This is a genomic window from Halalkalibacterium halodurans, assembly GCF_004376175.1.
GTDB lineage: Bacteria > Bacillota > Bacilli > Bacillales > Bacillaceae_D > Halalkalibacterium > Halalkalibacterium halodurans.
This window is the reverse complement of record NZ_SNUY01000036.1, coordinates 1-40,827: the sequence shown is the minus strand read 5'-3', so window position 1 is coordinate 40,827 and position 40,827 is coordinate 1. Positions and strand designations below refer to the sequence as shown.

Annotated in this window: 41 protein-coding genes and 1 pseudogene; 33 read left to right on the top strand and 9 right to left on the bottom strand. The window is 41.5% G+C overall.

The window, feature by feature from the left end:
* Positions 1–113 precede the first annotated feature (113 nt).
* The 15 genes from E2L07_RS12540 (at position 114) to E2L07_RS12475 (ending at position 12,520) form a co-directional block, all read left to right on the top strand.
* On the top strand, positions 114–548 hold the full coding sequence (locus E2L07_RS12540; protein ID WP_134229720.1) for a hypothetical protein: 435 nt from the start codon (positions 114–116) through the stop codon (positions 546–548).
* Positions 549–782: 234 nt separating this feature from the next.
* Positions 783–1,637: a stage II sporulation protein SpoIIQ gene (locus E2L07_RS12535; protein WP_134229719.1), complete on the top strand. Its 855-nt coding sequence runs from the start codon at positions 783–785 to the stop codon at positions 1,635–1,637.
* A gap of 223 nt (positions 1,638–1,860) precedes the next feature.
* Positions 1,861–2,037 (top strand): hypothetical protein, encoded by a 177-nt coding sequence (locus E2L07_RS20835; protein ID WP_010899870.1) that lies wholly within the window; start codon positions 1,861–1,863, stop codon positions 2,035–2,037.
* Positions 2,038–2,242: 205 nt separating this feature from the next.
* Positions 2,243–2,545, top strand: coding sequence for a DUF4212 domain-containing protein (locus E2L07_RS12530; protein ID WP_010899869.1), 303 nt, complete (start codon positions 2,243–2,245; stop codon positions 2,543–2,545).
* Between the two features lie 63 nt (positions 2,546–2,608).
* Positions 2,609–4,273 carry a sodium:solute symporter family protein gene (locus E2L07_RS12525; protein WP_134229718.1) on the top strand — a complete coding sequence of 555 codons (1,665 nt, stop codon included), beginning with the start codon at positions 2,609–2,611 and terminating at the stop codon, positions 4,271–4,273.
* Positions 4,254–6,185 carry a CBS domain-containing protein gene (locus E2L07_RS12520; RefSeq protein ID WP_134229717.1) on the top strand — a complete coding sequence of 644 codons (1,932 nt, stop codon included), beginning with the start codon at positions 4,254–4,256 and terminating at the stop codon, positions 6,183–6,185. Before E2L07_RS12525 ends, E2L07_RS12520 begins: the two co-directional genes overlap by 20 nt.
* 37 nt (positions 6,186–6,222) lie before the next feature.
* Positions 6,223–6,882 carry a 3'-5' exonuclease gene (locus tag E2L07_RS12515; protein WP_134229716.1) on the top strand — a complete coding sequence of 220 codons (660 nt, stop codon included), beginning with the start codon at positions 6,223–6,225 and terminating at the stop codon, positions 6,880–6,882.
* A gap of 132 nt (positions 6,883–7,014) precedes the next feature.
* Positions 7,015–7,299, top strand: coding sequence for a sporulation transcriptional regulator SpoIIID (gene spoIIID, locus E2L07_RS12510; protein ID WP_010899865.1), 285 nt, complete (start codon positions 7,015–7,017; stop codon positions 7,297–7,299).
* A 107-nt stretch (positions 7,300–7,406) separates the two neighbouring features.
* Positions 7,407–8,411: a rod shape-determining protein gene (mreB, locus tag E2L07_RS12505; RefSeq protein ID WP_134229715.1), complete on the top strand. Its 1,005-nt coding sequence runs from the start codon at positions 7,407–7,409 to the stop codon at positions 8,409–8,411.
* A gap of 77 nt (positions 8,412–8,488) precedes the next feature.
* Positions 8,489–9,313, top strand: coding sequence for a flagellar hook-basal body protein (locus tag E2L07_RS12500; protein WP_010899863.1), 825 nt, complete (start codon positions 8,489–8,491; stop codon positions 9,311–9,313).
* A 39-nt stretch (positions 9,314–9,352) separates the two neighbouring features.
* On the top strand, positions 9,353–10,195 hold the full coding sequence (locus tag E2L07_RS12495; protein WP_010899862.1) for a flagellar hook-basal body protein: 843 nt from the start codon (positions 9,353–9,355) through the stop codon (positions 10,193–10,195).
* Positions 10,196–10,342: 147 nt separating this feature from the next.
* Entirely contained in the window at positions 10,343–10,645 is a 303-nt protein-coding gene (locus E2L07_RS12490; protein ID WP_010899861.1) for a DNA-directed RNA polymerase subunit beta, read from the top strand.
* Between the two features lie 110 nt (positions 10,646–10,755).
* Positions 10,756–11,178, top strand: coding sequence for a 3-hydroxyacyl-ACP dehydratase FabZ (gene fabZ / locus E2L07_RS12485; RefSeq protein ID WP_010899860.1), 423 nt, complete (start codon positions 10,756–10,758; stop codon positions 11,176–11,178).
* A 310-nt stretch (positions 11,179–11,488) separates the two neighbouring features.
* Positions 11,489–11,746 carry a hypothetical protein gene (locus E2L07_RS12480; RefSeq protein WP_134229714.1) on the top strand — a complete coding sequence of 86 codons (258 nt, stop codon included), beginning with the start codon at positions 11,489–11,491 and terminating at the stop codon, positions 11,744–11,746.
* A 171-nt stretch (positions 11,747–11,917) separates the two neighbouring features.
* Positions 11,918–12,520, top strand: a complete 603-nt coding sequence (locus tag E2L07_RS12475) for a TetR/AcrR family transcriptional regulator (RefSeq protein ID WP_053430177.1) — start codon at positions 11,918–11,920, stop codon at positions 12,518–12,520.
* Between the two features lie 312 nt (positions 12,521–12,832).
* Here the strand turns inward: E2L07_RS12475 and rbsB are convergent, their stop codons facing one another.
* The 6 genes from rbsB to E2L07_RS12445 are packed head-to-tail and all read right to left on the bottom strand — an operon-like array spanning position 12,833 to position 18,483.
* Positions 12,833–13,768 carry a ribose ABC transporter substrate-binding protein RbsB gene (rbsB, locus tag E2L07_RS12470; RefSeq protein WP_134229713.1) on the bottom strand — a complete coding sequence of 312 codons (936 nt, stop codon included), beginning with the start codon at positions 13,766–13,768 and terminating at the stop codon, positions 12,833–12,835.
* Positions 13,769–13,781: 13 nt separating this feature from the next.
* The gene (locus E2L07_RS12465) at positions 13,782–14,726 is read right to left on the bottom strand and encodes an ABC transporter permease subunit (protein WP_010899856.1); all 945 of its coding nucleotides are present in this window, start codon (positions 14,724–14,726) and stop codon (positions 13,782–13,784) included.
* Positions 14,713–16,212: a sugar ABC transporter ATP-binding protein gene (locus E2L07_RS12460; protein ID WP_010899855.1), complete on the bottom strand. Its 1,500-nt coding sequence runs from the start codon at positions 16,210–16,212 to the stop codon at positions 14,713–14,715. Before E2L07_RS12460 ends, E2L07_RS12465 begins: the two co-directional genes overlap by 14 nt.
* 13 nt (positions 16,213–16,225) lie before the next feature.
* Positions 16,226–16,615: a D-ribose pyranase gene (rbsD, locus tag E2L07_RS12455; protein WP_053430178.1), complete on the bottom strand. Its 390-nt coding sequence runs from the start codon at positions 16,613–16,615 to the stop codon at positions 16,226–16,228.
* A 1-nt stretch (position 16,616) separates the two neighbouring features.
* Positions 16,617–17,501, bottom strand: a complete 885-nt coding sequence (rbsK, locus tag E2L07_RS12450) for a ribokinase (protein ID WP_134229712.1) — start codon at positions 17,499–17,501, stop codon at positions 16,617–16,619.
* Entirely contained in the window at positions 17,470–18,483 is a 1,014-nt protein-coding gene (locus E2L07_RS12445) for a LacI family DNA-binding transcriptional regulator (RefSeq protein WP_134229711.1), read from the bottom strand. The genes rbsK and E2L07_RS12445 overlap by 32 nt, the downstream gene beginning before the upstream one ends.
* A 467-nt stretch (positions 18,484–18,950) precedes the next feature.
* On the opposite strand from E2L07_RS12445, the gene E2L07_RS12440 reads away from it, so the two are divergent.
* The 4 genes from E2L07_RS12440 (at position 18,951) to E2L07_RS12425 (ending at position 22,109) form a co-directional block, all read left to right on the top strand.
* Positions 18,951–19,295 carry an NUDIX hydrolase gene (locus tag E2L07_RS12440; protein ID WP_134229710.1) on the top strand — a complete coding sequence of 115 codons (345 nt, stop codon included), beginning with the start codon at positions 18,951–18,953 and terminating at the stop codon, positions 19,293–19,295.
* Positions 19,296–19,677: 382 nt separating this feature from the next.
* Positions 19,678–20,433: an IclR family transcriptional regulator gene (locus E2L07_RS12435; RefSeq protein WP_134229709.1), complete on the top strand. Its 756-nt coding sequence runs from the start codon at positions 19,678–19,680 to the stop codon at positions 20,431–20,433.
* Between the two features lie 67 nt (positions 20,434–20,500).
* Positions 20,501–21,454, top strand: coding sequence for a sugar kinase (locus E2L07_RS12430; protein WP_134229708.1), 954 nt, complete (start codon positions 20,501–20,503; stop codon positions 21,452–21,454).
* Between the two features lie 10 nt (positions 21,455–21,464).
* On the top strand, positions 21,465–22,109 hold the full coding sequence (locus E2L07_RS12425) for a bifunctional 4-hydroxy-2-oxoglutarate aldolase/2-dehydro-3-deoxy-phosphogluconate aldolase (RefSeq protein WP_134229707.1): 645 nt from the start codon (positions 21,465–21,467) through the stop codon (positions 22,107–22,109).
* Positions 22,110–22,362: 253 nt separating this feature from the next.
* On the opposite strand, the gene E2L07_RS20830 is transcribed toward E2L07_RS12425, so the two are convergent.
* The 3 genes from E2L07_RS20830 to E2L07_RS12415 form a co-directional block, all read right to left on the bottom strand.
* Entirely contained in the window at positions 22,363–22,503 is a 141-nt protein-coding gene (locus E2L07_RS20830) for a hypothetical protein (RefSeq protein ID WP_010899847.1), read from the bottom strand.
* A gap of 702 nt (positions 22,504–23,205) precedes the next feature.
* On the bottom strand, positions 23,206–23,535 hold the full coding sequence (locus E2L07_RS12420) for a type II toxin-antitoxin system PemK/MazF family toxin (protein WP_010899846.1): 330 nt from the start codon (positions 23,533–23,535) through the stop codon (positions 23,206–23,208).
* A complete protein-coding gene (locus E2L07_RS12415) occupies positions 23,536–23,805 on the bottom strand; it encodes an AbrB/MazE/SpoVT family DNA-binding domain-containing protein (protein WP_041820955.1) in 270 nt (89 codons plus the stop codon). It abuts the gene before it with no gap.
* A 1,079-nt stretch (positions 23,806–24,884) separates the two neighbouring features.
* Between E2L07_RS12415 and E2L07_RS12410 the strand changes: the two genes are divergently transcribed.
* From E2L07_RS12410 to E2L07_RS12345, 14 genes and pseudogenes are all read left to right on the top strand, one after another.
* The gene (locus tag E2L07_RS12410) at positions 24,885–26,711 is read left to right on the top strand and encodes a polysaccharide biosynthesis protein (RefSeq protein WP_134229706.1); all 1,827 of its coding nucleotides are present in this window, start codon (positions 24,885–24,887) and stop codon (positions 26,709–26,711) included.
* 15 nt (positions 26,712–26,726) lie between these two features.
* Positions 26,727–27,608, top strand: a complete 882-nt coding sequence (galU, locus tag E2L07_RS12405; protein ID WP_134229705.1) for a UTP--glucose-1-phosphate uridylyltransferase GalU — start codon at positions 26,727–26,729, stop codon at positions 27,606–27,608.
* A 165-nt stretch (positions 27,609–27,773) separates the two neighbouring features.
* Positions 27,774–28,658: pseudogene (locus E2L07_RS12400) on the top strand (aminotransferase class I/II-fold pyridoxal phosphate-dependent enzyme); the annotation flags it as partial.
* Between the two features lie 298 nt (positions 28,659–28,956).
* On the top strand, positions 28,957–30,066 hold the full coding sequence (locus E2L07_RS12395; protein ID WP_134229722.1) for a DegT/DnrJ/EryC1/StrS family aminotransferase: 1,110 nt from the start codon (positions 28,957–28,959) through the stop codon (positions 30,064–30,066).
* Between the two features lie 4 nt (positions 30,067–30,070).
* Positions 30,071–30,715 carry a sugar transferase gene (locus tag E2L07_RS12390; RefSeq protein WP_134229704.1) on the top strand — a complete coding sequence of 215 codons (645 nt, stop codon included), beginning with the start codon at positions 30,071–30,073 and terminating at the stop codon, positions 30,713–30,715.
* Positions 30,705–31,163, top strand: coding sequence for a GNAT family N-acetyltransferase (locus E2L07_RS12385; protein WP_166740071.1), 459 nt, complete (start codon positions 30,705–30,707; stop codon positions 31,161–31,163). The genes E2L07_RS12390 and E2L07_RS12385 overlap by 11 nt, the downstream gene beginning before the upstream one ends.
* Before the next feature lie 9 nt (positions 31,164–31,172).
* Positions 31,173–32,231, top strand: a complete 1,059-nt coding sequence (locus E2L07_RS12380; protein ID WP_134229702.1) for a lipid II:glycine glycyltransferase FemX — start codon at positions 31,173–31,175, stop codon at positions 32,229–32,231.
* 39 nt (positions 32,232–32,270) lie between these two features.
* A complete protein-coding gene (locus E2L07_RS12375) occupies positions 32,271–33,437 on the top strand; it encodes a glycosyltransferase family 2 protein (protein WP_134229701.1) in 1,167 nt (388 codons plus the stop codon).
* Between the two features lie 36 nt (positions 33,438–33,473).
* Positions 33,474–34,268, top strand: a complete 795-nt coding sequence (locus E2L07_RS12370) for a glycosyltransferase family A protein (protein WP_208402049.1) — start codon at positions 33,474–33,476, stop codon at positions 34,266–34,268.
* Positions 34,269–34,293: 25 nt separating this feature from the next.
* Complete coding sequence (locus tag E2L07_RS12365; RefSeq protein WP_134229700.1) at positions 34,294–35,490, top strand: hypothetical protein; 1,197 nt, start codon at positions 34,294–34,296, stop codon at positions 35,488–35,490.
* 48 nt (positions 35,491–35,538) lie between these two features.
* Positions 35,539–36,714 (top strand): glycosyltransferase family 4 protein, encoded by a 1,176-nt coding sequence (locus E2L07_RS12360; RefSeq protein ID WP_134229699.1) that lies wholly within the window; start codon positions 35,539–35,541, stop codon positions 36,712–36,714.
* A 60-nt stretch (positions 36,715–36,774) separates the two neighbouring features.
* On the top strand, positions 36,775–38,070 hold the full coding sequence (locus tag E2L07_RS12355; protein WP_134229698.1) for a lipopolysaccharide biosynthesis protein: 1,296 nt from the start codon (positions 36,775–36,777) through the stop codon (positions 38,068–38,070).
* A 108-nt stretch (positions 38,071–38,178) separates the two neighbouring features.
* Positions 38,179–39,057 (top strand): ATP-grasp fold amidoligase family protein, encoded by an 879-nt coding sequence (locus tag E2L07_RS12350; protein WP_134229697.1) that lies wholly within the window; start codon positions 38,179–38,181, stop codon positions 39,055–39,057.
* A gap of 181 nt (positions 39,058–39,238) precedes the next feature.
* Positions 39,239–40,522: an IS110 family RNA-guided transposase gene (locus E2L07_RS12345; RefSeq protein ID WP_053430222.1), complete on the top strand. Its 1,284-nt coding sequence runs from the start codon at positions 39,239–39,241 to the stop codon at positions 40,520–40,522.
* Positions 40,523–40,827 lie beyond the last annotated feature (305 nt).

Genomic DNA, 40,827 nt, shown 5'->3' with positions numbered 1-40,827 from the left:
TTTTTAATATAATTTCAAAAAAATGTAAACTCACTCTCCACTCTTAGCCTAATTTATTTTTTTCTACGCTAGTTCTTCTGTAAAAATCGCTATCAACCAAGCAGAAATTAATTTTGTCCGGACGCTCAAACACAAAATTTTGGATTATCTTTGCAGTTGCAACTGGCGTCGTCCTCATGCTGGCTCTTGCTTTAAGTCTTGTCCTCTTACTAAAGCATGGTGATCAGGTGGTCATTAATTCAAAGTCATCGAATATTAACGGCCATGTGCAAATCTCAATCGGCACGTTACGGGGTACATTTGAAGTGAATTCAATGTCTGTTCCAGATGGAGAACGTATAAGCCTTCCATATGAGATGGCGGTTGATGAAGGAACACTAACTTTATATGTGGAACGTGCTGGAAATGTCGTTTGGGAAGAGGAGATCGATTCCGAGAAGAGCGGGGCGATCGAGCTAGATCAAGCCGGAACATACACCATTTACATCCATACAGACGAAGGGAAAGGGATCATGCTGGACATGCCCCGACCGCACGTTATTGAGTAGGACTCACGGTTTTTAATCAGAGCATGAATAGAGGGGTATCCCCAGAGGTGGCTAGCGTTCAGGCAGGCTTCTACAGTCAATCATCCATCATCGGTCGGTTGCTTCGGTTCTGTCCCACTTTTTTTAATCACTACATAAAACGGATGCATTTGTCGAAAAATAAATGAAAAAGTTTTTTGACAATATGTATAGTTTTAGCGCAACCTGATCAGAATGGTTGCTGAGGTGATGATAATGAGAGATGAAAACAAACAATCTTCTAAAAAAGAAGAGACATTCAACCTACAACGTTTTCTGAAGAAGCGTTGGGCTTTACCAGCAATCTATCTTGCTGTTGCTGCTTTGTTACTAAGTGCCTTCTTCTTCATGCAAAGTCAAAATGGACAAATTGCTAATCCTGATGATCCAATTGACGTTGAAGAAAATCCAAATGGACCAACAGGCATGCACGGTGAAGACGCAGTTCCGGTTACAACAGACGGTGAAGTAGTAAAGCTTCCAATCAGTGACGAAAATGAAGTTGAAATCGTTGGGACTTTTTACGATGTCAATGGAACAGCCGAAGAACAGCAAGCAGCTCTCGTCTATTACAATAATTACTACTACCAGAATAAAGGCATTGATCTTGCAAAAGACGGGGAAGAAAGCTTTGATGTCACTGCAGCTCTCAGCGGTACAGTCGTAAAAGCTGAACAAGATTCATTGCTCGGCTATGTCGTAGAAGTGGATCATGACAATGGAATTGTGACACATTACCATAGTCTTGGTGAGCTAAATGTAGAGCAAGGGGATACGGTCCGACAAGGCGATATTCTCGGATCTGCTGGACGTAACTTGTATAACGAAAATGCAGGTGTCCATGTTCATTTTGAAATTCGCAAAGACGGAATCGCCATCAATCCAGAAGACGCTTTACAGCAACCTGTTTCGTTCCTTGAGGATTTAGAAGGTGCTTCTGAAGAGGCTACTGAAGGTGAGGATGAGAAAGAGTCAGAGGATGCAAGAGACGGCGAAGGTGAAGGTGAAGACGAGTCAGATCGCGAAGAACAGAATGATGATGTAAAAGAGGATACGAACGAAGACGCGTAATGAATGCGCCTCGTGCGAAGATAATCGCACGAGGCGTTTTTCAATTTGTACTTTGGAAGCCTATATCCTATAGCGAATTTTCCTATTCAGAAGGGAGATATTGTCCTTGACAGCTATCAGAAAATTTGAAATAATGTGGACTATAACAGTGAATATATTTTCAGTTGTGTTACAATACATAGATATTTGATAGCGCTTACAAAATCGAATAGGGGGATCGCCAATGATCTACTTATTTTTATTGCTTATCGTGGCCTCAATATTTGCCTGTATCCGTTATAAACGGCCGCTCTTTTTAACTGTGCCATTCGCAGGCATACTTCTAGTGATGATTGTACAAATTGCCATGGTGCCGATGGGCTTCTTTGAGACGATTCGCTTCATTTTTAGTTTACGGTAATGTTCATCATGTCCTCACAGCTTCTTAATGCTTACAAACCTCAGTTATTCGATAGACATCATCAACTATGACACTTCAAGACTTTATCACAAGAACGCAGCAAAGACATCTTCAAACCAGTTCATTATAAAAGGGAGGGATGCCAATAAGACACCACTGATTTGTGGATCGCTATTCCATCATCTAAAAAAGAGGGGTGAACGTGATGAAAAAAGTGGATAAGTCGATAGCTGATGCTTACTTCCGAGCCCGAACAACCTTAGTTGTTATTTGCTTATTAATCGGTGGGCTCGTTTCCTTTGCGGTTGTAGCTTTTGCTGAAGCCTTTTCAACCTTCACGATTTTAGGAATGCCTGCCCACTATTATATGGGCGCACAAGGCTCGGTCGTTACCTTTGTTGTCCTCTTGTTTGTGAATGCTTATGTGAGCGATAAAATAGACGAAAAATTCGGAATTGACGAGAAGCAAAATGAGGCTGTTAGCTCAGGAAAAGCCTTGGATCACTAACAAGAGCGGGCTGTTTTTATAAAAAGGAGAGAGAAGTGACTTCACACGTTTGGAGGGAATGCAGTGGATCAACAGTCGATTGTCTCGATTTTAATGATTCTTGCAACATTCGGTTTATATATTGGGATTTCAATCTATAATCGGGCTCGTGCCACATCCGATTTCTACGTTGCCAGTCGCGGGGTACCACCATTTTGGAATGGGATGGCCATTGGTGGCGACTGGATGAGTGCAGCCTCCTTTATCGGAATGGCTGGAACCATAATGATTCTCGGTTATGATGGCCTTGCCTACATAATGGGCTGGACTGGGGGCTATCTGTTTTTAACGTTTTTACTTGCACCTCAGCTTCGCAAATATGGTCGTTATACCGTACCAGAATTTATAGGCGACCGTTATGGTAGCAACACAGCACGTCTTATTGCAGCAATTGCGACAATTATTATTAGTTTCACCTATATTATAGGTCAGCTTTCAGGATCAGGAGTTGTTATTGGGAGAATTTTAAACATTCCGGCTATGTATGGAACGATGATTGGGGTTGTCGTCATTGCGATTTATGCCACACTCGGGGGAATGAAAGGGATCACATGGACACAGGTGGCTCAATACATTATTTTAATTGTCGCTTACATTATTCCGATTGTCTTTATGTCGCTTCAACTATCGGGAAACCCTTTTCCGTGGCTCACGTACGGTAATTTCATTTCACAGCTCGATGGGCTTGATCAGGAACTGGGTCTGTCGCAAATTCTTCAGCCATTTATGGAAAGTGACAAATCTCAGTTTATTGCTCTCATGTTTACGTTAATGGTCGGTACGGCTGCCCTTCCTCACGTCATCGTTCGCTTTTACACAGTCGCAACGATGAAGGCGGCCCGTTGGAGCGGGGCTTGGGCGTTGATTTTTATTGCCCTTCTCTATTTATCAGCCCCGGCATACGCAGCGTTTTCTCGGTTTATTTTAATGACACAAGTGGCAAATCAGCCAATCGATCAGCTTCCAGCATGGACGGAGGCTTGGATTAATACAGGGTTACTTGAGATGGCTGACGCCAACGGAGATGGGATTCTGCAATGGGAAGAGCTAAGAATTAGCAATGATATTGTCGTGATGGCAACTCCGGAAATCGCGAACCTTGGCATGTTTGTCATCGGCCTTGTCGCTGCCGGAGCAATGGCGGCCGCTTTGTCGACAGCAGGAGGGCTCTTGATTACGATTTCCTCCTCCTTCGCCCATGACATTTACTACCGTTTAATGAATCCAAAAGCGAGTGATCAGAAGCGCTTATTGGCTGGGCGAATTGCGATCGTCCTAGCAACAATTGTCGCAGGTGTGGTCGCCCTTGATCCTCCAGGAGTTATTACTCAAATTGTGGCTTGGGCCTTTGGTTTAGCCGGAGGGGCATTCTTCCCAGTTCTACTACTCGGTGTTTGGTGGAAGCGTGCGAACGCCAAAGGAGCCATTGCTGGTATGCTTTCGGGCCTTGCGGTAACGCTCGTGTATATTTTCCTTGCGCGCACGGGTACGTTTACTCTCTTTGGCATTCAAGATACTGGAGCAGGTTTAATCGGGGTTCCGGTTAACTTATTCGTAACCATTGTCGTGTCACTCATGACCGCAGCTCCATCACAAAAGCTTCAAGATGAAGTGGTAGACCTCCGTTATCCTGAGCAAATGACGTATAAGGATGGCGAGGTATGGATGGATGAATCTTCCGGAAAATGATTCATTGTTTCAACAAGTTCACAGGCATCCGTTATTCAGTGGAACAACAGATGAAGAATTTGCTGCTCTGATGGATGCTTGTGCGCTTAAAAACTACGAAAAATCAGAAAAAGTCCTTTACTCGAACTCGCCCCGTCATGGACTTCTGCTCATCCTCAAAGGTGTAGCAGAAGTCTTTGTTGCGGGAAGCGACGAACGCCAACAGGAGGTCTTGGAAGTTCTAGAGGTAGGGGACATGATCGGTTTTTCGAGCTTGGCCGACTTTTTAGGTGAACAGCCGGAGCATGCTGTCATCCACAATGTGGAAGTACGAACAGTCGAACCTTCCGTCTGTCTTCACATTCCATATTCCGTTATGGAGAGGCGTTGGCATGAGGATACTGTACAGGATTTTATGCTCAGACAGGCAGCCACTAGGCTTCGCGACATTTATCATTCCTTAGCCGAGCAAGTACAGCTTGCGAATAAATGGGGTGAAAGTGAGCCTTTTATCCGCCGCATTCAAGATGTGATGACAGAACCAGCAGTGACCGTCCAAGAACAAGCTCTTGTCCAAGAGGTGGCTCGAAAGATAATGGACGAAGGAACGAGTTCTGTGATCGTGTTAAATGATGAAAACAAACTATCAGGGATTATTACTGAAAAAGACCTTGTGGGCCGCGTGATTGCCTCTGGACAAAGCAAGACACAAAAAGCATATGAGGTTATGACAAAAAATCCATATACCATTAGTCGTCACGCGTATTATTATGAAGCAATGTCCATGTTTCTCATGAATAAAATTAAACACTTGCCAGTTGAAGAGGCAGGAAGGCCGCTCGGCATGGTGACATTGTCTGATTTATTGCAAAAGAAAAACCGAGGCACTCTTGAAGTGATTCAAACCATTGAAGAATCAACCATTACATCGATCGGAAATGTGAAAGAAGCGCTCCATGACATTCTTTCCACGTTACTGCGGGACGGTGTGCCAACGATCCATATGCTCGAAATGATTACGAAGCTTTATGATCGACTCGTTCAGCATTGTTTGCAGCTGACGATTGATTCGTTTGAGAAGGAAGGCTTAGGAGCTCCTCCAGTTCCGTTTACGTGGTATATGATGGGGAGCAGTGGACGAGGGGAGCAATTTATGCCGACCGACCAAGATCATTTTCTCGTCTATCAAGATACGGAAAAAGAAGAGGGCGCGAAGGTCGCTGATTATTTTAAACGGTTTACTGAGGCTCTCGTTGAAACACTGGAAAAAGCCGGCTACCGGCGGTGTCCTGGGGACATGATGGCAAGCTCCCCGAACTGGTGCGGAAGTCTTTCCATGTGGCGAGATCGTCTCCGTCGTTGGGGGCTCAGGGCAACGAATGATCATATTTTACTAGGTCATAATTTTCTCTCGTTTCGTTATGTCGCTGGCGATGAAGCGTTGCACAACCAATTTCAGCATCTGGTAAAAGACCATTTGGAGCGGTCACGAATTTATTTGTACCGGATGGCAGAGCATGAAAAGGAAATACCGGTCCCTGTACTTGACCATCCGATCCGCGCCTTGTTTCGCGTGAAGCGTGACAAGGTAGACCTGAAAAAACATGCTCTTTTTCCATTCCACCATTGCTTGCAGCTATTAGGGGCACAACAAGGAATTGTTGGCCGTCTTCCCCTCCAGTTCGTGAAAGAATTGTCGAAGGCTGACGTTATTTCCGAGGAAATGAACGAAGAACTATTCGATGCTTATGAAGTCATTTTATCGATACGAGTGAAGCAAGGATTGGAACGTTCTAAAGACAATCGTGAAGGGCCTACGAGCGAAGTGCACGTCCGCCATTTACGTACCCGAGAAAAGGAACAATTAATCCATGCCATAAAGACGATTCGCACGCTTCAGCAGCAAACACTGGCCTCTTTTGGGATGTTCTGAATATGCCATGATCGGTCGGGGAAAGGAGTGAATCCTCTTGTTTTGGAAACGAAAAAAGCTGCCACATGGGTTAGCAGTAGATCCACCGCTTAACACACCAATCTGTCAGTTGGCCTTCACCGTTTTTGATACAGAAACAACGGGCTTTGCTGTCGCAGCAGGGGATCGTTTAATTGAGGTGGCTGCGGTTCATGTCGAAGGGTTAGAGGTAACAGATTTCACGTTTCAGACTTATGTCAACCCGGAGCGCAACATTCCAGCAGAGATTGAAGAATTAACAGGAATTTCTGAAGATAAAGTAAAAAATGCCCCAGCGTCTTTACCTGCGATTGAGTCCTTTTTTCGGTTTGTCGAGCAATCAGGAAGTGCTGCATGGGTTGGACATTATTCTTCTTTTGATGTGACGGTCTTAAAAAAAGAGCTTCAACGCTATCAGTTTTCGTTCAATGTCCCTTTGCTTTTTGATACGTTAGATTTGATTGGTTACATTAGTCCGTCAAAAGATATGCGGGATCTGGAGGTTTACGCTAAGCAATTTGGAACGTATATTTATGAACGGCATCAAGCCCTAGGCGATGCTTTAACAACGGCACACCTTTTTTGTGAGCTCTTACGTCATTTGGAAGCACGAGGGAAAACAACTTTGGCCGATCTCATTGATATTAGCAGTATGACGAACCGAGCGTTATTGTTTTAACGTCCTGCGATTAGCTACGCTTCGCATGCACAGGAGCAAATTAATCTTGTCCCTTGAAAAGATGGTATATATGCCCTCTCTCCCTAATAAACTGTACCAATCACTAACACAGATTTTAGGGAGGCGAGCGGTGTGCACGATTACATCAAAGAGCGGACCATCAAGATAGGCAGGTATATTGTCGAAACGAGAAAAACCGTGCGAACAATCGCAAAGGAATTTGGCGTTTCGAAAAGTACCGTACACAAGGACCTCACTGAACGTTTGCCCGAAATTAATCCAGAGCTAGCAAACGAAGTAAAGGATATCCTTGAGTACCATAAGTCCATTCGCCATCTTCGGGGTGGTGAAGCAACAAAAGTGAAATATAAGAAGGCAAAAGTGTCGGAAGGAGAGGCTGTTAAAACTCGTTTGTAAAATTTCAAAAAAATCAATCCCTGTATGAACAAATTATGTTAAAATGATGAATTAGGTATGAAGAATGATTTAGAACAAAAGGTTTAGTTAATAGGGAGGATCACATCATGTTTGGAAGGGATATAGGGATTGATTTAGGCACCGCAAATGTTTTGATCTACGTAAAGGGGAAAGGCATCGTCTTGAATGAGCCGTCTGTCGTTGCTGTAGAGACATCGACAAACCGCGTATTGGCAGTCGGAGATGAAGCGTTCCGCATGGTCGGACGAACACCAGGAAATATTGTTGCCGTACGTCCTTTGAAGGATGGGGTTATCGCCAACTTTGAACTGACGGAATCTATGCTTAAACACTTTTTGAATAAAATGAAAGTGAAAAGCGCATTCTCTAAACCCCGTATTTTAATTTGCTGCCCGACGAACATTACGTCTGTCGAACAGAAAGCGATACGGCAAGCAGCAGAAAAAAGCGGAGGAAAGGACGTCTATTTGGAGGAAGAACCAAAAGTAGCAGCGATTGGAGCGGGGATGGATATTTTCCAACCAAGCGGGAACATGGTCGTAGACATTGGTGGTGGTACAACCGATGTGGCTGTTTTATCCATGGGAGATATCGTCACCGCCTCCTCCATCAAAGTGGCGGGAGACCGGATGGATTCGGAAATTTTAAATTATGTGAAAAAAGAGTACAAGCTGTTGATCGGGGAACGGACGGCAGAAAACATCAAAAAAGAAGTTGCAACAGTATTTCCTGATGCTCGTTATGAAGAAATTGACATTCGCGGTCGCGATATGGTGAGTGGACTTCCAAGAACGATTACGGTAAACTCAAAGGAGATACAAGAAGCATTAGCGGAAGCAGTGTCATACATAGTTCAGGCTTCAAAGCAAGTGCTCGAGCAAACGCCTCCAGAGCTCTCTGCGGACATTATTGATCGCGGTGTTATCTTAACTGGTGGTGGCGCATTACTCCACGGAATCGATCAACTCTTATCGGAAGAATTAAGAGTTCCTGTCCTTGTGGCAGAAGACCCGATGGATTGTGTAGCGAAAGGGACAGGCATTATTCTTGAAAACTTGGATCGGATGTCAAGTAAGAAAGTTCGTATATAATCATGGCGAAATTTGTCTAGATGGAACGACGATTGTAGATCGCTCAGTTCGTTCCTAATGAATGGGAGGATTGGAACATGCTTCGTGGACTATGGGGTGCAGCTGCCGGAATGATTACGCAGCAACAACGTCAAGAGATGTTAACAAATAATTTAGCCAATGTGAACACACCTGGGTATAAAGCGGATCAGGCAGCGATACGTGCATTTCCGAATATGTTAATTGCCGCAATGAACACGGGGAATGTTCCGAAAGGGGTTGCTCCCGTCATTGGGGAGTTAACGACTGGAGTGTACTTGCAAGAGCGAATGCCCAACTTTCGCCAAGGTGATTTAGTAGAAACGCAAAATAATACGGATGTTGCACTATTGCAAGGGGTTATGCCAACGAACGAAGAAAACGGTCAGCCTTGGGCGCTCTTCTACACTGTGCAGAATGAGAACGGCGAGGTTCGCTACACTCGTAATGGAAACTTCACTGTGGACGGGGACGGCTTTTTAACAACGGGCGATGGCTTTTATGTTCTCGGAACAGATGGAAACCCATTGCAAGTAAACAATGAATGGTTCAATGTAGATGGCGATGGGATGATTACCGATGAGGCAGGTGCCGCCATCGGACAGATTAACGTCGTCGTGGCTGAAGATCCGATGCAACTCGTAAAAGAAGGAAATGGCCTTCTTCGCTTTGAAGGAGACGGAGAGTTGCCAACAGGGGTCGGTAACGCGGCTGTTAATTACCAATTGCAACAAGGCTTTATTGAACGTTCAAATGTAGATGCGGCTCAAACGATGACGGAAATGATGCAAGCCTATCGCACATTCGAAGCAAATCAACAGGTCCTTCGTGCGTACGATGAGAGCCTCGGAAAAGCCGTAAATGAAGTGGGACGTATTGGGTAGAAAAGGCAATTACTTGCTTGAAATAAGGAGTTCACAAACATGAATTTATCGATGATTTCAGCATCTGTCACAATGGGAGAGCTTCAAAAAAAGCTTGATACACTATCACATAATATCGCAAACTCGAATACGACAGGCTATAAACGGCGAGAAGCATCATTTTCTGACTTGTTATTCCAACAGGTGAATACGAATAAAGCAACCCAATATGAAACGGGTCGATTGACCCCAAACGGTATTCGTGTCGGTTCAGGAGCGAAAGTAAGCCAGACAGCTCTACGCATGGAGCAAGGGACACTCACGACAACCGACCGTGCTCTTGACTTTGCCATTGCCAATCCGTCCTCTTTTTTTGAAATTGAGACGGTTGTGGACGGAAATCCCGTTACACGTCTGACTCGAGATGGAGCTTTTTACTTAACGGCTAACCCTAACAATGACAACTTGCTTCAGCTTGTTACGCAAAACGGCGATTATTTGTTAGATAGTGCCGGGAATCGCATTAACATTCCGGCTACATTTGAAGAGATTACGTTAACCGATCAAGGGACGCTCCAAGTGACCATGCCGAATGGTGCGAACGTTCAAGCGGCACAGTTGCAGCTCATTCAAGTGATGAAGCCACAACTTCTTGAGGCTGTCGGCGGAAATATGTTTCAACTTCCTGACTTAGCGGCGTTAGGCTTTGCAGAGAATGAGGTCTACGCAGCGGTCGGTGCAGGTGGCGGTGCAGTGGTGCAGGGCACACTTGAAGGTTCAAACGTTGATATTGGCCGAGAGATGACAGATTTGATTGAGACACAACGGAATTATCAGTTTAATGCCCGCTCTGTGAGCATGGCCGATCAAATGATGGGGCTTGTGAACGGACTACGTCGTTAATCACAGAGCGACTCATCGAAAGCTGTTCCTTCTGGGTCAGCGGGTAGGATTAGGCACAACATGTTTAAGAGCTGGACAGCGCTTGTCACCTAAAAAATAGGTGCCTTGCGCTTTTGTCTTTTCTAATAATTAAGGGAGATTCACGTCATGATTGATCAAACTGAAACGAAAGCCGCGCCAACTAAAAATGGGAAAAAAGCGAGTCGGATTGAAAAGCGTAAGGCCAAACGGCAAGAGAAAACATCAAAACGAAAAGTCGGGAACCGCAAAGCTCGCATTCGTGCATTTCCGATTTGGCTCCGCCTGATTGTCGTTCTATTCCTCATCGCCGCAAGTGCAGTTCTCGGTCTAATATTTGGGTACGGAGTCATAGGTGGAGGCGCCCCATTAGATGCACTGAGTCCTGATACATGGCGTCATATTCTTGATATTATTGAGGGAGTAGAATAAACTCCCTTTTTCGTTTGCCCGTATACACGGTAACGACACGTCGCAAGTAGGACTTGATAACGTGGTCGTGGTATAATAACGAAATAAATCGATTCGAAAGGTGGTTCTCTATGCTTACCATTGAAGACATTAAAAAAATTATTCCACATCGCTACCCGTTTTTACTCATTGACCGTTTAGAGGAATTAGAAGACGGAAAGCGAGCGGTAGGGATTAAAAATGTAACGGTAAACGAAGACTTTTTTAACGGTCATTTTCCAGATTATCCTGTGATGCCTGGGGTTTTAATTGTGGAAGCGTTGGCACAAGTAGGAGCATGCGCGATCTTAAACGTAGAAGAAAATAAAGGCAAGCTTGCCTTTTTTGCCGGAATCGATAATTGCCGCTTCAAGGAACAAGTGAAGCCAGGTGATCAGCTTCGTTTGGAAGTGGAGATTGTACGTATGAAAGGTCCGGTCGGTAAAGGACGTGGCGTTGCGTCTGTAAATGGGAAAACAGTGGCGGAAACGGATTTAATGTTCGCCATTAAATAATCCCCTTCTGGTCTTTTATTTTAGTGAAATTGAGACATTATGGCCACGCTCAATGAGGTTAGGGCACTTCGTCGCCATACATATCAATAACATGCTAAAAACACGGCAACCCTTGTGATAACAAGGACTAGCTGTGTTTTTTTGAGTACGGATTTATGGGAAACTGTGAGAGACAGTGAAAAGTTAGGAAGAGAATTCCGAAAAACCACGCATTTCATAGACGTAGACGAATATCCTTGCTAAGATACACACAGACTAACAGCAAAGCAACATCAAGTTAGTCAATTACTGTATCAGGGGGTTTTTTAAAATGAAAAAGAAAGTATTGATGACTACTGCTTCTGCAGTATTAGCATTAGGCGTACTTGCTGCGTGTGGAGAACCAGTTGAAGAAGGCGATATGCAAGAAGATCCAGCAGGTGTAGAAGATCCAGCAGGTGTAGAGGATCCAGCAGCCGATCTTGAAGAAGATCCAGCAGCTGACCTTGAAGAAGAACCAGCAGATGATCTTGACGAAGAGCTTGAGCTTGAAGAAGAAGCTGACGAAGACGAAGAAGCTGGCCAATAATTAAAAAAACGCAGCACCTAACATGCACCTTTTTGGAAAGGGAGATGGACCGTTAAATCGGACTGTCTCCTTTTTCTTATGTTAAAAATATGCTATCTTCTTAGGAGAGCCTTGAAACGAAATAGAATGTAGCATATTAGTAACCAATGGTTATAAGAAAGGGAGAAAGAGATGAGTACAAAGGATGGGCAAGCCAAAGAAAGGATCTTAAAAGCAGCAGAAGAACTATTTCAAGTGAAGGGGTACCATCAAGTAACTGTTCGTGAAATTGCTCGTAAAGCTGGGTGTTCCCATACGAGCATTTATGTTTATTATGGAGAGAAGCGTAAACTGCTTGAGTTGTTGGCAAAAAAGCCGCTCAACGAGTTACGAGAGGATGTGAGGCAAATTCTCACCAAGTCATCGGTGACACCATCGGATCGGCTTGTTGGCCTTGCCAAACGGTTTGTTCATTTCGGTTTGGTTCACCGCAATTTATATGAAGCCTTTCTTCATGCAGAAGCGACACGTGTTGATATTCCGACAACACTTTGGGAGCTTAACGACATTCGCATGCAGTTGTTTGACATGCTAAAGAAGGCGGTTGCATTAAATCATCAACCATGGAATGAGGAGCGGGTCGTTTCACTAAGCAGGATGCTGTACTACGCATTACACGGGATGATCATGACGTATAAAGATTCAGATGAATCGATTCGTTCGATCGAAAGGCGAGTTCTGCCGATTGTCGAGCAGACCGTCCATGTTTTCTTGAAAGGGGCAATACAGTCATGACAAGTCATTCATCGTCTCCGCGCATTAAATATAGAGGAAAAATCTTCTACTCCACTTGATGAGCAGGGGGAGCGACAGGCGGCGACTCCTGCGTGAAAAGCAAAAGCGGAAGATCGTCGAGAGTGGGGGGGCCTCGAGGAAGCTGGAGCGTTGCCTGCCGCAAAGAAAACACGACGAATGCAAACAAAGGGTGCGTGAGTCGATGTTGCACTTGTGCCTGTGGTGTGAACTTTAGCCAAGTTGCGATTTCTAAAACGAATCAGAAAAGCTGCCTCAAAAGATAGACTTTTGAGACAGCCACGATTTTTCTTTTTATTCGTTTGTTACAAGCTCAAGATCAACGGGGATAAACTCTTCAACATCGTCTCCGCTAAGAACAGAGAATGCTGTTGCAACCGCAGTCTCACCAATAAGCGTTGGTTGTTGAGCGACCGTACCCGCTAAACGACCAGCTTCCACAGCAGCTACTGCGTCGTCTGTTGCATCAAAGCCGACAATGACAATGTCATCACGACCAGCAGCATCGATCGCTTCAAGGGCACCTAGTGCCATTTCGTCATTGTGAGCAAATACACCTGTAATCTCAGGGTTGCTTTGCAAAATGTTTTCCATGACGGTTAGTCCTTCGGCACGGTTAAAGTTGGCTGTTTGTTTTGCTGCCACTTCAAGGCTACCTTCTGCAACGTTGTGGAAGCCTTCTCCGCGCTCACGAGCAGCAGAGGAGCCAGGAATTCCTTCAAGCTCAGCTACTTCGGCACCTTCGCCTACAAGCTCTTTTAGAAGCTCTCCAGCCATTTCACCACCAGCGACGTTGTCAGAGGCAATATGGGATGCGACTTCTCCGCCTTCTGCGCCACGGTCAACGGTAATAACAGGAATTCCCGCCGCATTCGCAGCCGCGATGGCAGACGTAACGGAAGTAGAATCGGTAGGGTTGATTAAAATTAGGTCAACCCCGCGTTGGATTAAGTCTTCCACGTCACTAATTTGCTTTGCATCGTCATCTTGTGCATCAACTGTAATTAGATCAACTCCAAGTTCCTCAGCTTTCGCTTCTGCTCCCTCTTGAAGGGTTACGAAGAATGGATTATTAAGTGTAGAGATGGAAAGACCAACCGTGAAGTCGCCGTCCCCTCCTTCACTTGTACCTCCTTCAGCATTTCCTTCATCCACTGGGGACTCGGTCGAGCACGCGACCATGAATGCCGCAAGTGCTACTAGCATCATCCAAAGTAATCCTTTTTTCATTTCAACCTCTCCTTTACGCTGATTTTCTACGATCCAATAAGACCGCGAGTAAAATGACACTCCCTTTGACAACTTGCTGGAAAAATGAGCTTACGCCCAACAAGTTCAGTCCATTGTTTAGGACTCCTATGATCAAGGCACCGATTAAGGTACCGACGATCCAACCTCGGCCTCCCGTTAAGCTCGTCCCACCAAGGACAACGGCAGCAATCGCATCAAGCTCATACATGCTTCCAGCAGTAGGCTGAGCCGAATATAAACGGGAGGTTAAAATCATACCGGCAAGGGCCGATAAAAAACCGGTTAATGAGTAGACATAAATTTTGATTCGGTCTACTTTAATCCCTGATAAGATCGCCGCTTCTTGGTTACCACCAACAGCATACACGCGACGACCGAACGTCGTTTTCTTTAAAATGAGGTAAAGAATGATGAAGCTAATGATCATTGTCACGGCAGGAACCGGAATTCCGAAGAAATATCCTCTGCCGAGCATTTCAAACATCGTCGACGACTCAAATCCTGAAATCGGACGACCATCGGTAAACACGAGTGTGAGTCCTCGATAAATCGTCATCGTCGCCAATGTGGCAATAAAAGGGGCTACCTTCCCTTTGGAAATCACCAATCCGTTAATCGCACCAAAGAGAGTACCGGCCAATAGACCGATCAGAACGGCTAAGATCGGATCGACGCTGTTGACCATTAACCATGCTGTGACAGCACTGGACAGAGCGAGAATGGCCCCAACGGATAAATCAATCCCGCCTGTTAAAATAACAAAGGTCATCCCGAAGGCAATTAAGGCGTTGATCGACACTTGCCGTAAGACGTTCATAATATTTGATAATGAGAGGAAATCAGGGTTTAAGAAACTAATGATCAAAACGATAAAAAACAATCCTATAAACGGTCCAATAGTAGTAAGCAGCGACTTTATTTGTTTATTGTCGGACATGTTTATCCCCTCCTGTGGCGTAATGCATGATCGTCTCCTCTGAGAGCTCGTCCCGCTCAAGGATGTGCATCAGCTTTCCTTCAAACATGACAGCCACTCGTGTACTTAGGCCAATGACTTCTGGCAATTCGGAAGAGACCATGATAATGGCCACTCCTTGCTTAGCGAGTTCATTCATAATCGTGTAAATTTCTTTTTTCGCACCAACATCCACTCCGCGAGTAGGCTCATCCAAAATTAAAATTTTCGGCTCGATCCCAAGCCACTTGGCAATGACGATCTTTTGCTGATTGCCACCACTTAGTGACTTTGCTTGTTGCGAAGGGCCAGACGCCTTCACGTGGAGCTTTTTCGCGAGCTCTTCGTAGAGTGAACGTTCCTTTTCACTGGAGATCCAGCTTGAGGTCGAAATGCGTGATAGATTCGTTAAGCTAATGTTGTCTCGAATGGAAAAATCAACGATTAACCCTTTTGACTTGCGATCTTCCGAAACAAAGCCGATGCCTTGGGCGATCGCTTGATCCGGTCCTTTAATCGCAGCTTGCTTTCCATCAATCCACACTTCCCCGCTGTCAGCCTTCCGATAGCCGAAAATCGTTTCCACAAGCTCGGAGCGTCCAGCCCCCATGAGCCCGGAAATGCCGAGAATTTCACCGGCTCTGACGGAAAGGGAAACGTTTTCAAATTCGCCAGCACGAGTCAAATGTTTAATTTCGAGCTTGACGTCACCTGGCGTGAGTGTATGTTCAGGGAAACGGTTACCTAATGCGCGGCCGACCATCATTTTCACGATTTCATCGAAGCTCGTCTCGGCAATGACTTTTGTCCCAACATATTCACCATCACGAAGCACCGTAATCCGTTGACAGAGGGAGAAGATTTCCTCCATCCGGTGGGAAATGTAGACGAACGTTACACCTTTTTTTTGCAACTCGCGAACGGTGGCAAAAAGGGTGTCAATTTCCCGATCGGTAAGCGCCGCAGTCGGTTCATCCATGATAATAATATCGGCATTCGTCATCAATGCTTTTGCAATTTCAATGAGTTGTTGCTTTCCGACCGACAGATTCCCTGCGCGCTCAGTGCCTTTCACCTTTAATCCGAGCTCAGCCAATTTCTCTTCTGCGAGCCGATTCATTTCTTTCGACTTAATCCAGCCCGTTTTTCCGTAGGTACGTTCTTTGCCGACAAACAGATTTTCAGCAACCGTTAGCTCGGGAAGAATGTTTAGCTCTTGGTGGATAACCGCAAGCCCGTCCGCTTCCGCTTCTTTCGGGTGCTTGTAATGGACCTCACGTCCTTTAATTTTTACCGTTCCGCTGTCTCGTTCATAAATGCCGGTTAAGATCTTCATTAACGTGGACTTTCCAGCGCCATTTTCACCCATAAGGGCGTGGATTTCCCCTTTTTCTAGGGTGAATGAGACATCCTTTAACACTGGGTTGCCACTAAATGATTTATGGATGCCAGTCATTTCAACGATCAAAGGTGTCACCCCCTTAAAAAATCACGCCAGATCGTAGGATCACATTCGCATACGGTGTAACCTCTCCTGTGCGGATCACCGCTTTCGCCTTGCATGTCGTACCTTTAAACTGTTCATGAGGTAGGTAATGGATCGGAATGTTCGTTCCGGTTAAGGCGCGATGTACGGCGGGGTTTTGCTCCTTTACTTCTTCTGCCGCAATCAACCCTTCCACTTCCATATCGGCTAAAATCTCTGCAAGCACTTCCACAAAGCTCGGAACACCTTGCTTTAACGAAACGTCAATACATTCCACATCCTCGGGAATCGGTAAGCCGCAGTCGGCGATAACAATTTGATCTGTATGTCCTAACGAAGCTAGAACCCTAGCAATATCTCGATTTAAAACACCATGCTTTTTCATATTATCCTCCTTGCTGTTGCAAAAACGATTGGACTTGCGCCTTTGTTGGCATGCCGCCTTGTGCACCGAACGACTGCACGGACAGTGCCGCCGCTGCATTGGCGAATCGAACAGCTTCTTTTACCGTGCCCCCACCTAGCGCAACGGCGAAGGCGCCATTAAATGTATCTCCCGCACCTGTCGTATCGACAGGTTCTACGCGAAAGCTCTCCACCTGAACCTGTTCATCGTTTTCATAAAACTGAACGCCATCTGCCCCTTTGGTCATGATCAATTTTTGACGAAGGTTAGCGTCTGGCTCATCGCCAAACAGCTGCAAGCACTCATTTTCATTCGGCGTTATATACGTTGCATCCGTCCAAGTCGCATCCGGTAGCTTCTGAGCGGGCGCTGGATTAAGAACCGTCGTCACGTGATGTTTCGCACAAAATTCAAGCACATAGGCGACGGTCTCGAGTGGTATTTCAAGCTGCAAAAGAACGACATCACTAGCGGCTAACTCCTGCTCAAAGGCTGCCACATAATCCGGGGTGACATGCTCGTTTGCCCCTTTTGTGACAATGATTCGGTTATCCCGGTCCGATAATAGGATGGTGGCAACACCAGAGGTGCAATCTGTAACCGGTTTCACACTGTCGGTGATAATCCCTTCCTTGGCCAAGTTCTCTGTGAGGACATGGCCAAACGGATCGTCCCCCACACGCCCGATCATACGCACATTGGCGCCAAGTCGTGCGGCTGCTACCGCCTGGTTGGCCCCCTTTCCGCCTGGAACGGTGCGGAAATCTTTACCGAGGACCGTTTCTCCTTGAACCGGTACAACATCCGTTATGGTGACCATATCCATATTGATGCTACCGACAACGGTAATGTTCGGCGTTTTCACTATTTTCGCCCCCTTTTGTCGTTTCGCGGACGACTAATTTTGTTGGAATTTCGTATCGATACGTATCAAGTGGTTTCTTTTCGATTTGTTTAATGAGCAAACGCGTCGAGACAGCGCCTAGATCATAAATCGGCTGTTCAACCGTTGTTAATGATGGCACGAGCATGTTCCCTAACGGAATGCCGTCAAAGCCAACAATTTGTAAATCATCAGGAATTCGCTTGCCCATCATATGAGCAGCCTTCATAGCGCCTGCAGCCACAACGTCACTACTAGCAAAAATACCATCAATGGTCGGGTGTGTTTCAAGCAGAGCCTTCGTTACCTTCTGAGCTTCATCGATATGAAAGTCAGCGCTTATGACAATATTGGCTACTTCTTGTTCCTCAACGACTTCTTTAAAGCCTTCATAGCGATCCTCCGCAGGAGTAACCCCTTTTGGCCCGCGAATATGAGCGATAAATTGGCAGCCTTGTTCAAGTAAATGTTCTGTCGCCAATCTCGCGCCCGCCTTATTTTGCGATGCGACGAGGGGGATGTTTTCGTTTACATACCGGTCAAGGGCGACCATTGGGATGTTGAGCTGTTCATATTCCTTATACGGGAGAAAGCTCGTCGTCAAAATGACCCCATCCACATATTTTTGCTTGAGGGCTTGCAAGTACTTGCGCTCTTTTTCGATTTCTTCATCTGTATTGCAAAGAACGACCGTATAGCCATAAGTCGAGGCTACATCCTCCACTGCACGAGCTAGCTCAGGGAAAAACGGGTTGGAAATGTCCGGAATCAGCAGTCCGATCATTCCAGACGTCTTATGGTAGAGCGACCGTGCAACGGAACTCGGTTGATAGTTCAATTCTTTTATCGCCTGTAAAACGGCTTCTTCTGCTTCCTTGCTCACATAGCCTTTTTTATTAAGGACTCTGGAAACAGTGGCGACTGAAACCTTTGCATGCTTTGCTACATCTCGTATGGTTGTCATGTTCATCCCGCCTATATGTGTAACCGGTTACAGATATCATAAAATGAAACCGAGTCTTTGTCAATAGTTGTTTTTAATAGGAAGTGAAATGGAAGAAGAGTGTGATATTTGTGCAGATTAATCAAAAGAAACATGCCATGAGAGAGGAAAACGAATGAAAGCATTTCTAATTCATTGTTCGCCATGAGCCCACTTCTCCCTTGACCATATGATCTCAAAAGTGATGATCGCTTGAAGAATTCGTGGAAGGCGCCAATAGAGTGGTTTCCTCCAGGGCCGTAAATAAAAGAAGCATTTGAAGGAATGAAATTTACAAAGATTACTCTTCAATTTGAAGCTAGTAACAATCATATCTTCGGTTTGATTTGGCTGGCAGATAAAAACATTGTCCCCATCTCTACGGTTCTCCTTGTAGATAGCGACAAAAACGAGCATACTGGTTCAAGAGAAGGAAGGAGGTAGGCACCATGCGGACGCGAATTCGAGCGGCAGGGGTGGCCATTCATAACGATTGTATTTTGCTACACCGCTGCCTAGATTTTTGGGTTTTGCCAGGCGGAGAAGTTGAACGGGAATCATCAGCCGATGCATTAGTGAGAGAATGTAGCGAAGAACTCGGATTACCTGCGCGTGTGGGACGACTTCTTTGGATCGTTGAGAATTTTTTCGACTACGAAGGGGAGCTGGAGCAAAGTATTGAATTTTATTACGAGCTGTCTTTCCCTCAGCATGCCGAGATCTATAAACAATCAGAGATCCAAGGCTATGAGCATGAAGGGGATGAACCACTATTGTTTATCTGGCAACCCTAGAGCAGCTAGAGGAAATCACGATTTTGCCCGAATGTTTGCCCTCCCGATTAAAGGCGTGTCAACATGGCTTACCGCAGCAAATCGAGCACATCGTTAACAACCAACCTGAGTAAAGAACCGTCTTCAAACGGGACGGTTCTTTAGTAGGTAGAAGAAAGTATATCCGGATGTACTAGCGCAGGGCGCCAAACACGGAGCGGCACAACGGCCAGTTATCAACGGCTGTAAGCCCACCGTGCTTTCTTTATCTCCGGTGTCTCGGTCTCGTTGCTACGTTTTGAGCGTGCCCTTTGCACGTTTTTATTGACATCGCTTTCAATTGACACCTATAATTAAATCATAATAAAGAACAATGTTCCGTATAGTGGAAAAGAGTGAAACGATGGTACAATCTGTAGACCGTGCATTAATGATTCTTGACATCCTGAAACAACATCCGAAGGGGCTGGGGATCACGGAATTGGCTCTTGAGCTGAATGTAGCGAAAAGCACCGCCCATCGGCTCGTTTCTACATTGGAGACGTATGACTACGTTACACAAGACAGGGAAACAAGCCGCTACTCGCTAGGGTTAAAGTTTCTTGAAATGCAGCAAGTGGTCATGGAGAACATGGACATTGTTGCTGTAGCTCATCCGATTCTTGAAGCGCTCACCGAAGAATGTGGCGAAATTAGTCATCTCGTCATGCGCGACCACTTTGATGTCGTCTATATTGACAAAGTGGAGAGTGCCGTGTCAACGATTCGCATTTACTCACGAACCGGAAAGCGTGCCCCGATTTATTGCACGGCGGTCGGGAAGGTGATTGCAGCTCATTTTGATGAGCCCTTGCTGCAAGAGTACGTGGAGCAAGCGGCGTTTCAGCCATTGACGCGTCATACGATAAGTGAACCAGAAGCTTTTAAAGCAGCGTTACAAAAGGTTCTCACCGACGGTTATGCCGAGGACAATGAAGAGCACGAGGAAGGCATTCGCTGCATCGGGGCGCCCATTTTTAACCACCTGGGCCAAGTACCCTATGCGATTTCGATTACAGGGCCACTTGCTCGCATGACAGATGCCCGACTACAAACGTTGATTCCAAGGCTAAAGCAGGCGGCTGCTGCCATTTCGCAAAACATTGGCTACCGTAAGTAGCCCTTTTTATTTAAAATAGTAACAGGAACGCCGTTCTTTATTACGGAACAATGGGGAGGCGAACAAAATGGATGTTGTCACGTTTGGGGAAACAATGGTCGTATTCGAACCGATGGAGATGGGCGCCTTACGCTATGTGGACCGCTTTAAAAAAGGGGTCGGTGGTGCGGAATCCAATGTTGCCATTGGTGTCGCCAAGCTAGGCCATTCGGTTGGCTGGGTTAGCAAAGTCGGGAACGATGAGCTTGGTAAATATGTGATTTCCGCGATTCGCGGGGAAGGGGTCGATACATCTCAAGTCGTGTTGGATGACGGGGCACCAACTGGCCTCTACTTAAAAGAAAAGCTTCGTGACGATTTCAATCGAGTTTATTATTATCGGGCAGGATCGGCCGCGAGTCGTTTAGGCGTAGAGGACATTAACTGGGCGTACATGAAGCAGGCAAAAATCATCCATATCACTGGAATCACGCCATTATTGAGTGATTCTTGCTATGAACTGTGTCATGCTGTGCTAGACTTTGCCAAAGAGAATGGGATTTTCGCTTCATTCGATCCGAACCTGCGAATGAAGCTGCTCGCAAATGTTCCAGATGGGAAGGAGAGGCTGCTGGCGTTAGCAAGTAAGGCAGATCTGGTCATGCCAGGCCGTGATGAAGCAGCGTTTCTATTTGATACCGATGAGCTAGCGCAAATGTTTTCAAGGCTCTTGACCGGTCGGACGACAAGGGTCGTGATTAAAGATGGGGCCAAAGGGGCTCACTTCATGGAAGAAGGTAAAGAGCCACAATTTGTACCGAGCTGCCCAGTGGATAAGGTCGTTGATCCCGTTGGGGCTGGTGACGGATTTGCTGCTGGTGTCCTTGCCAGCTTACTCGAAGGGAAGTCAATGGAAGAAGCCGTCTCGGTCGGAACACAAATTGGTGCGCTCGTCGTCATGGCAAAAGGTGACATGGAAGGACTACCGGAGCGAGAGCAGCTGGAAGCATTTTCGCAAGCCCGTTCCGACGTTTTACGATAAGGGGGATGTCATGAAACAGAAGGTGTTTAACAAATTACTCGAATCAGGTGTAGTGGCGGTCGTGCGTAAGCTGCCAAAAGAGAAAGCAATGCCGGCGATTGAGGCTCTTGTAAGAGGTGGCGTAACAGGAATTGAAATCACAGTAGAATCGGACGGGGCATATGAACTTATAAAAGAAGCGAAACAAGAGTTCGGCGAGCGAGCGGCCATTGGTGCAGGCACCGTGCTAGACGGGCATGCGGCGTATCAAGCCATCGCGGCAGACGCTGATTTCATTTTTACTCCGACCTTAAAGCGGGAGATGATTGAAACAGCACGTCGTTACGGGAAGTTGGTCATTCCTGGCACCTTCACCCCGACCGAAATTCAGACGGCCTATGAATGGGGGGCGGATGTTGTCAAAGTGTTCCCCGCGAATGTTGTTGGTCCAGGCTATATTAAAAATGTGGCAGGTCCACTTTCCCACGTCTCGATCTTGCCAACAGGTGGAATCGATGAGACGAACATCGCTGCGTTTGTCAAAGCAGGTGCAGTGGCGTGCGGAGTGGGCGGATCTCTACTCAAACAGTCGTTCATTGAAAACGAACAGTGGGAAGAGCTAACGGCACTAGCAGAAACATACGTAAAAGAGGTGGAGAAAGGAAGAATGAAATAGGAGAAGAAAGATGCTGTTTCCAGTTACGGGAGGCAGCACTTTTTTAATGTGTTGAATCGTTTTAGGGAAAGGACAGGACGCATGATCAGAAAATCTTACGACAAATAAAACGGAATGTATTAAATTATAGAAAGAAATCGATCTGTGTAGCGCCCTGTTGGTCCTAGTAAAACATCAATCTCCCACTGATGATCGTTCCTATGATGAGACAACCGGAAAAAGGGACAAGGGAATGTCTCGAGATCATCGTCGCTCATTTGATCTTTTCTTCCTCTTCAACTTTGCATGCCATCCATTGAATAAACTTGATTTCTTTTTCCGTAAGATCACGATTTAAACGTTCGACAAAAAATGATTGTAGCTCGTCCTGAATTTGATGCAGTTCCATTGCCACGGATATCATCTCCTTTTCATATGACTAAACATATCCTAAAGCATTACTAAACCAATCATTTTGCGACACTCTTTTATTATAAGCGCCCTTTAGGTCTTTCGACATATGCGATTTGCAAAGGAATGGAAGACTTTAAGCAGATAAATCGAAGAAATTCGAGCAAAATCTACATGACGCATTAATATATTTATCTTTGCCAATGTTGACGTTGTCCGCTGTCTTAAGCAATGTATGATCAAAAAAGTCAAGGTAGAACGAAAAATCTCGAATTTTATAAACGCGAATTTTATCAACCATTGTCCGATCATGGGGGAAAGCCAATGTCAAATCAGGTCGAACACGCCTTTTGCATTGTGTAAGGGGATTCTACGAGCAAATCGACCACCGGAGAAAGAATCGGTGGCTGGTGAAACGAGCTTATTGTTGTGAGCAGTCCAGTCAATCATGACCACCATAGGCTCAGAAATACGAGGGAGTTCATATTCAATATAAAGTTCATCAATTTAAAAACAAAATGAATCATTTTACTAAATCAAGCCTATTTTTAATAGATAGGCAATAGATTAGGGGTCGCAAAGGAAGGTGATATGCTCCCATTTTTTATGAGAGGGGGGCTGCTGTATGATTTTGCTTACTTTTTTTACATTGTACTACGACAAAATAAATGGTCCGCAAAGGGAAGAGTCTCTCCTGGTTGAGTGTTTAAGATAAAAATGTATGAATAAGTTGTAAACAATCAGTAACAGTTTCCTCTGGTGCTTGTCCTTTAATGTGAAAGTTTCTTGCTCTCCAATCCAGACTTTTTACTTGGTCAGTAAGAATAACCCCTTCAATAGGTAACCCCGGTGGTATTTCTATTTCAAAAGGATAACCTTTTTGTTGTCTGGTAATTGGACAAACCACGGCAAAACCTGTGTTTTTATTAAATAATTTAGGGGACAAAACAATAGCCGGTCGTGTCCCGGCTTGGTCATGACCCGATTGTGGGTTAAAGTCTACATAAACAAGATTCCCTCTATCCGGTACTGGCATTTACAACAATTCCTTTCCTGTTCTCCCGAAATCAATTTCGTTATGTCTATTTTCAGGAGTGATTTTTGCCACTAATTCCTCTAATGTTGGCTTTCTTTTTTTAGGCTTTAAAATAATCGTTTGATCACTCCCTAAACTTAGTTCAATTTCAGATCCTTGCGTAACGTTAATATGTTTAGCATAATGGTTCGGAATACGAACAGCTAAACTATTTCCCCACTTTTGTATAGTAGTCATGAGTGTCACTCCTTTATTTTCATCTACATTCATTATAACCCCTCATTTTATTATTGTATATACATAGTATATACACTGTAGGAGGAAATGATACTAAGAAATTTAAAAGGATATATCGTTTTTGGCATACCCTATTTATTGCTTAGGAACCTTTTATTCCTAGGTCGCTGTTGCTGGAACACCACGGTCTTTTTTATGGTACGCATTCCTCTTCATTTGATTATCCTCATTTTAATCGTAAGAAACGTGTGATAATCGAAAAGATTAAGTAACGTCTACTCTGAGTATTTTCATGATGTGCCCAGTATGTGCGCCTTTTTTAAAAAAAGATTAAACCGATATGAAAGTGTCTATCTTCCTTCAGCCATTGGTCATTCTACTATATGAAAAAGCTTGCAAATTGGCAAAGAATAGGAATTTCCGATCAATTCTGTACAAAAGCTGTACAATTCGTATAAGATATTAGTAATGTTTCTTTTTATAAACGTTTGTATATTTGACAAAAACAGCGTCATTAGGAGAAGATGATAAATACCGTTCCAAAAAAATGGGACGGTTATGAATAATCTATATTTTTCATCTTTACTCCCCTATTGAAAATTGTTATTATTGCAATGTACGACAGAGGTTGGGAAAATCTTCAGAATTTACATATAACCATCGACAATTTAACGCAGTGAAGTAGAAAGGGTCTTTTTTTAAGAGAAATTTCTATCTGTCTGCAAGTTCCCTTCACTTTTCTCCCAAATTAGCCGATTAATCTATTATTATAGGTTCTAAGTGTACGAAGGTAATGTCTCCTTACCTTTATCGACGGAGGCACTCGGCCATGTTGTGGGTCGTCAATCAGCGATGACCTTAGACGCGTCCGTTGTCATTGATGTGGCGTGAGGTGAGGTTCAATGCCTCATGTTTATTTTATTTTCATAGAGAGAAAGAAAAAAAGCATTAATCAACTCCTTAATGCGATTAAGGAGTTGCTTAGTGCTTTTTACACTCTTAGAAAGTTTAACTTCTATAAAAAAAGATTGAGGGTAAGAAAAACTTGGCTTTTGCTATTGGACCTGGCCATAGGCCAAGTTTTTCTGAACAAAAGGATAGGAGGTGCGTTCATGTCATATAAAAAAAGGATTGCTTTGCTCGCGACAAATGACTCGGTGATTGTGATGTTTTCGATTTATGTCTGCAATTTTCTTATGTTTTCAAGTGGCACATTCTCGAGTATATTGTTTGTTAGCTCTGTTACGCTGCTAGCCAGCCATCATTTCTTTGCGCAAAAACTAAAGCTGTACAAGCGAGTATGGCAGTATGCAAGCATGAACGAATTAAAAGCAATCATCATGGCTGTTACATTTTCGATCCTTACGGTGGCCGTCGTTCAACTATTATTTTTCCAAACGGTATATGTCCGGACGCTCTTTACGACGTGGATGATGCACATGCTACTGATCGGGGGATCGCGCTTTTCTTGGCGACTTTACAGAGATACATATATGAAGCCAAAGCTTAATAAAACGAAGACACTGATCATCGGAGCAGGTTCGGCTGGGTCGATGGTTGCTCGTCAGTTGTTACAAAACCAAGAAGCGGAGCTGCGCCCAGTGGCTTTCGTGGATGATGATATTAGTAAGCACAATCTAGAGATCATGGGCATTCCTGTTTTAGGCGCCGTTAAGGACATGGAAGGGATTGTTGCAGAACATAGCATTGAACATATTATAATTGCCATCCCATCGTTGAGCCGGGTAGAGCTGAATGATATTTTTCACGTCTGCTCGAAAACAAAAGTAAAAACGCAAATTCTCCCGAAAATTGAAGATATCATGATGGGAAGAGTGGAGGTTGCTCAGTTCCGGGATGTAGAAGTAGAGGATTTACTAGGTAGAGATCCTGTCGAGCTCGATATCAATGGGATTGCTCAATACATTACAAATCGAACGGTGCTCGTCACTGGGGCGGGCGGTTCCATCGGGTCAGAAATTTGTCGGCAAATCGCTTGTTTCCAACCGGAGACACTCGTCCTTCTCGGTCATGGCGAAAACAGCATATACTCCATTGAAATGGAATTACGGGACAAGCTCCCTAACATCAATATCGTCACCGAGATCGCAGATATTCAGGATCGTGAGAAAATGTTTTCAATCATGGACGATCGGAAGCCCCACGTTGTCTTCCATGCAGCAGCACACAAGCATGTTCCGCTCATGGAACGAAATCCTGAGGAGGCAGTGAAAAACAATGTGCTCGGCACGAAGAACACTGCGGAGGCGGCAAGTGCGGCGAACGTCAACACCTTTGTGATGATCTCGACCGATAAAGCAGTCAACCCGACAAGCGTAATGGGAGCTACGAAACGAATCGCGGAAATGATCATTCAACATATGGACATGATTAGTGACACCCGCTTCGTCGCTGTACGTTTCGGAAACGTCCTCGGTAGTCGCGGCAGCGTCATCCCTTTATTTAAGAAGCAGATCCAAAAAGGTGGCCCTGTGACCGTCACGGATCCAGAAATGGTCCGCTATTTCATGACCATTCCAGAAGCTTCCCGTCTCGTTCTCCAAGCGGGAGCGCTTGCTGACGGAGGCGAGGTGTTTGTCCTCGATATGGGGGAGCCTGTGAAAATTGTCGACCTGGCTCGCAATCTCATTCGTCTGTCAGGCTATACGGAGGACGAGATTCCGATTGTCTTTACCGGCATGAGACCAGGAGAAAAACTATTTGAAGAATTGCTCGGGGAAAATGAAGTCCACAGCGAGCAAGTCTATCCGAAGATTTACCGCGGGAAGACACCACCAATTGAAATTAACGTCATCTATCAATTGACCGACGAATTTGCAAAGAAAGAGAAAGATGCATTACGGGAAGAGTTGCTCGACATTGCCAACTTCAGAGTGGAGGCATTAGGTCTAAGCAACCCAACCGTCGGTTCAGCATAATAGAGGAGTGGAAACGTGAAGAAAATCAGAAAAGCGATTATTCCAGCAGCCGGGCTAGGGACGCGATTTCTCCCTGCCACCAAAGCGATGCCAAAAGAAATGCTCCCAATCGTAGACAAGCCGACGATTCAATACATTGTCGAAGAAGCGATCTCATCAGGCATTGAAGACATTATTATCGTCACCGGAAAAGGCAAGCGAGCGATTGAAGATCATTTCGATCATTCCTTTGAGCTTGAACAAACGCTCGCAGAAAAGGAAAAATACGATTTACTAGAAAAAGTGAACGAGTCGACAAAGGTCGATATCCATTACATTCGGCAAAAAGAGCCAAAAGGACTCGGACATGCCGTCTGGTGTGCACGGAAATTTATCGGCGACGAGCCGTTTGCCGTCTTATTAGGGGACGATATCGTTCAAGCGGAAACCCCGTGCTTAAAACAACTGATCGATCAATACGAACAAACAGAGTCATCGGTCATCGGTGTACAGACCGTCCCCGACCATAAAACCCATCGCTACGGCATTGTCGACCCGATCGACCAAAAGGGACGAACGTATACAGTCAAGCAGTTTGTCGAGAAGCCAAAGCCGGGAACTGCCCCATCCAACTTAGCAATCATGGGACGCTACGTGTTAACGCCAGAAATCTTCACGTTTTTGGAGCGCCATGAAACAGGGGCAGGCGGAGAAATTCAATTAACCGATGCCATCGAGCGCCTTAACGAAATCCAACATGTGTACGCCTATGACTTCGAAGGCAAACGCTACGACGTTGGTGAGAAGATTGGATTTGTGAAAACAACCGTCGAATTCGCCTTACACGATGAGGCGATCAAGGACGAGTTTGCCCGCTTTCTAGAAGCAATCCTCGAACAGAAGAAGGTTAACTTTTAACAGAGGGAATGAACGGGTAGAGGAAAGACAAATGAATCATGCAGCTTGTACAAACGTATAGGCTGCATTTGTCGTTCTTACTGGTTTACTTTATAATACAAACGGCTTTATTGAGAGACAACATTAGATTAATCGCTGATCATCTACTAGGAGGAAGTCTAATCAATGGGAGAGAGAATATTCCTATCATCACCACATATGAGTGATGAAGGTTATGAAATGGCGTATGTAAAAGAAGCTTTTGATACAAACTGGATTGCACCACTCGGTAACAATGTCAATATGTTCGAAAAAGAATTGGCTGAAAAAGTCGGAGCAAAAGCTGGCGCCGCATTATCCTCAGGTACAGCAGCGATCCATTTAGCTTTAAAGGCAGCAGGTGTAAGTGATGGAGATGTTGTCTTTTGTTCTACATTAACCTTCTCAGCTACAGCAAACCCGATTATCTATCAAAATGCAATTCCGGTCTTTATAGATAGTGACTATAAAACATGGAATATGTGCCCGAAAGCATTAGAAGAGGCATTTGAAAAGTATCCCGAAGTTAAGGCAGTTATTGTGGTTCATCTCTATGGATTATCAGCAGATATAGATTCAATTGTAGAATTATGTAAAAAACATAATGTTGCTCTGATTGAGGATGCAGCAGAATCGTTGGGCACTTATTATAAAGGAAAACATACAGGGACATTCGGAGACTACGGGATTTTTTCATTTAATGGAAATAAAATTATCACTACCTCTGGTGGTGGTATGTTGGTTTCCGATCAAGAAGGAAGAATTGAAAAGGCAAGATTTTGGGCTACACAAAGTAGAGATCAAGCAAGACATTATGAACATAGCGAACTCGGATTTAATTACCGTATGAGTAACGTTGTTGCTGGAATCGGTAGAGGACAATTGAAGATATTAGATGAAAGGGTAGAGAAAAAAAGGTACATTTATAAGTATTACAAAAAAGCATTAAGTGAGCTAGACAGTATTGAATTTATGCCTGAAAATGAATGGGACAAACCTAATTATTGGCTAAGTGCAATCACATTGACAGGGTAAGTTAGACCGATTGATGTGATTGAAGCATTAGAACGAGGTGGGTATTTGAATCAAATAACAACCACGGTATATAGTGGTTGTTAGTGTTTTGTAACACATAAACATAATATATTGATCTTTTCATGTATATCGCATATTGAATATTAAATGCGAGGTGGGTATCAGAAGTAGATAACCAATTTAGTGGTTTAGAAGTTGGTTGGAGTAATTAGTTTTGAAGATTCCAAGTAAGTCCTAATCTACTAAAATATTAACTTAACGATGGAAGGAAGTCTATAGGATGGAGATAACAAAAGTGAACGAAAGAATTTTTCTTTCATCACCCCATATGAGTGATGAAGGTTATGAAATGGAATATGTAAAGGAAGCATTCGATACAAACTGGATCGCTCCTCTTGGAGAAAACGTAAATGGATTTGAAAGAGAGTTATCAGAAAAGGTTGGCTCTAAAGCAGCAGCAGCACTTACTTCTGGGACGGCAGCTATTCACTTAGCTTTGCGAGCTGCGGGAGTTGGTGAAGGGGATATCGTATTCTGCCCAACACTTACATTCTCAGCAACAGCTAATCCAATTATCTATCAAAATGCTGTTCCAGTATTTATAGATAGTAATTATGAAACATGGAATATGTGCCCGGAAGCTTTAGAAGAAGCTCTTCAAAAGTATCCTGAGGTAAAGGCAGTCATCGTAGTTCACCTTTATGGATTATCAGCAGATATGGATAGAATAGTAGACCTTTGTAAGAAACATAATGTTGTTTTAATAGAAGATGCTGCTGAAAGTTTAGGTACTTACTATAAAGGTAAGCATACTGGAACATTTGGCGATTATGGCATCTTCTCTTTTAATGGGAACAAAATCATCACTACTTCTGGTGGTGGAATGCTTGTTTCTGATAATGAAGAAAGAATTGCCAAGGCAAAATTTTGGGCAACTCAATCAAGAGATCAGGCAAGGCACTATCAACATAGTGAATTAGGGTTTAATTACCGTATGAGCAATGTGGTTGCTGGTATTGGTAGAGGGCAGTTAAAAGTTTTAGATCAACGTGTAGAAAAGAAGAATTATATCTATGAATTTTATAAGAGAGAACTTGGTGAGCTTGAAGGAGTCCAGTTTATGCCTAGCAATGAATGGGATGCACCGAATTACTGGTTAAGCTCAATGACGTTGACTGGTAAAGTGAGACCAATTGATATATTTGAAGCATTGGAAGCTGAAAATATCGAGTCAAGACCGGTTTGGAAGCCAATGCATATGCAGCCTTTCTTTGAGAAGTATGAATTTGTTGGAACTGATGTATCAGAAAAGTTGTTTGAGAATGGTGTTTGTTTGCCGTCGGATACTAAGATGACAGATGCTGACTTGGCGAAAATTGTAGAAATTATAAAAGGATTGTGGTGAGTTTATGGAGCATTCTAAAAGTGGTATATATAGAAGGTTTATAAAGAGGCCGATGGACTTTACTTTGGCTTTATTAGCTATTATATTTTTGAGTCCTATTCTGTTAGTAGTTGCATTACTTGTAAAAACAAAGTTGGGAAGTCCAGTATTATTTAAACAAGATAGGCCTGGTCTTAATGAAAAAATCTTCACAATGTATAAATTTAGAACAATGTCCGATGAGAGAGATGAAAATGGGGAGTTATTACCTGATAGTGTTAGATTAACGAAGTTTGGTAAGTTCCTTCGTTCTACATCTCTTGATGAGTTACCGGGACTATTCAATATTCTAAAAGGCGATATGTCTATTATTGGGCCTAGACCTCTATTAGTCAGGTATTTGCCTTATTATACTGAGACTGAAAGGATAAGGCATACTGTTCGACCAGGTCTTTCTGGACTTGCGCAGATAAATGGTAGGAATAATCTGAATTGGGATAATAGATTAGCAGCTGATGTAGAGTACGTGAATAATATTACTTTTCTATTAGACTTAGAAATTATTTTTAAAACAGTAATTAAAGCTTTTATAAGAGAAGGCGTAACTGTTGTTGATAGGGGTCCTTTAAAGGATTTAGATGTAGATAGAGGTGAACGCTTTGATAGTTAAAGAATTGGATAATGAAGAATTCTTAAAATGTAAGGATGCTATCTTAGACTTATTAACAGAAACATATATTGAAAACTTCGGCATTTCAAAAGAACAAAGTATTAGCTTGTGTAAAGAAAAGCTAAACTTGATACCAAATTATATTAATCAAAAAACAGCAATTTTGATAGGTACTTATGAAGATGAAAGATTAGTAGGATTCTTATGGTTATACAAACATGAATTTTTTGGGGAATCTCGTCTTCACATTAATCAAATTATTGTTTCCAATAAATTTAGGGGTAAAGGGATCGGAAGAAGATTAATGAAACAAGCTGAACAGGTTGCGAAAAAACATAAAATTAGTACTATTGACTTAAATGTGTCTGAAGTTAATAAAGAAGCTGTTAGAATGTATAATTCTATGGGCTTTATTACAGAAAGACGTTATATGAAAAAAGTATTCTAGGAGGATTAAATGCTATCAGTAATTACTCTCAGTGAAGAAGAAAAATGGGATGAGATAGTTAAGGGTTTTAAAGAGTATGATGTTTATTACCTTTCTAGCTATACAAAGGCATTTGCAATCCATGGTGATGGAGAACCAACGCTTTTTTATTATGAAGGTAAAGATTTTAAAGCTATTAATGTTGTTATGGTAAGAGATGTAGCTAATGACATAAAGTTTACTGGTGAATTGTCTGTGGGCACCTATTATGATATTTCAACTCCATATGGTTATGGGGGGTTTTTAATAGAAGGAAATGTAGATAATGACGACTTAATCAAGTTAAATGATGAATATGCTTTAATTTGTAATCAAAGAGGAATAGTTAGTGAGTTTGTTCGCTTTCACCCTGTTCTTAATAATAGTGAGTATTTGGAAAATGTTTATGATATTTCATTGCTTGGAAAAACCATTACAATGAATTTATGCTCTAAACAACAAATATGGAATGACATTACCAGTAAAAATAGAAATGTAATTAGGAAGGCAAAAAAATTAGGTGTTTCGATTTACTGGGGAAGAGATAGGGTGCTAATTGAACGTTTTATCGATATGTATAACCTCACAATGGCAAAAGACAAGGCCAATGAGTATTACTATTTTGACATGGAATTTTATAATAGTGTCCTAAATGACTTAAAGTATAACTCAATGATTTTTTATGCAGTGTATGAGGAAAGAATTATAGCAATGTCAATGATTTTATTTTGTAACGAACAAATCCATTATCATTTGTCGGCATCAGATAAAGAATATAACCACTTAGCAGCGACAAATTTATTATTATATGAGGCAGCGTGTTGGGGATGCGAGAATGGGTATAAGTATTTTCATTTAGGTGGCGGACTAGGTAGCAAAGAAGACAGTCTTTATAAATTTAAGAAAGCATTTAATAGAAACTCAAATAGTACTTTTGCAGTAGGTAGGAAAATTTTTAATGAAAAAAGGTATGAGGAGCTAGTTCAAATTCGAAGTAAGGAAGATTTATTTGATAATAGTTCTTTATTTTTTCCTATCTACAGAGCTTAAATAATTTACTTTTAAATTAGATGGATTAAAGGAGAAAATATGGAATTACTATTTAAAATACTATTTTATATAAGTGGGTTTATTATATTTTGGGCGATGGTTGGTTATCCATTATCTATAAAGATAATTGGAAAATTCCATAAGGTAGATAAACTAAAAAAAGACTTCTCCCTACAACCAACAGTTACTGTTATGGTAGTTGCCCATAATGAAGAAAAAGTAATTGCGAAAAAGCTTCATAATATAATAGAGCTTGACTATCCTAAAGACAAAATTGAGTTTTTAATCGCATCAGATAACAGTACGGATAAGACTAATGAAATTGTAAGGAAGTTTATTTCTGAGTATAAAGAATATAGTATAAGACTGTATGAGGTAAAATCAAGAAAAGGAAAGACGAATGCCCAGAATGAAGCACATAAAACTGTAACTAGTGAGTATCTTGTAATGACTGATGCTAATTCAATGATGGATAAGAATTCGGTAAAAGAACTAGTAGCTACGTTTACTTCAGATGATATAGCTTATGTTTCAGGTAGGTTATTAATTACTAATAAAGATGTAAGTGATGTGAGTAATTCTGAAGCAAGTTATTGGGACAGTGACCTGGCAATACGTGAAATTGAAGGTAGGTTACATTCAATTACAGCAGGGAACGGAGCTCTTTATGCGTGTAGAACCAAAAATTATTACGATTTTAATCCAATTAACTGCCATGATGCTTCTATGCCTTTGTATTACTCACTTGAGGGAAAACGTGCGATATGTAATCATGATGCAATTGCTTATGAAAAAGCCGGAGAGGTTATTGAGGATGAGTTCGGAAGGAAAGTGCGAATGAATCGTACTATATTAAAGGCGATTTTTCCAGATATGCGATTACTAAATGTTTTCAAGTATAAATGGTTTTCATACTTTTATTTTGGTCATAGAACGTGTAGGTATTTATTATGGATCGCGCATCTATTAGTATTAATTTCAAATGCATTCTTATTAGGAGAGTCATTGTTTTATACGGTGACATTTATTGGTCAGCTTTTCTTTTATCTATTGGCTCTTACGAGAGCGGTAACTAAAACAGATAATAAGTATTTAAATCTAATATATTATTACTGTATTACAATAATTGCACAATGGGTTGGCGTTTATAACATTTTAACTGGCAAGGCGAAGCCATTTTGGGAGAAGGCTGAGAGTACGAGGTGAAAAATAAAAACTTAATTATGGGGATGCTGTTATAAAATGAAAATAGAAGTGCTTGTATCAACTATGGATCAAAATGATCTCAGTATAGTTGATAAGATGAATATAACAAGTGATGCAATTATTATTAATCAGTCTAATAGACATGACTACATTGAATCTAAGTTAAATGGCAGTTTGATACGTATGTTTTCATTTAATGAGCGAGGAGTAGGCAAAAGCCGAAATAGCGCATTGATGAGATCTAATGCTGATATATGCCTAATGGCAGATGATGATATGGTTTATGTAGATAATTATCAAGAGATTGTAGCTAAGGCATTTGAAGAAAACCCTAACGCAGAAATGATTATGTTTAATGTCCCAATTAACCGAAAAGATGGCAAAAAAATAGTCAAAGTAAAAAAAAATGGAAAAGTACGTTTTTATAACAGTTTAAAGTACGGTACTGTAAATATAGCGTTTAGGAGAGAGGCAATTCTAAAAGCAAATTTGTTTTTCTCTCTTTTATTTGGTGGTGGTACTCGATATGGAAGTGGTGAAGACAGCTTATTTATCACAAACAGCTTAAAAAAGGGAATAAAAATCTATTCTAATACGGCTGTAATTGCAGAAATTGAAGAAGGTACCTCAAGTTGGTTCTCAGGTTATAGCGAAAAGTATTTTTATGATAGAGGGGCTCTTTTTCAAGCTATTGGTGGTAACTTATTATCCTTCTTACTAATAATTCAGTTTTTGTTGCGAAAAAGGCCGTTATACTCTCAACAAATAGATACAGTTAGTGCTTTAAAACAAATGATTAAAGGTAGGAAGGATTTTCTTCGAAGAAATTAGATTAAAATATAAGTAGGTACTCTTTATGAAGATAAAAAAAGTTAGTTTTGAACAAGTTATATTAGTACTATTTAGCATAGCTTTTATATTAGTTGATTGGCGTTTAGGAATAATGAGATTTTCTGATTTATTTCTAATCGCAATATTTTTGCTTTTATTATTATACTACATTACAAATAAAAATATGTTTTTTCAAAAAAGTCAATTATTATTTTTGGTCCTGCTGCCCCTTTTATTATTAACAAATATATTAATGAATTTATTTTTTAATAGTAATTTTCTCTTTTATGAAAGTGCTCAAGGATTTTTCAAAATTGCTTTTTATTTGATGACTATGATACTAATATTTAATTTTGTTAGGAAAAAAAAATTGGAAGAAAACCTTTTGGATACACTATCTGTAACTGCTGTAATTGTTTCCTTTATTGGAATTTACATTACCATATCATTATATCTAAATGGAATTTTTCCATATGAATTTTTTTGGCAATTTAATCGTCAAGACCTAGAAAGTTACACGTATAGAGGGTGGGATAGAAGTATAATTCGAACAAGAAGTGTATTTGGAGAACCGGCTTATTTAGGTTTTTACTTAAACACAATTCTAGCAATTCTTTATTTCACTAGGTCAAATTATAAAATTAAAAAATCTCATGATTTTATTATAACACTAACTGTACTTCTTACTTTCTCATACAGTTCTATACTAATAATGGCTGGAATTAAATTATTACACTATTTCGGCTGGTCGAATTTCATTTCTTTTATTAAGAAAAAGAGAAGTGTTATTTCCTTTATGCTAGCTATAATTCTTATAGGTTTGTTTTGGGATACAGTAGAGAAAACGGTAATTATACGAACGCAAGAAATATTATCTGGTACTGATGGTTCTGGTACTGCAAGACTTCAAGGAAGTTGGTCTTATGTCAATTGGGATAACTTATTTTTAGGTAATGGAATCGGGAATACGCCAACCTTATTTAATGTGTATGCGTATATTTTATCCGATTTAGGATTAGTGAGTTTTCTTTTATTTCTATTATTTAATGGTTGGTTAATTTACCTTAATCCTAAATTAGCACTGGTATTTATTGCACTAAATTTCCAAAGGGGTGGATATTTAGGCGCAGGGTATTGGATTTTTGTTACCCTTATAATTTTATATTCATGTCATAACAAAATAAATCAATATAAATTAAGGATGCCAAATGCATCAGGTTAGTAAGTTGTTTAACGTTTAAATATAGGTTGAAAACAAGGTAATCTTAAAGTGAAAGGAAAAATACATGTGACTATCCCTAAAATATTGTTTTTAAGTGATGTAGATATCTCAACTCCAGGTGGAGCTCAGGAGTCAATGAAAATACTAATGGAGGAATTAGGTGAATCTTTTGAGTTTTATTTGATAGGACCTAGCGGAAAACAAATTAATAAACGACATAGAGTGTTAAATGTTTATAAAGATTTTATCGTTAGGGGGAAAGGGCCATTAGAGTTAATGAATTTAACAAAGGATTTATCAAATGAAATAAAGAAAGTAAACCCTGATATTATTCACGTTCAAATGCCTTCTACGCTAGTATTACTAAACTTATTATTTTCAATTGGACTTTTAAGTAAAAATGTGGAAATAGTCTATACAGATAGGGGTGTTTATGGGAAATATGGAAAAATAACAACACTATCAGTTAACAGTATCATTAAAAAGGCAAATAAGATTGTGACAACTACCTACGTTAATAAAAATAATTATACAGAATTATACAAAGATTATGAAAAGCACTCAAGGAAGTTTGAAGTAATTTATAATACAGCTGGTAAAATATTTGATAGTTATGTTGATGAAAAGAGTAAAGAAATTAGAGCGAAATATCATATAAAAGAGAAGCAATTTGTTGTGGGTTTTTGTGGCAGATACAATGAACAAAAAAATTGGCCTTTGACTAAGGAAATAATAGAAACATATGCTAAAGATACAAATATAAAATTTATAATTGTATTAGGATCCGATGGGACTCAACAAAATTATAAAGATGCTACTGAATATATAGATAGCTTAAAAGGTAAAGTGGGAAGCAATAAAATTTTAAGCTTTATTGATATTACTAACAAAGAGATGGCTGAATTATATTATGCAATGGATTGCTTTATATTAACTTCGAAGTGGGAATCTTTTGGTAGAACAGCTGTGGAAGCAATGGCCAGAAAAAATGCTGTAATTGGAACGGGAGTAGATGGGCTATCGGAAGTTATAGGCAATAAACAATATATTTTTAATACAGCTGAGGAAGCTGTGAATATAGTTGACTCAATAATGAATAGTAGAGAAAAGTTAATAGAATCAAAAGAGTATTTTTACAATCGTTATCATAGTTTGTTTGGATATAGAATAAATATTCAAAAGTACAAGAAATTATACAGAGAAATCTTAAGTGGGATTGTATAAAAAAAACGTTTCATTTCAAAGTAATCTAATGTGTTGTTTTATTTTTTGAAGGAGAACCGGATGAAAAGTTTAGTGGCAAAATTAATAAAGAAAACATTCGTTCGCAATGTAATTATTGTTGCGACCGGGACTGCAGCTGCACAATTTGTAACAATAATTTTATCTCCAATAATAACTCGACTGTATGGCCCTGAAGCTTTTGGATTACTAGGGGTATTTACAGCGGTAATAGCGATAATTGTTCCGATAGCTACACTCACCTATCCAATAGCTATTGTACTACCAAGGAGTGATAATGAAGCCAAAGGCATAGTGAGACTTTCAATTTACATTTCTTTAATTATTGCAATAATCACAGCATTATTTTTATTAACATTCCATCAATCCATTGTACAGTTATTTAATTTAGAAGCTATTTCTTCTTTTTTATTTCTTATTCCAATAGTTATTGTTTTCTCTGGGGTACTACAAGTTACAGAACAATGGTTGATTCGAAAAAAACAATTTAAGGTGACAGCAAAGGTAACTTTTCTACAGGCTATTTTTATACAAGGAAGCAAGGTAGGGATAGGACTTATAAACCCAATAGCTGCAGTTTTAATAATAATTACTGTAATTGGTCAAATATTAAAACCAGTAATGATGATAATTTTCGTGAAACGCTCTCCCCAGTCTACAACTCATGTTGTTCAAGATGAGGATCCAGAAGTTAGTATAAAAAAATTAGCAAAGGAACACAAAGATTTTCCTTTATTTAGAGCCCCTGAGGTTTTATTAAATGCAATTTCACAAGGTCTTCCTATACTTATGTTAACAAGTTTTTTTGGTCCAGCTTCTGCTGGATTTTATTCATTAGGAAAGACAGTCCTTTCAGCACCATCGCAATTATTAGGTAAATCAGTAACAGATGTTTTTTATCCCAGAATTTCTGAGGCCTCTAAAAATGGAGAGAATCTTTATGCTCTAATAAAAAAGTCTACATTGGCACTAGGTGTTATTGGGTTAATCCCGTTTGGAATAATAGTAGTCTTTTCTCCGTATATATTCGGGTTAATATTTGGTGCTGGCTGGGAAGTTGCGGGGGAATACACTCGTTGGTTAGCAATATGGTCCTATATTGGTTTTATGAATAGGCCTAGTGTTGCTGCAATACCTGTATTATCCGCACAATTATTTTTTCTTAAATATTCAGTAATATCAATTCTGCTTCGATTAGGCGCTTTAGCTACTGGTTATTTTGTATTTTCTAGTGACCTAGTTGCAGTTGCTTTTTTTGGTATCATGAGTGCCTTATTAAACTTAGTTTTAATTTTATATACTTTAAATATTAGTAAGGGTTTTAATAAAGGAATATAAACTAAGATAACTGGTGATTAATTACCAGTTAAAATGAAAGTAAGTTAAGTAAGTTGTTTAAACTTTATGTTGTATTATTCAAAGATAAATTCTTGGAGATGAATAAAAATGTCAGTTAAGATTAAGCCTATGATTAGGGAAATATTAAGCACAATTTCGCCAAAGGTCACAAGTAAAATCTTATATCGTTCCGCTTTTGGGAAAAAGTTAGATTTGAAAAATCCTAAAACTTTGAATGAAAAATTAATGTGGTTAAAACTTAATAGTTATTATAATAACCCATTAATCACTACTTGTGCAGATAAATATAAAGTTAGAAATTATATTAAAGAATTAGGTTACGAGGAAATATTAAATGAGTTAATCGGGTGTTGGGATAATACGGAAGAAATAGAATGGGATAAATTACCTGATAAATTTGTTTTAAAGTGTAATCATGGTGCAGGGTATAACCTCATATGTCAAGACAAAAAGAATTTTAATATTGATGAAGCAAAAAGGAAATTAAATAATTGGTTAAAAGAAGATTATTGGAAAAAGAGAGCGGAGCTCAATTATAAATTTATCGATAAGAAAATTATTTGTGAAAAATTTATTGAAACTCATGATGGCAAATTGCCTGCTGATTATAAACTGTATTGTTTTAATGGTAAACCCGATTGTGTGATGGTCTGCTTAGATCGCGAAAAAGGAAAGCCGAGACTTTTCTTTTTTAATAGGGATTGGAAGCTACTGGACTATACTTCTGATAGCATTGAAAGTCCAAATGATTATTTGGTAGAAAAGCCCGAGGGTATAGACAAGATGTTTGAATACGCAGAAATATTATCAAAACCTTTTCCATTTGTAAGAGTAGACTTTTATTTAAATAGTGGAAAAGTAATATTCGGAGAACTTACCTTTACTCCTGGCGCAGCATTATATTCAAACATACTTCCAAAAGCGGATGATATATTTGGAAAGAAAATTAAGTTACCAAATTATTAAAATATTTTTATCGATTAAGATAATAATCAGTAATCCTTAAAATTCATAATGAGATAAAAGTAAGGAATAAGGAGCATTCCTGTAATGAAAGAATTTGAGGTTTGAAACAGAAAGAGCCCTCCTGTACGATACGAGGTATCAGTAGCTACTGATCCTTAATTAGTACGAAGGAGGACTCAAGATGAAGTATAACCAAAATCACAAAATCAAGCAAATCACCGAATCAACACTCGTTATTGGCGTGGATATCGCCAAGGAGAACCATGTGGCTAGAGCTCAAGATGCCAGAGGAATTGAATTTGGCAAGCCAATGAACATTGAAAACAGCAGAGCCGGATTTCAACGATTTCGTTTGTGGATGAAGAGCCTCATGCGAGAACATGCCAAACCGGATGTCATTGTAGGTTTTGAGCCCACAGGGCATTACTGGATGGCATTTGCCCAGTTTCTGCGCCATGAAGGGATTAAGTATGTTGTCGTCAATCCGATGCATGTGAAGAAGAGCAAGGAATTAGATGACAATTCGCCCACCAAAAATGATGTAAAGGATGCCCGAGTCATCGCTCAATTGGTCAAAGACGGACGGTACTCTGAACCCCAAGTCCCCACTGGCATATATGCTGAATTACGTAATGGGATGAACCTGCGAGACCGTCTACAAGAAGACTTACAACGCGTTCGGGGGCGTATTCTCAACTGGCTGGATCGCTTTTTCCCTGAATTTCATGAGGTGTTTAAGATTTGGGAAGGAAAGGCTGCACTGATGACGCTAGAGGCGTTTCCTCTCCCGCAAGAAATCATCAATCTGGGTGCGGAAAAGATCCTAAGACACTGGAAGCAAGAAGTGAAACGAGCCATAGGGATCAAGCGAGCCAATGCGCTTGTGGCGGCCGCCAAGCGTTCTGTTGGTCTTACGGAAGGTCTGTCAATGGCTAGGCAAGAACTCCAAAGCTTGATGGAACAATACCAGTGTTTGTGTGGACAAATGGAACAGCTCATGCAAGATGTAGAAGCATTACTAGAGCAGATTCCAGCTGTGCCCTACATGATGAGTATTCCAGGCGTGGGACTAGTGACAGTGGCTGGCTTCCTGGCTGAGGTTGGCGATCTGTCCAACTACACGCACCCACGACAGGTTCAAAAACTGGCAGGATTCAATCTGCGAGAAAATACCTCAGGCAAGTTCAGAGGTCAAACCCGCATTACCAAGCGGGGACGCCCCAAACTGAGATCCCTGTTGTATGCAGCGATACGCCCCATGGTGGCGAAGAATCGGGAGTTCAAGCAAATGCATGAGTACTTAACGACACGCTCCGAGAATCCGTTGAAAAAACAACAATCCATGATCGCGTTGTGCTGTAAGTTGATTCGCGTGTTATTTAGCTTAGGACACAAGCGTGTGTCTTACAATGGAGAAAAATGTCTCGGACACATCCGCTTGCAACAAATACAGAATGCTGCTTAGTCATGTTGAAGAAACACAAATATCTTTAAATATCTAGGTGTGCAGATCCTTGAAAAGCGAAGCACGGAGAAGCCTGTTGATTAATTTCACCATTCGGGCATAGACCCTGCAAAGGAGCTTTTACAGGCCTCCACCTCTGGTTAGGTTGGACGAAGGAATGTGCGGGCAAAGACCCTGAGAGAAATGGGAGGGTAACCCCCAGAGAAATGTGGAGATCCACTGGTGCGATCATATTTTTAAAGCGAGAAAGCATGATCTCTACCAGGATGGCATTCATATTTCCAACAAATGCATGAAATGCAAGT

Excerpts from the sequence above, each read along its gene's own strand:
- E2L07_RS12535 (WP_134229719.1), top strand. The coding sequence starts at position 783 with ATGAGAGATGAAAACAAACAATCTTCTAAAAAAGAAGAGACATTCAAC.
- E2L07_RS20835 (WP_010899870.1), top strand. The coding sequence starts at position 1,861 with ATGATCTACTTATTTTTATTGCTTATCGTGGCCTCAATATTTGCCTGT.
- E2L07_RS12530 (WP_010899869.1), top strand. The coding sequence starts at position 2,243 with ATGAAAAAAGTGGATAAGTCGATAGCTGATGCTTACTTCCGAGCCCGA.
- E2L07_RS12520 (WP_134229717.1), top strand. The coding sequence starts at position 4,254 with ATGAATCTTCCGGAAAATGATTCATTGTTTCAACAAGTTCACAGGCAT.
- mreB (WP_134229715.1), top strand. The coding sequence starts at position 7,407 with ATGTTTGGAAGGGATATAGGGATTGATTTAGGCACCGCAAATGTTTTG.
- E2L07_RS12500 (WP_010899863.1), top strand. The coding sequence starts at position 8,489 with ATGCTTCGTGGACTATGGGGTGCAGCTGCCGGAATGATTACGCAGCAA.
- E2L07_RS12495 (WP_010899862.1), top strand. The coding sequence starts at position 9,353 with ATGAATTTATCGATGATTTCAGCATCTGTCACAATGGGAGAGCTTCAA.
- E2L07_RS12490 (WP_010899861.1), top strand. The coding sequence starts at position 10,343 with ATGATTGATCAAACTGAAACGAAAGCCGCGCCAACTAAAAATGGGAAA.
- fabZ (WP_010899860.1), top strand. The coding sequence starts at position 10,756 with ATGCTTACCATTGAAGACATTAAAAAAATTATTCCACATCGCTACCCG.
- E2L07_RS12480 (WP_134229714.1), top strand. The coding sequence starts at position 11,489 with ATGAAAAAGAAAGTATTGATGACTACTGCTTCTGCAGTATTAGCATTA.
- E2L07_RS12475 (WP_053430177.1), top strand. The coding sequence starts at position 11,918 with ATGAGTACAAAGGATGGGCAAGCCAAAGAAAGGATCTTAAAAGCAGCA.
- rbsB (WP_134229713.1), bottom strand. The coding sequence starts at position 13,768 with ATGAAAAAAGGATTACTTTGGATGATGCTAGTAGCACTTGCGGCATTC.
- E2L07_RS12465 (WP_010899856.1), bottom strand. The coding sequence starts at position 14,726 with ATGTCCGACAATAAACAAATAAAGTCGCTGCTTACTACTATTGGACCG.
- rbsD (WP_053430178.1), bottom strand. The coding sequence starts at position 16,615 with ATGAAAAAGCATGGTGTTTTAAATCGAGATATTGCTAGGGTTCTAGCT.
- E2L07_RS12445 (WP_134229711.1), bottom strand. The coding sequence starts at position 18,483 with ATGACAACCATACGAGATGTAGCAAAGCATGCAAAGGTTTCAGTCGCC.
- E2L07_RS12440 (WP_134229710.1), top strand. The coding sequence starts at position 18,951 with ATGCGGACGCGAATTCGAGCGGCAGGGGTGGCCATTCATAACGATTGT.
- E2L07_RS12435 (WP_134229709.1), top strand. The coding sequence starts at position 19,678 with ATGGTACAATCTGTAGACCGTGCATTAATGATTCTTGACATCCTGAAA.
- E2L07_RS12430 (WP_134229708.1), top strand. The coding sequence starts at position 20,501 with ATGGATGTTGTCACGTTTGGGGAAACAATGGTCGTATTCGAACCGATG.
- E2L07_RS12425 (WP_134229707.1), top strand. The coding sequence starts at position 21,465 with ATGAAACAGAAGGTGTTTAACAAATTACTCGAATCAGGTGTAGTGGCG.
- E2L07_RS12420 (WP_010899846.1), bottom strand. The coding sequence starts at position 23,535 with ATGCCAGTACCGGATAGAGGGAATCTTGTTTATGTAGACTTTAACCCA.
- E2L07_RS12415 (WP_041820955.1), bottom strand. The coding sequence starts at position 23,805 with ATGAATGTAGATGAAAATAAAGGAGTGACACTCATGACTACTATACAA.
- E2L07_RS12410 (WP_134229706.1), top strand. The coding sequence starts at position 24,885 with ATGTCATATAAAAAAAGGATTGCTTTGCTCGCGACAAATGACTCGGTG.
- E2L07_RS12390 (WP_134229704.1), top strand. The coding sequence starts at position 30,071 with ATGGAGCATTCTAAAAGTGGTATATATAGAAGGTTTATAAAGAGGCCG.
- E2L07_RS12380 (WP_134229702.1), top strand. The coding sequence starts at position 31,173 with ATGCTATCAGTAATTACTCTCAGTGAAGAAGAAAAATGGGATGAGATA.
- E2L07_RS12375 (WP_134229701.1), top strand. The coding sequence starts at position 32,271 with ATGGAATTACTATTTAAAATACTATTTTATATAAGTGGGTTTATTATA.
- E2L07_RS12370 (WP_208402049.1), top strand. The coding sequence starts at position 33,474 with ATGAAAATAGAAGTGCTTGTATCAACTATGGATCAAAATGATCTCAGT.
- E2L07_RS12365 (WP_134229700.1), top strand. The coding sequence starts at position 34,294 with ATGAAGATAAAAAAAGTTAGTTTTGAACAAGTTATATTAGTACTATTT.
- E2L07_RS12355 (WP_134229698.1), top strand. The coding sequence starts at position 36,775 with ATGAAAAGTTTAGTGGCAAAATTAATAAAGAAAACATTCGTTCGCAAT.
- E2L07_RS12350 (WP_134229697.1), top strand. The coding sequence starts at position 38,179 with ATGTCAGTTAAGATTAAGCCTATGATTAGGGAAATATTAAGCACAATT.
- E2L07_RS12345 (WP_053430222.1), top strand. The coding sequence starts at position 39,239 with ATGAAGTATAACCAAAATCACAAAATCAAGCAAATCACCGAATCAACA.